Origin of the sequence: Microcoleus sp. CZ3-B2, from assembly GCF_036705055.1 — a bacterium.
Lineage (GTDB): Bacteria > Cyanobacteriota > Cyanobacteriia > Cyanobacteriales > Microcoleaceae > Microcoleus.
In genome coordinates this window covers 1-57671 of the sequence record NZ_JAUBTN010000028.1, presented here as the reverse complement: position 1 = coordinate 57671, position 57671 = coordinate 1, and the positions used below count along the sequence as shown (strand labels likewise).

General features: G+C 45.4%; 52 protein-coding genes and 2 pseudogenes (1 of these 54 running past the window's edge). 24 read left to right on the top strand and 30 right to left on the bottom strand.

The window, feature by feature from the left end; genetic code table 11:
* The 3 genes from QUA97_RS14855 to QUA97_RS14845 form a co-directional block, all read left to right on the top strand.
* Positions 1-130, top strand: partial view of an RNA polymerase sigma factor, RpoD/SigA family gene (locus QUA97_RS14855; protein WP_333195071.1) — the 3' portion only. The gene continues 875 nt to the left of window position 1, outside the view; 130 of the gene's 1005 nt are visible here — the last part of the coding sequence; its start codon lies beyond the left edge, outside the window; the stop codon is at positions 128-130.
* Positions 131-867: 737 nt separating this feature from the next.
* A complete protein-coding gene (locus QUA97_RS14850) occupies positions 868-1350 on the top strand; it encodes a hypothetical protein (protein WP_333195069.1) in 483 nt (160 codons plus the stop codon).
* Positions 1351-1910: 560 nt separating this feature from the next.
* Complete coding sequence (locus QUA97_RS14845) at positions 1911-4448, top strand: sensor histidine kinase (protein WP_333195067.1); 2538 nt, start codon at positions 1911-1913, stop codon at positions 4446-4448.
* 378 nt (positions 4449-4826) lie between these two features.
* Here the strand turns inward: QUA97_RS14845 and cobO are convergent, their stop codons facing one another.
* The 9 genes from cobO to QUA97_RS14800 all read right to left on the bottom strand — a co-directional run bounded on the left by cobO (position 4827) and on the right by QUA97_RS14800 (position 11949).
* The gene (gene cobO / locus QUA97_RS14840) at positions 4827-5450 is read right to left on the bottom strand and encodes a cob(I)yrinic acid a,c-diamide adenosyltransferase (protein WP_333195066.1); all 624 of its coding nucleotides are present in this window, start codon (positions 5448-5450) and stop codon (positions 4827-4829) included.
* A 115-nt stretch (positions 5451-5565) separates the two neighbouring features.
* On the bottom strand, positions 5566-6144 hold the full coding sequence (locus tag QUA97_RS14835) for a Uma2 family endonuclease (RefSeq protein ID WP_333195064.1): 579 nt from the start codon (positions 6142-6144) through the stop codon (positions 5566-5568).
* 88 nt (positions 6145-6232) lie between these two features.
* A complete protein-coding gene (locus QUA97_RS14830) occupies positions 6233-7852 on the bottom strand; it encodes an alpha-amylase family protein (RefSeq protein ID WP_333195063.1) in 1620 nt (539 codons plus the stop codon).
* Between the two features lie 309 nt (positions 7853-8161).
* Entirely contained in the window at positions 8162-8734 is a 573-nt protein-coding gene (locus QUA97_RS14825) for a DUF3611 family protein (RefSeq protein ID WP_333195061.1), read from the bottom strand.
* 607 nt (positions 8735-9341) lie between these two features.
* Positions 9342-10007: a hypothetical protein gene (locus tag QUA97_RS14820; protein ID WP_333195059.1), complete on the bottom strand. Its 666-nt coding sequence runs from the start codon at positions 10005-10007 to the stop codon at positions 9342-9344.
* A 440-nt stretch (positions 10008-10447) separates the two neighbouring features.
* On the bottom strand, positions 10448-10615 hold the full coding sequence (locus QUA97_RS14815; protein WP_228050344.1) for a hypothetical protein: 168 nt from the start codon (positions 10613-10615) through the stop codon (positions 10448-10450).
* Positions 10594-10716 (bottom strand): hypothetical protein, encoded by a 123-nt coding sequence (locus tag QUA97_RS14810; RefSeq protein ID WP_333195058.1) that lies wholly within the window; start codon positions 10714-10716, stop codon positions 10594-10596. Before QUA97_RS14810 ends, QUA97_RS14815 begins: the two co-directional genes overlap by 22 nt.
* 32 nt (positions 10717-10748) lie before the next feature.
* Positions 10749-11006, bottom strand: coding sequence for a hypothetical protein (locus QUA97_RS14805; RefSeq protein WP_228050343.1), 258 nt, complete (start codon positions 11004-11006; stop codon positions 10749-10751).
* A gap of 91 nt (positions 11007-11097) precedes the next feature.
* The gene (locus QUA97_RS14800) at positions 11098-11949 is read right to left on the bottom strand and encodes a DUF1206 domain-containing protein (RefSeq protein WP_333195057.1); all 852 of its coding nucleotides are present in this window, start codon (positions 11947-11949) and stop codon (positions 11098-11100) included.
* A 658-nt stretch (positions 11950-12607) separates the two neighbouring features.
* Between QUA97_RS14800 and QUA97_RS14795 the strand changes: the two are divergent.
* Together QUA97_RS14795 and QUA97_RS14790 are read left to right on the top strand one after the other, a co-directional pair.
* Positions 12608-13252, top strand: a pseudogene (locus tag QUA97_RS14795) (AI-2E family transporter); the annotation flags it as partial.
* Positions 13253-13361: 109 nt separating this feature from the next.
* On the top strand, positions 13362-13652 hold the full coding sequence (locus QUA97_RS14790; protein WP_333195056.1) for an AI-2E family transporter: 291 nt from the start codon (positions 13362-13364) through the stop codon (positions 13650-13652).
* A gap of 478 nt (positions 13653-14130) precedes the next feature.
* On the opposite strand, the gene QUA97_RS14785 is transcribed toward QUA97_RS14790, so the two are convergent.
* The 3 genes from QUA97_RS14785 to QUA97_RS14775 are packed head-to-tail and all read right to left on the bottom strand — an operon-like array spanning position 14131 to position 16663.
* Positions 14131-14949 carry an ion transporter gene (locus QUA97_RS14785; RefSeq protein WP_194071032.1) on the bottom strand — a complete coding sequence of 273 codons (819 nt, stop codon included), beginning with the start codon at positions 14947-14949 and terminating at the stop codon, positions 14131-14133.
* A gap of 8 nt (positions 14950-14957) precedes the next feature.
* Complete coding sequence (locus QUA97_RS14780; RefSeq protein WP_194071033.1) at positions 14958-16082, bottom strand: hypothetical protein; 1125 nt, start codon at positions 16080-16082, stop codon at positions 14958-14960.
* A 14-nt stretch (positions 16083-16096) separates the two neighbouring features.
* Positions 16097-16663: an SH3 domain-containing protein gene (locus QUA97_RS14775; protein WP_194071034.1), complete on the bottom strand. Its 567-nt coding sequence runs from the start codon at positions 16661-16663 to the stop codon at positions 16097-16099.
* A gap of 350 nt (positions 16664-17013) precedes the next feature.
* On the opposite strand from QUA97_RS14775, the gene QUA97_RS14770 reads away from it, so the two are divergent.
* From QUA97_RS14770 to QUA97_RS14755, 4 genes are all read left to right on the top strand, one after another.
* Entirely contained in the window at positions 17014-18288 is a 1275-nt protein-coding gene (locus QUA97_RS14770) for a molybdopterin molybdotransferase MoeA (RefSeq protein ID WP_333195054.1), read from the top strand.
* Positions 18289-18709: 421 nt separating this feature from the next.
* Positions 18710-19342, top strand: coding sequence for a response regulator (locus QUA97_RS14765; RefSeq protein ID WP_194012767.1), 633 nt, complete (start codon positions 18710-18712; stop codon positions 19340-19342).
* A 142-nt stretch (positions 19343-19484) separates the two neighbouring features.
* Positions 19485-20111, top strand: coding sequence for a ribosome maturation factor RimM (gene rimM, locus QUA97_RS14760; protein ID WP_194071036.1), 627 nt, complete (start codon positions 19485-19487; stop codon positions 20109-20111).
* A 49-nt stretch (positions 20112-20160) separates the two neighbouring features.
* Positions 20161-20352, top strand: coding sequence for a hypothetical protein (locus QUA97_RS14755; protein ID WP_194071037.1), 192 nt, complete (start codon positions 20161-20163; stop codon positions 20350-20352).
* Positions 20353-20409: 57 nt separating this feature from the next.
* Here the strand turns inward: QUA97_RS14755 and QUA97_RS14750 are convergent, their stop codons facing one another.
* Complete coding sequence (locus QUA97_RS14750; RefSeq protein ID WP_194071038.1) at positions 20410-20871, bottom strand: phosphate-starvation-inducible PsiE family protein; 462 nt, start codon at positions 20869-20871, stop codon at positions 20410-20412.
* 561 nt (positions 20872-21432) lie between these two features.
* On the opposite strand from QUA97_RS14750, the gene QUA97_RS14745 reads away from it, so the two are divergent.
* A complete protein-coding gene (locus QUA97_RS14745; protein WP_333195050.1) occupies positions 21433-22212 on the top strand; it encodes an ion transporter in 780 nt (259 codons plus the stop codon).
* A 167-nt stretch (positions 22213-22379) separates the two neighbouring features.
* Here the strand turns inward: QUA97_RS14745 and QUA97_RS14740 are convergent.
* The 6 genes and pseudogenes from QUA97_RS14740 to QUA97_RS14715 form a co-directional block, all read right to left on the bottom strand.
* Positions 22380-22568 (bottom strand): annotated as a pseudogene (locus QUA97_RS14740) (hypothetical protein).
* Between the two features lie 15 nt (positions 22569-22583).
* Positions 22584-23960, bottom strand: a complete 1377-nt coding sequence (locus QUA97_RS14735; RefSeq protein ID WP_194071040.1) for an ATP-binding protein — start codon at positions 23958-23960, stop codon at positions 22584-22586.
* Positions 23961-24068: 108 nt separating this feature from the next.
* Entirely contained in the window at positions 24069-25424 is a 1356-nt protein-coding gene (locus QUA97_RS14730; RefSeq protein WP_194071041.1) for a sensor histidine kinase, read from the bottom strand.
* A gap of 248 nt (positions 25425-25672) precedes the next feature.
* Positions 25673-25891 (bottom strand): hypothetical protein, encoded by a 219-nt coding sequence (locus QUA97_RS14725; protein ID WP_194071042.1) that lies wholly within the window; start codon positions 25889-25891, stop codon positions 25673-25675.
* A gap of 281 nt (positions 25892-26172) precedes the next feature.
* Complete coding sequence (locus QUA97_RS14720) at positions 26173-26307, bottom strand: hypothetical protein (RefSeq protein ID WP_255515899.1); 135 nt, start codon at positions 26305-26307, stop codon at positions 26173-26175.
* A 97-nt stretch (positions 26308-26404) separates the two neighbouring features.
* Complete coding sequence (locus QUA97_RS14715) at positions 26405-26779, bottom strand: DUF1257 domain-containing protein (RefSeq protein WP_194013147.1); 375 nt, start codon at positions 26777-26779, stop codon at positions 26405-26407.
* A 763-nt stretch (positions 26780-27542) separates the two neighbouring features.
* Between QUA97_RS14715 and QUA97_RS14710 the strand changes: the two genes are divergently transcribed.
* A complete protein-coding gene (locus QUA97_RS14710) occupies positions 27543-29894 on the top strand; it encodes a PAS domain S-box protein (RefSeq protein WP_194069140.1) in 2352 nt (783 codons plus the stop codon).
* A 22-nt stretch (positions 29895-29916) separates the two neighbouring features.
* Entirely contained in the window at positions 29917-31578 is a 1662-nt protein-coding gene (locus QUA97_RS14705; protein ID WP_194069182.1) for a putative bifunctional diguanylate cyclase/phosphodiesterase, read from the top strand.
* Positions 31579-32006: 428 nt separating this feature from the next.
* On the opposite strand, the gene msrP is transcribed toward QUA97_RS14705, so the two are convergent.
* Positions 32007-32990 carry a protein-methionine-sulfoxide reductase catalytic subunit MsrP gene (gene msrP, locus QUA97_RS14700; protein WP_333195046.1) on the bottom strand — a complete coding sequence of 328 codons (984 nt, stop codon included), beginning with the start codon at positions 32988-32990 and terminating at the stop codon, positions 32007-32009.
* Positions 32991-33538: 548 nt separating this feature from the next.
* Here msrP and QUA97_RS14695 point away from each other — a divergent pair.
* The 4 genes from QUA97_RS14695 (at position 33539) to QUA97_RS14680 (ending at position 37830) form a co-directional block, all read left to right on the top strand.
* Positions 33539-35584 carry a serine/threonine-protein kinase gene (locus tag QUA97_RS14695; RefSeq protein ID WP_333195045.1) on the top strand — a complete coding sequence of 682 codons (2046 nt, stop codon included), beginning with the start codon at positions 33539-33541 and terminating at the stop codon, positions 35582-35584.
* Between the two features lie 135 nt (positions 35585-35719).
* A complete protein-coding gene (locus tag QUA97_RS14690) occupies positions 35720-36253 on the top strand; it encodes a tetratricopeptide repeat protein (RefSeq protein ID WP_194069189.1) in 534 nt (177 codons plus the stop codon).
* 92 nt (positions 36254-36345) lie between these two features.
* A complete protein-coding gene (locus QUA97_RS14685) occupies positions 36346-37254 on the top strand; it encodes a hypothetical protein (RefSeq protein ID WP_194069191.1) in 909 nt (302 codons plus the stop codon).
* Between the two features lie 282 nt (positions 37255-37536).
* Positions 37537-37830: a DUF3288 family protein gene (locus QUA97_RS14680; RefSeq protein WP_194069193.1), complete on the top strand. Its 294-nt coding sequence runs from the start codon at positions 37537-37539 to the stop codon at positions 37828-37830.
* A gap of 96 nt (positions 37831-37926) precedes the next feature.
* On the opposite strand, the gene secA is transcribed toward QUA97_RS14680, so the two are convergent.
* Together secA and QUA97_RS14670 are read right to left on the bottom strand one after the other, a co-directional pair.
* Positions 37927-40743, bottom strand: coding sequence for a preprotein translocase subunit SecA (gene secA, locus QUA97_RS14675; RefSeq protein ID WP_194069195.1), 2817 nt, complete (start codon positions 40741-40743; stop codon positions 37927-37929).
* 246 nt (positions 40744-40989) lie between these two features.
* Positions 40990-41940, bottom strand: a complete 951-nt coding sequence (locus QUA97_RS14670) for a ribonuclease Z (RefSeq protein ID WP_194069197.1) — start codon at positions 41938-41940, stop codon at positions 40990-40992.
* 269 nt (positions 41941-42209) lie between these two features.
* On the opposite strand from QUA97_RS14670, the gene QUA97_RS14665 reads away from it, so the two are divergent.
* Both QUA97_RS14665 and QUA97_RS14660 read left to right on the top strand, forming a co-directional pair.
* A complete protein-coding gene (locus QUA97_RS14665) occupies positions 42210-43382 on the top strand; it encodes a SpoIID/LytB domain-containing protein (RefSeq protein ID WP_194069199.1) in 1173 nt (390 codons plus the stop codon).
* A gap of 318 nt (positions 43383-43700) precedes the next feature.
* Positions 43701-43967, top strand: a complete 267-nt coding sequence (locus tag QUA97_RS14660) for a hypothetical protein (RefSeq protein ID WP_333195043.1) — start codon at positions 43701-43703, stop codon at positions 43965-43967.
* Positions 43968-44047: 80 nt separating this feature from the next.
* On the opposite strand, the gene QUA97_RS14655 is transcribed toward QUA97_RS14660, so the two are convergent.
* Complete coding sequence (locus QUA97_RS14655) at positions 44048-45355, bottom strand: hypothetical protein (protein WP_333195042.1); 1308 nt, start codon at positions 45353-45355, stop codon at positions 44048-44050.
* A gap of 391 nt (positions 45356-45746) precedes the next feature.
* Between QUA97_RS14655 and QUA97_RS14650 the strand changes: the two genes are divergently transcribed.
* The 3 genes from QUA97_RS14650 to QUA97_RS14640 all read left to right on the top strand — a co-directional run bounded on the left by QUA97_RS14650 (position 45747) and on the right by QUA97_RS14640 (position 47734).
* Positions 45747-46268: a photosystem I assembly protein Ycf3 gene (locus tag QUA97_RS14650; protein WP_194010252.1), complete on the top strand. Its 522-nt coding sequence runs from the start codon at positions 45747-45749 to the stop codon at positions 46266-46268.
* 262 nt (positions 46269-46530) lie between these two features.
* The gene (gene gatC, locus QUA97_RS14645) at positions 46531-46812 is read left to right on the top strand and encodes an Asp-tRNA(Asn)/Glu-tRNA(Gln) amidotransferase subunit GatC (protein WP_194069216.1); all 282 of its coding nucleotides are present in this window, start codon (positions 46531-46533) and stop codon (positions 46810-46812) included.
* 205 nt (positions 46813-47017) lie between these two features.
* Entirely contained in the window at positions 47018-47734 is a 717-nt protein-coding gene (locus QUA97_RS14640) for a potassium channel family protein (protein ID WP_333195038.1), read from the top strand.
* On the opposite strand, the gene QUA97_RS14635 is transcribed toward QUA97_RS14640, so the two are convergent.
* From QUA97_RS14635 to QUA97_RS14620, 4 genes are all read right to left on the bottom strand, one after another.
* A complete protein-coding gene (locus tag QUA97_RS14635; RefSeq protein ID WP_333195037.1) occupies positions 47691-49322 on the bottom strand; it encodes a cation:proton antiporter in 1632 nt (543 codons plus the stop codon). The two genes, QUA97_RS14640 and QUA97_RS14635, sit on opposite strands and share 44 nt — an antisense overlap.
* Positions 49323-49908: 586 nt before the next feature.
* Positions 49909-50262: a hypothetical protein gene (locus QUA97_RS14630; RefSeq protein WP_333195036.1), complete on the bottom strand. Its 354-nt coding sequence runs from the start codon at positions 50260-50262 to the stop codon at positions 49909-49911.
* A 381-nt stretch (positions 50263-50643) separates the two neighbouring features.
* A complete protein-coding gene (locus QUA97_RS28310) occupies positions 50644-50856 on the bottom strand; it encodes a cation transporting ATPase C-terminal domain-containing protein (protein ID WP_442922527.1) in 213 nt (70 codons plus the stop codon).
* Positions 50857-50876: 20 nt separating this feature from the next.
* Positions 50877-52661, bottom strand: a complete 1785-nt coding sequence (locus QUA97_RS14620; protein WP_333195035.1) for a cation-translocating P-type ATPase — start codon at positions 52659-52661, stop codon at positions 50877-50879.
* A 340-nt stretch (positions 52662-53001) separates the two neighbouring features.
* Here QUA97_RS14620 and QUA97_RS14615 point away from each other — a divergent pair, with 340 nt between their 5' ends.
* Entirely contained in the window at positions 53002-53406 is a 405-nt protein-coding gene (locus QUA97_RS14615; protein ID WP_194069224.1) for a BON domain-containing protein, read from the top strand.
* A 132-nt stretch (positions 53407-53538) separates the two neighbouring features.
* Here the strand turns inward: QUA97_RS14615 and QUA97_RS14610 are convergent, their stop codons facing one another.
* Complete coding sequence (locus tag QUA97_RS14610) at positions 53539-53916, bottom strand: hypothetical protein (RefSeq protein WP_194069226.1); 378 nt, start codon at positions 53914-53916, stop codon at positions 53539-53541.
* Positions 53917-54006: 90 nt separating this feature from the next.
* Between QUA97_RS14610 and QUA97_RS14605 the strand changes: the two genes are divergently transcribed.
* Together QUA97_RS14605 and QUA97_RS14600 are read left to right on the top strand one after the other, a co-directional pair.
* Entirely contained in the window at positions 54007-54477 is a 471-nt protein-coding gene (locus tag QUA97_RS14605; RefSeq protein ID WP_228050174.1) for a sensor histidine kinase, read from the top strand.
* A gap of 78 nt (positions 54478-54555) precedes the next feature.
* On the top strand, positions 54556-55107 hold the full coding sequence (locus tag QUA97_RS14600) for a DUF3124 domain-containing protein (protein WP_194069228.1): 552 nt from the start codon (positions 54556-54558) through the stop codon (positions 55105-55107).
* 210 nt (positions 55108-55317) lie between these two features.
* Here QUA97_RS14600 and QUA97_RS14595 read toward each other — a convergent pair whose 3' ends face one another.
* Positions 55318-56598, bottom strand: coding sequence for a glycosyltransferase family 4 protein (locus QUA97_RS14595; RefSeq protein WP_194069230.1), 1281 nt, complete (start codon positions 56596-56598; stop codon positions 55318-55320).
* A 97-nt stretch (positions 56599-56695) separates the two neighbouring features.
* Positions 56696-57448, bottom strand: a complete 753-nt coding sequence (locus QUA97_RS14590; RefSeq protein WP_333195033.1) for a class I SAM-dependent methyltransferase — start codon at positions 57446-57448, stop codon at positions 56696-56698.
* Positions 57449-57671: the final 223 nt, after the last annotated feature.

Below are 57671 nucleotides of genomic sequence, written 5' to 3'. Positions count from 1 at the left end.
CGAAATGTCCCTGGCGAAAGTGGGAGAACGGCTAAATCTCAGCCGGGAACGAGTGCGGCAGCTAGAACATCAAGCCCTCGCCCACCTGCGGCGGCGCCAATCTCAAGTCAGAGAATATTTGGCTAGTTAGTGACTTAAAGAGTTGAGAATTTTACCAAAATCTCAACTCTTTTTTCGTATTGGTGCTGCTGGTAATGATGTTTTTATTTGAAAGGTCGATCGCCCGCTCGGGCGATCGCAAACAAAATTTATTAAAACTAATTTTAAATGAGAGTTCAGGAACCGGGCGGGCGATCGCAAGTTCAAGTTAATAGCCCGCGTTAAGCCAAATACCCGGTTTCTCTACAAGCTTTTTGAAACTGTTACAAGAGTTGATTCGAGGCAGCTATGTGACATACCCGACACTCATTTTGTAAACAAATAGAGTGCAAGCTTCCTCTTTCAACGGGAGAGCCTTATTAGAGCCATCTCTAAGCTGGTCTTATCCTCCCTCCGTAGGTTTTACTTACCCGAAGGTGGTACTTACTAGCAAGATAATTACTTATCTTCGAGGCAGACTCCCTGTGTCCCAAGGAGTAGAATTGTTGATTTTTTCACCCATCCATCAGCTCTTTTACGGCCCAGCGGGATATTGGGGCTATCAGTCAGAAACTGATAGGTGGTGTCTAGCCTTTATACAACGGAAAGTTCGCCCACAACGGCTACTCTTATCATCCCCGCTTAGTTCGATCCTATCATGGATTCGCTATCGCTCAATTTGTTGGCTGCTCGTTTTCATCCCGTCACTCATCCTGTAAACGGATAGAGTGTGGGACTTCCCACTCGTATTAGTTAAAATTTTGGGGTAGAAGAGTGGTGTTAAATTATTTGATATTAACAAGCGGTGTACAAGGTCTGGCGATCGCCCTGGCCCTCTCGCCCGGTAACTTCAGCATCGGATTCGCCCTGCGCGAATTCCGACACTCGGACATCAAATCCGGCGTTTCCATCTCGCAATCCCCCGCCAATCCCCAGCCAGATACAGCATTCACAGGTTTAGCAGACGGTGTTTACCTCTACGGCCAGTCCAACAAGCCAGATGAAATTAAAAAAGAATATTTTGTCTTTGAAATGAGACAGAGTAAAGTAATTGGGGCTTTTTACCTGCCTCAGTCTGATTTTTACTGTTTTTACGGCAATCTAGACCGAACTCGGTTAAATTTAACAGTAGTGGACAGTTACGACGGCACTAGCTCTCCCTACTCCGTCAACCTGCAACGGTATCAGCAACTTTCCGCCCCTAGCGACAACGACCGGCGAATTTTGGGTATTTGCAAGGAAGCTCACAAACAGCAAGTGTGGGGAAAGTAATATTATTTTTCTAAAGATTTGGATCGCGGTATCGATTTGTTGTATTGTTTGGGGAACTGCTATTAAAACTAGAGCGAGGCACCAATCTGCCTGCAGCAAAAACAATCTCGAAATCTAGTTTCTTCCTCAATGCTTCGCTATCGAACCTGTTATTTTTGCCAGAAATCAGGCTTATTTAACGAATCCAAGCGTAATTTTTTGGCTCCATTGACTACAGCGAAGCGAAATAAGGCGCATTTTTTGAATGCCAGAACCTAAACCCAACCTTTTTTCTGAGAATATTTTCCCGTTTGGCTAAGATATTGTTTCGCGAAAAACCAGGCTCGATCGCCATGCCCGAAGTCAGCGGATGTTAGCTGTATACTGCTTAAGAAGGCATTGCTAGGGTGCGTCAGACAAAAAACAGGAAATACCGGAGAAAATGTAGGCCTCTGACGCACAGTCAAACTACAACACTCTCGGACGGTAGACTGCGCCACGCCATCCGTCAGGGTTCAGGAAACAGCAAGAAAATTGCTCCCGAACCCTGCATTTTTGACAGATACCACACACTCGGCAAGATGAAACTGCGTCGAAAAACACTATCAATAGTTGGCATTACCATCGCTGGGCTGACTAGCATTCTATATGCCGCCTCCTCAAGCATCCTTTTGAGCAGCCTTGTCAAAGCAGAAGAACAAGAAGCCACACAAGTTGTCAAGGGAGCGCTCAACGTGTTCGGCCAAACCGCCGATGATTTTAACTTGCGCTTTGCCGACTGGTCAGCCTGGGACGACAACTACGCTTTCATCCAAAACGGTAACAAAGAATTTATCGCTTCCAATTTGATTCCCGAAGGACTGGCTAATGTGAGAGTTAACATAGCCCTATTTGTCAATACTTCGGGCAAAATAGTTTACGGTACGGGTTTCGACAGCCAAAAGGTGAAACTAACCCCTGTTCCAGAAGCATTAAAAAAGCGCATTTCTCTCAGCGACCCGTTGTTGCAGCACCCCAACATCAACAGCAGCCTCGCTGGTATTCTGCTGCTACCGTCAGGGCCGATACTGATTGCTTCCCGACCAATTGTCACTACAAAAAACACTGGCCCGATTCGAGGCACGCTAATATTCGGGCGCAATTTGGATGCTGCGGCAATTGCCAGGATTTCTAAAATTACTCGCTTGCCTCTGACTGTACGCAGCGTTAATGAAGTTCAGTTACCTGCTGACTTTGTGGAAGCGCGCGAGAAACTGTCGGGGAAAAAACCGATTTTGGTGCGCCGTGTCAGCGAAGATTTGATGGCAGGTTACACTCTGATCCGGGATATTTACGATCGACCCGCACTGCTGCTGCGAGTTGATATACCCAGAGAAATCTACCGCCAAGGTCAAATTAGTTTGTTGTACCTGCTGGTGTCTGTAACGTTAGCGGGCATTGGGTTTGTCGGCTGCACTCTGCTGTTGCTAGAGTATCTGGTGCTGTCTCCCTTGAGCGGTTTGGCTTCATCAGTGAACCGTGTCAGCAGCAGCCAAGACCTCTCGATGCGGCTGCAGGTGACGGGCGAAGACGAGTTGTCCGACCTTGCCCATACTATCAATGGAATGCTCGGGGCGATCGCCAGTGCCGAAAACGAACAACTAGAAGAAAAAGCCCGCTACCGAGCCGTAGTCGAGCAAGCTACAGATTGTATTTTCCTGTGGGACGCTCAAACCAAACGGCTTTTAGAAGCCAATACAGCATTTAGAAACTTGCTCGATTACAGCCTGGAAGCAATATCGCAACTGACTATTTACGATATCACCGCCTACTCCCAAGACCTAATTGACAACAATATCGAGTCCCTGCTGGCCGACAAAAAATTCAAAATGGGCGAAGTTCTCTACCAGCGCCGAGACGGTTCCTGCGTGGACGTAGAAGTCAGCGCCAGCGTGATTTCCTACGGAGGGCGCGAGATTATTTGCACTGTTGTCCGCGACATTACCGAGCGCAAACAAGCCGAAGCCGAACTGCGAGCCTCCGAAGAACGCTACAAACTTTTGTTTAAATACAACCCCCATCCCATGTGGGTTTACGACTTAGAAACCCTCGAATTTATAGCCGTCAATCAAGCAGCTATCCACCACTACGGCTACACTCGCGAAGAATTTCTCGACATGACCGTTGCCGACATTTATCCTCCCCAAGAACTGCCAAGATTGCTACAAAATATATCCCAAGTAGATGCAGATATTGACTTTGCCAGCCTGTGGCAGCACCAGAAAAAAGACGGCAGAATTATTGACGTAGAAATTACTTCTTATGCCTTGATATTTGATAGCAAAAATGCTGAATTAGTCATGGCTCACGACGTGACAGACCGCTTGCAAGCCGAGGCAGAACTGTACCAAGCAAAGGAAGCAGCAGAAGCAGCTAATTTGGCGAAAAGTCAGTTTTTAGCTAACATGAGCCACGAACTGCGAACTCCTCTAAATGCAATTATCGGTTACAGCGAAATTTTGCAAGAAGATGCTTTAGATTTGGGCGAAGAAAATTTTATTTCTGATTTAACAAGAATTCATAATGCCGGCAATCATTTACTGGGATTGATTAATGATATTCTGGATTTATCGAAAATAGAAGCAGGTCACGCGGAACTTGAATTGACAACTTTTGACCTGTCCGACGCAGTTCAAGATGTCGCCAAAACTGTTCAACCGCTATTTTTACGAAACACCAATCGTTTGAATATTGAGTGTCCTAAAGATATTGGCGAATTGCATTCCGATAAAATTAAATTTACTCAAATTTTGTTTAACTTGCTCAGCAACGCCGCTAAGTTTACCGAAAAAGGGACAATTACACTCAGCGTGGAAAAAATCAAAAACGAGCAGAATAGTTGGGATGCTGAACAGTTTATATTTAAGTGTACGGATACGGGAATTGGGATAACTCCCGAACAGCTACAAAAGTTATTTCAACCTTTTACACAAGCTGATGCTTCGACTACTCGCAAGTACGGAGGTACGGGTTTGGGTTTGGCAATAGCACAGAAATACTCTGAGATATTGGGGGGAGAAATTACGGTGAATAGCGAGTTTGGCAAGGGTTCAACTTTTACTCTCATGTTGCCGGCATAGGATATATTTGATATTTGATATCAATTCCGGTTGACTGTTGACTGTTGACTAGGGGGCGAAAAACTGAATGGTTGAGTGTTCTTTTGTTGCGGACACTAAGGAATAAAAATTTAATAACTTAAGCGATTGCTCGTTATATCGTTTCCGCTTGCATCGTCAGGTGATTTAACCGGCGCTAGAACACAGAGTACACAGAGTCCGAGAATATATATCTGAATTATTCCGATGAAGAGAGGATTTGATATTACCAGGAAGAGCCTGGTAATGCTTCTGGGGCGAGGAAGAGCCTCCTTTGAGGAAGGCAACTTACAGGAGAGAGGACTGTAGGAGTTGTTTAAGTTATTAAGTTTTCGATTCTAAGACGCACTACGAACCATATTAATATTCAATACCTGCTTGAGCTTTAATCCCTTGTTCTCGGAATGGATGCTTAATTAAAGTCATTTCAGTAACCAAATCTGCCCGTTCAATTAATTCTGGTGGCGCGCCTCTACCTGTTAAAATAACATGAGTTTCTTCTGGTTTTTGTTCTAAACCGGAGAGAACTTGCTCTACTTGCAAATAACCCAGTTTTAATGCTATATTAACTTCATCTAGCAGCACTAATTTAAATTCGGGATTGCAGATAAAAGTTAAGGCTTTTTCCCAGGCTTTTTGAGCTGTTGCGATATCTCGATCGCGGTCTTGCGTGTCCCAGGTAAAACCTTCACCCATTGCATGAAATTCTAGCTGTTTTTCCCACATTTCAAAAACGGCTTTTTCTGCAGGTTCCCAAGCTCCTTTGATAAATTGTACTATGGCGACGCGGTATCCGTGACCGAGCGATCGCACAACCATGCCCAAAGCAGCCGTAGTTTTGCCTTTACCGTTGCCGGTATTGACAATTATCAAACCTTTGTCTTTAGCAGCGTTGGCAATTCGCTGCGCCTGCACTTCTTGGCGGCGCTGCATTTTCTGTTTGTGCTGTTCGGCTGTTAGGGAATTTGTTTCTTTAGTTTCCATTAGAGTTGTTTTTAACCGCAGATTGGGGACTCAGAAACCGGGTTTTTTAATACATACTTCGTTGCAACCCGCAAATTCGAGAAAAAACCCGGTTTCTAGGCTTCGGATTTAACTATTATGTCCACAGCGATCGCAAGTTTAGCACGAAACCGGGCAAAATATCTTCTCCTGATAGCTCTGCGGGACTTTCCAAAACTTCTGTTGCTTGTCCTTGGCGGTAGATTTCTACTCGGCGGGTTTTACGGTTGATTAACCAGCCTAATTTTACTTGATTTTTCATGTATTCTTGCATTTTGTCTTGAGTATCCTTGAGACTGTCAGTCGGCGACATTAACTCTAAGACAAAATCTGGGGCGATAGGAGGAAATTTTTGTTTTTGTTCGGGAGTCAGTGCATCCCATCTTTCTTTTTTGATCCAAGAGACATCGGGAGAACGATTTGCACCGCTGGGGAGTTTGAAGCAAGTTGAAGAATCGAAACAAACTCCCAGTTTAGTTTGTCGGTTCCAAATCACAAAATCTGCATTAATTTCTGAATTGCTGTTTCCGGTTTCTCCTCCTGTGGGTGACATGACGATTATTTCTCCTTTGGCGTTGCGTTCAAATTTGACATCGGGGTTTTCGCGACACAGTTGATAAAATTGGTCGTCGGTGATTTGGGCGATCGCATCAAAATTAATGGTAACTGCTAGCATGGTATTATCTGTTGGTAAATCGGGTGGCATCAGCCGGGAAAATCCGCCAACTAATCCGAATATTGAACAATTAGGATTTGTCTAAGATTTAATTGACTCGGAACCAGCGATAGCCGTAAGCTTGTAAGGGAATAGAGGGCGATCCGTCATCGAGAGATTCGTACAGGCGATCGCCAAATAAATCAATAAGATTGGTGTATTCGTTAGATTTGAGAGTAACCCTGCAAGGTTTGTCGGCTAGATTGTGGACGAGAAGCAATGTCCTGCCTTCCCAGTGACAGCAGTGGGCAATAACCCAAGAACAGTCGGTTTCCAAAATTTGCCATTTTCCCCTACCGAACTCAGGACATTGCTTGCGGATGCGGATTGCACGTTCGACCCAGTTAATTAATGAGTTAGGATCGCGCTGCGCTGCGGCGACATTGACTTGTTTATAACTATATTCTCCGCTGGCGATCGCAGGTTTGGCAAGAGCATCAGTTGCAGCAGTCGAGAAGCCACCATTTGGAGCATCTGACCATTGCATCGCCGTGCGGACGCTGTTTCGACCTTCCAACGAAAGGTCATCTCCCATGCCAATTTCTTCTCCATAGCGCAGCATTGGTGTACCGGGCAAAGTGAACAGCAAGCTATAGATTAGTTCAATCCGGCAACGGTCATTTCCCATCATCGGCGGTAAGCGGCGGCGAATCCCGCGCCCGAAAATTTGCATTCTTTTATCGGGGGCGAATGCTGCAAAAATTTCCTCTCGTTCCGATGAAGAAATGCAGTCTAGCGTCAGTTCATCGTGGTGGCGCACAAAATTCAGCCACTGACAAACATCAGGAATCTCCGGTAAGATTTTTAGTCCCTCGCGCAGGGCTGTGGATTCTTGACGCGCTAGGGCTAAAAACAGATATTGGTTCAACAAAAAGTTGAACAGGACGTGCATTCTGTCGCCCCGATCAAAGTAGACGTGAATGCGATCGGGCGCGACATTTGCTTCGGCCAGCAAAACTGCATCAGCCTGACGCGATGACACAAATTCTCTCATTTCTTCCAAGAAACATCGCAGGTCATCGGGGCTTGTACCTTCGGTGGCAGTTTCTTTAATTAAAAAGGGAACAGCATCAATCCGAAATCCAGACACGCCCAGTTCTAGCCAGAAACCCATAATTTTGCAGATTTCTTCTCGTACCGCCGAATTGGTAATATTCAAATCTGGCTGTTCTTTATAGAAGTGATGCAAATAGTAAGCGTTTGCTTGTTCGTCGTACTCCCAAATACTGTCCTCGGCATCGGGAAACACCAGCTTACTTGGATCGGTTTTGGGTGGATTTTTTGACCACACATAGTAATTGCGATACTTGGAATTTTCATCGCTACGCGCTGCAACAAACCAAGGATGTTGGTCGGACGTATGATTTACTACCAAATCGACTAGCACCCTAATTCCTCGTTCCCCTGCTTGGTGCATGAACTCGACAAAATCTCCCAGAGTTCCCAGTCGCGGGTCAATGTTGCAGTAATCCATCACATCGTAACCGTTGTCGCGGTTAGGGGAAGGATAAAACGGCAACAACCACAAACAAGTAATTCCCAGTCCTGATAAATAATCTAGTTTGTTGGTAAGTCCCTGAAAGTCACCCACACCATCCCCGTTCGAGTCTAGGAAGGTTTCAACATCAAGGGAGTAGACTATTGCGTCTTTATACCAGAGGTCTTTCATAGTTAGTTGAATTGAGATCTTGTATCTGTGGCAAAAACCGGATTTCTAACCAAAAATTAGCATTAAAATCTATATTTTTGGTTCAAAAACCCGGTTATAAGTTTATTGATAATGGTGCAAGATGTTCTATCGTGTCCGATCGACTGTAGGAAAATGCGATCGCGCGTGCGGATTTGAACCCTTGGCATTTTACGGACTAAAGTCCGCACTGCGAAGTTTTTTTGTGGTCATCGATAAGATGCCATATCGGGCAAATATGCCATCTTTTGTAAGTCTTGACGGCATAGGAGTTGGTTTTTTTGCGGCCAACTACTCATCTACCCAATTGAGCAACCCAAGAGAGGTAACAGCTCCAAAAAAGTGAGCGCCAATCATATTGACGTTTGACATGGTTACAAAAATATCTAGGGAACGAATCACATTTTCTGGCGTATTAGTTGCGAGCGCTTGTGGTTGAGCGAGGCTTTTTGCTAAAACTAGACCCACTGTTTCTTCCGAAGCGATAAACGCGATCAGTAGCCCCACTAAACTAGAATTTAATCCAATTCGTAAGGCTTGAGTAATATCTTCTTTGCTGGGATAGAACTCCATATCGCCTCCTTGTAAACGTCTGCCTAAAAGCCGATATCGAAAATCCCAAAATATCCTAAAAGCAAGCAATACAATACCAACTATCGCTAAAACTATGCCGAACCCAATACCTGGATTATTGGGTTGCTCGCTCAGGTTGCGGCTCAACATGGCAAGTATTAAAGTAATACCGGAAACTGCACCAAACAATAACTGTACCCAAAAGCTAAATCGACTGAACCAGCGAAAATTCTCGACGAATTTGCTTTGGAGGAGTGGTGGCGATACGGATACGGATTCTGATTGATTCATTATATACACCTTATTGCTGAATTGATAATTATCACAAACGAAACAAGGAAGAGGTTGTTTCGGCCGATAGTCTGGGTGCCGTGCGATCGCTCCTAGACGCATCAATGCCTTTAAACCTTAGTTTTTTACTTACAGCAGATTGCAGGTTTATAGGTACTATCAATATCCCCGTAGGGACACGGCACTGCCGTGTCCCTACAAGAGCTATGTATCTCACATACCTGAAAAGTGCTGTAATCTTCGGGTAACAACCAATGATTTTAGTGCATCAAACTCGGTTTTTCATCATCCCGAAGTGATATCATGTGCGATCGATTACCATAGCAAGAATAGTTCGTAATGCGGACGACCGTCCTCCGTTTAAGCTCAAACTAAAGTCCGCACTACGAATCGCGTGCGATCGCACACGATATGAACGAGCTATTAGACTTCTGCTTTAAAAACCTGTAAAGAACAGGCTATTTGAGCCTGTTCCCCAAGAGTTATTTGAGAGCTCTATTCCTCAATCAGGAATGGCTGAGGGATACACGCCTGTAGCAACTAGCACGGGTTTGTTGGTATACTCGGCTTCTAGCTTCTGCTTTAAGGTCAAATCCCATTGCAAATCCTATTCGCGATCGAGTTCAGCGATAACGAACTGACGCAGTACACCGGTTACGGCAACTTTCTCCCCTTCTTTCACGCTTGTTTTTGGAACGGTGTGTATCACTAACAAATCTTCTCCGCCAATTAATTTGTTTTCATCCAATGTGAACGACTTGGGACTTTTGATGCTGTCAACTTTACCACTTACCGCTAGGGTTTTGCCATAGTATTTTTGGGGATTTGAGGTGAGTTCTCCTGGTGTGGGGGCTAGGGCCATCGATTGTGCAACGATCGCGGGTTTATTTTCGTAATCGGCGTACTGATTTGGCTGTAAGCTTAATTTGTACTCGCGCTCAATATCTGCAAGCACAAAGTTGCGAACAGTTCCCGTTACTTGAATATCTTGACCCGATTCAGCCGGCAGTGCAAAAGGCTTACCTGTGGCATTGACAACCAAAATCGGTTTGCTGCCAAAAAACTTTTGATCGCTAATTGTAAAAGTCGATGGGCTTAATTTATTGATCGGTTTACTTCTGACTGTCACAGTTTTACCGAGGAGTTCTGCTGTTCTATCGACCACATTCTCAGTTGTCGTCGCAACCGTTCTGGGCGTTGCAGGTGCAGGTGCCGTAGCTTCCCGCTGTGGGGTAGAACAAGCCGGAATTTGCACTGCATTTGGGATAGTCAAAGTAGCTCTAGAATACGGAGTTCCTCGCAGGACAAAAGAAAGTTCAGTTCCCGACTCTAATCGCTGTACTGGATACGCCGTAAAACTGTCGATATCCGAGGATACTCTGCTTTAAGCAACTTGGAGAGAGGGTTTTGGACTAGCTTTTACCATTTCTGGCAAACAAATAGTAGCACTCAACAGAGTCAGTGCAATTGTGGTTGACAATGATTTTATTTTCATAAAATTCTCCTAAATCGAAACAACAAACCTCTTTATACTAATAAAATTTAATGAAAAAAAATTAGCAAAAGATTGATTTTTTATGTTCTACATTTCAAAACCTTGCTTGTATACCCATTTAACCTAAAATCTCCCCGCCTTGCCATCGGTCTGAGGCCCTAAGAAAATATCCATCTGATGAAAGGCGATCGACCAAAAATTGATCGTGTTGCTTTGCGTTAAGCGCGATATGTCGATCGGACTATTGACGACAAATGCACCGGGCGCGTCCATTCTTGCAATGCCCACAAGCTAGTTAGGGCAGCTATTCCAGAACCCAAACTATCCATAATCAAATCGATAATCGTATCATCTAGACTGCAAATCACTTCGCTAAAAAGAACCATAGCAGCCGTCGATTCGGTAATTTCCTACAAAGCACCGCAATTCCCAAACTGGTGATTGTTAGCAAGTACAGCAGTTGGCGATCGCCAAAAATAGTCAGCATTCAACTGTAGGCTAAAAAACTCAATGCTAAAGTCACAGCAAAAATTGTGAAAGCATGAACAATTTCATCATAATGCCCGGCTGATAAAATAGTCCCCAAACCCAGCCTCCAGCATTGAGTAAAGTAGCAAACACAAACAGGAGATCAAACAGCGCTAGTAAGAGATTTTTCATCACTACAAACACCACGGATGCTACTAAAAATAATGCTAGCGCCAAGGCATTTTGCCAAGTTCCCTGACTGACAGCAGCTATTATTGCTATGGTGAATAAGGCCTGCCAAAGCTGCAACTCGATAGCCGCGCCAATTTGTAATTATCATGACTATCTTTCCGTCTTAACAGAAAAATTTTTATTAATTTTGTTGGAAGCGAGCAGTTTATCAGTGCAGAATTTGTCGGTAACGAGCTTGAACTAATGAGTAGATGCCATAGGAAATCAAACCCAAAGCCACTAAACCGAGAATCCACGGGCCAAACGGATGTTGTTCCAGGGAGGCCAGCACCTCACGAAATCCTTTAGCTTGACTGGCATCTGATTGCTTCGCAGCTTGAATTAAGAAAAAGCCGATGATAGTGAAGACAATGCCACGAGCCGCAATCCCCAGTCTACCCAGTCGCACGGCCCAAGTTTGCTCGTTGTTACTCATTTCATGAAGTTTGAATTGCTGGCGGAATTTTCCCTTAAATGCTTTATAAAGGTAAGAGAAACCCACACCGATCGTCATTGCTCCCCCCAGCCCTACCAGCCATTGACCAAAAGGTTGAGATAAAAACAAAGCTGTCCAATCTTGAGTTGAATTGCCGCTGCTACCACCACCCGAACCGATAATTAATTTGACAGCCGTCACGGCCAAACCTGCATAAGCTAACGCACTAAAAGCGTAGCCAATGCGCGTCGCAATTCGCTTGGCATCCATTTTTTCGCCAGCGTGTTCTGGATCGAGAACCGTTTGAGCAATCCGCAAAAGGACGTACCCAATAATACCAATTGTCACCAAAAATAGCAGGAATTTTCCGAAGGGTTGGGAGACAATTGTTGCTAATGCACCCTTAGTATCGGTTGTTTTACCACTAGATCCAAAAGCAGCTTGTGCGGCAAGAAAACCGATGATAAAGTAAACTAAGCCTTTGGCGGCATATCCGAGTCTTGCCAGTCGCTCGAACCAGGGTTGAGAACTTGCGCGTCGGACAGGTTCTGTGATGCTATCGGTGGGTGAGTTGCGCCGTGTCATATTTTTCTACAATTTGGAATTAGTTGGGTATTCCAGCCGCCTATTCATAAATTTATTGCGATCGCGCAGCGTGCCGGAGGCAGATTGCTCGCCTATTTTTGGTTAGTAAGAGGACAAGCAAAAAAGGGAAATTCTGAGTAAAAAAGGTTTTTTTAAGGCAGATATAGTATTTGTATCTATTCCACTATAATTTTCTCCTGTTCAGAGAGTTTTGGCATCCCTCCAGGTAGGTAAATCAGTCAGGGCGATCGCCATCAAATAGCCTCTGTGGAGGATTAGCCCAGGATGGGATTGGCTCGGTACCGGCGATCGCCCCGTACTTTTTAGTTAGTCGAATTAGGCGCGCGATCTATCTGAGGTACGAGAAGTTTTAAATTGAATGTACGGGGAATATATCTTAAGTAAGATTTGAGGAAATCTGCTGGAATTCTGCACAATCTTTCCCATACATAGGTATGCTGTAAAAAATAGATTTCTCCAAAAAATATTTTAAAAGACAGAGGGGACGGCTATCCCACAAGAGTTATCAGAGAAGTTTCATGAAAATTGCGCTGTCCAACTTGAGAACCTGGTTAAGCCCGATCGCGATCGCAGTTGTCTTTGGTTTAATCTCAGATATTGCACCGTTCCTGTAGAACCTGTAGGAGGGATTTATGTTGTGGGTTTAGGAGAGTGGATCGGTTTTTTGGCTTTGATAGTCTCGCTCTATATTTTGTGGAAAATTAGAGCGGTCATTTTATTGTTTTTTACTGCCGTAATTTTAGCGATCGCTCTCAACCGTTTAGTGCGAAGATTGCAGCAGTCTGGTGCTAGGCGCGAACTGGCGATCGCTTTAACAGTTGGCATTGTACTGGCGATCTCATCTGTTTTTATTTTCCTGATATTCACGCGCCTCAGCTCTCAATTTGAACAGCTAACTCAACTTATCCCGCTAGGGATAGAAAAACTGCGATTGTGGATCGACTGGTTGCAAGCAAAAGTGCCGGAACTGGCCTTAAATAATATTCCCAATCTTGATAATTTAAGCCAACAACTCCAAACCCTTTCTCAGTGGATAATTTCCCATATCTATCTATTTTTATCCAACTCCCTCAATTTAGTAATTAATTTCTTGTTAATTACCGTTTTGACAATTATGCTTGTGGTAAATCCCGTGCCGTACCGCCAAGTAATAATCAGGCTGTTTCCCGCTTTTTACCGCCACCGAGTCGATGAAATTCTGACTGAATGTGAAAAAAATTTAATGGGCTGGTTGACAGGAATTGCATTCAGCATGAGTTTTATTGGGATTGCGAGCACTGTGGGTCTGTTTCTCTTGCAAGTGCAACTGCCTTTGGTTAACGGATTTTTAGTTAGCATTTTTATTAGCTTTAATTCCTTATGTTGGCGCGATTTTGAGTGTCGTTCCACCCATGTTGCTAGCCTTGTTATATTCTCTAGGAAAAGCAGGTGCCGTATTGTTACTTTATTTTGCAATTCAACAAATAGAAGGCAACTTTATTACACCTATGATCGTGGAAAAGCAAGTGTCCCTGCTCCCGGCATATACCTTAGCTTTGTTGGGAGCATTTGGTTCTTTATTGGGGTTTTTAGGATTATTGCTAGCGCTTCCAATCCTAATTGTTGCTCAAACTTGGGTTAAAGAAGTTGTAATCAAAGATATATTAGATCGCTGGGAAACCGCTCCCTCCCGGAAACCCTGAAATGATATTATGTTATACTAATACCAATTTCATAAAGTAGCGCTAGATATTACCCTCCCAACCCCCCTTATTAAGGGGAGGGCTAAGACTTCATATCAAATCCGGTAGCATCAGAATGATTCAGATATATATTCTCGGACTCTGTGTACTCTGTGTTCTAATAAGGTTAAATGATTCCGATGCAAGCTGAAACGATATCATCCATAGCACATCTTTACAAAAATGGTATAAATTCGGGTTTGGGATATTCTTTACGAACCAGTCGGCGCAGGCCGACATCGTTTTTGTAGACGCGGTTTCAACCGCCCAATCATCTTGAAAGTCCTGATTTTAATTATCCGGTTTCCTACACCCTTTTGATATGTATAGCAATCCTAAATCATTTGTGAATTTCTTACTTCCTCCCCTTAATAAGGGGAGGGTTGGGGTGGGGTAAAAAACTTTACGACTCCTGCAAGGAAGGACTGCTATATCTGATTCAAGAATTTGAGTTCTGATGCAGTAATTGCTGAATATCCGTCCGCAAGGCAGCAATTTCAGCGCTCAGGGCTGCAATTGATTTTGCTCCTGCTAATTCGGCTTCCTCATCCTCTGCATCGCGACCGATAAAAAATGTGGCGATTGTCGCAGTTACATAACCAAAAACTGCAAAAGCATAAAGTGCCAAAACAAGGCAAAGTATGCGGCCTTCAGGCGTTTTTGGCCAATATTCCGAACCCAATGTCATCATCAACATTGCCGTCCACCACAAAGCAGTGGCGTAATTATTTAAACCGGAGGAACTGTCGCCGACATCTTTTTCAAACGCATACATCCCCGCTGCGCCTACCAAGGTAATAATTATTGTTAGTCCTACAACATAACCAAATCCCCTGCGTTGAACACTTGCAGCTAAGGCCCGCATCCCTCGATTGGTACGAGTCATGACTCGCAACAACTGCAAACTTCGGACAGCCCGTGCTGTCTTAAATGCTCGGAAAATTCGGATAAATCGAAAGGTACGCAAAGCCGGTAACAGCAGAGAAAAAACTGCGCTCCAATTGCTTTTGATATAGGAAATTTTGCGCGGTGCAATGGCGAGTTTAAGTATAAAATCTGCAATAAAAATCGCCCAAATTGTGTTGCTGGCGACTTCTAAAAACCGGTTTAATTCCCAAATTAATTCAACTATAAATAGAGCTAGCCACACAAATGACAGCACCAGCATGGGAGTTTCCAGCCAATCTTCTAGCTGCTGTAAAATCTCGTTGCGCTCTTGTTCTAGGGCTGGTTTTTCTGCAAGGTTTGGGTCGCTCATAGGTTAAGTCAGCGATCCAGAGCGTCGATTTTTTGCGATCGGCTTTGGCGATCGGCGATCGCACCGAGGACTCTCTGTTCTGGTTCCGAGACTTCCCCGCTACTTTCAGCAATGCGGCGGCATTGAGCTAATAGCGGTACGGCAAAGTCGGGGTTGAGTTGCTCTAACAAGGCATCTAATGGTTCGGGGGATTTTATATTAGTAGCAATCGTATTCAGAGAATGGGCATTTAATTGCAACACCTTTAATCCTGGCAAAATATCTTCCCAGTTTTTGTTGGGATAACTTGCTAGAATCATGTGCACAATAATTTGATCCATAACTGCTTGTTGGGCGATCGCCACATCGAGATATTCTTCGCTTTGTTGCTGAATTGCTTGCAGCGTTTCGGTTGCAGGTTCATCAGCATCCTCCCTCAATTTGGCTTCATAAAACTCGCGCGCCGCATATCCCAGCGCGTACAGCATCGTAGCATTCGTACTCGCACCAATCATCGCACCGGCCAGCGGTACGTTGCGTAAAAAACCCAAACCTGCTTTCATGGCGTTGCTACCGCCCAGCGCCAACCCAAAAATTGCCAAAACCTCGCCTTTTCGCCCTGGATCTTGCAAATCCATCCCATAGGCGGCAGCAATTTCATAAACCATTTCAGTTTGAATCGCAGTAGTCGCGACTAAATCGATCGCCAACAGTGCAGCCGCGACACCGGGTAAAAGGCTGCTAGCAAGTCCGACACCACCTGCTTGGATCGCTTTTTGCACCATGATGCGATGGGCAATTTCGCTGGAATTTTCCTTGGGATACTGTTGTTGGAGTTGCTTGACTTCCGCTTCGGCTTTGGCCAAATCGACGCGCGAGGTAACTCCAACTAACCAATCAACCCTGAACACACCTGCAACTTGTCTGACAAAAGGAAGATTCCCAACAAAAGTCACAACTTGTCCGGTTCCCTGCGTTGCGTGTCCAATTAATCGATAAGTTTGTTTAGCAGCAGCTTCCCCCAAATTAACTGCCGTATCAACAGCCGCTTTGCCTGCATTCAGTGCAGATTCTGCTGTCTCCGCAACCACATTTAACAAACTAGACTTTTGCTGCAAATCAGTTTTTTCTTCTGGGTTTGATTGGTCATTCATCACTGTTTTTTAAATTAACGACAATATGCCAGGTTTTCAGATTGGACGTAGCCTTTCAGAGGTACTGTAATGGGCACCCAACCATCGCTTCCTAAACCTTCAATCGTCACTCTTCGTCCCTTCGCAACGAAACCAGCCGTTTCTCCATCAGTCGAAGGTGTTTGATGTACGTTAATTCCTCTGACGGCTGCAACTAAGCGGCAGTCAGTAGGAGGCGGAGCATTTGCAGTTTCGCACTCTCCGAGAAAACCACCGTATACGTAGCCTTTTAGCGGTGCTGTAATTGGCACCCAACCATTCTCGCCCAGACTTTGAATTGTCACAGTTCTGCCGGAGCCGATGATGCCGACTGCTTGGCTGTTACTGTTCGCTTCTTGCCGCACGTTAAGACCGTTACTAGCAATTACCTGGCGACAGCTATTGGGTATTTGTGCTAGTAAATATTCACCTGTATTTTGAAGTTTAACGTTTTGAGTTTGATTGGTTTCGCTAGCAAACGCCGGAGCAACTAAAACCGTTGCACTCAACAATAACGAACTTGTTAAACTTGTATATTTTTTCCAGCTTCCATTCTGTTTCATCACTTGATCTGGTTTTAACTCTTTATGTCAACAGCCTATCTCAAATTTTGATTTCGCTCATCTGCTTAAAGCATGAATAAAGAATCACTCGCAAGACATAAAAAAGTTATATTTGCTGCCGTGCTGGTCAGATTTTCAAGGTCGATCGCCGGTAATCAAGCATAAACGCGCGGTTTGCGATCGCCCACAGCATCAATCATTGCCGCTGCCAAACTCAGCAAAGAGCCAGTCCTCTACGCAGCTAATAGCTTATGTGCACACTGCACACTTGACCGATATGGGTGTTTGTCAAAGTATTTTTTGCGTGCAGGACTGTTAAAATAATCGCAGAGCGATCGCAGGAAACAGTCATGCTGTCAGTAAAAGAAGCAGAATCGATCATACTAAATTTGGCGCAATCTCCCGACAGTCAGCGGGATGTAGAAACAGTAGACTTGCTGGCAGCATCGGGGCGAATCTTGGCCGCGCCTGTGACAAGTTCCCTCGATTTTCCTTATTGGGACAATTCGGCAATGGATGGATATGCCGTGCGGTTTGCCGATGTGGAAAATTGCAGCGCCGAAAAACCAGCGGTGCTCGAAGTAGTTGAGGAGATTCCAGCGGGATATCTGCCTCAAATTACGGTGCAGCGGGGCTGGGCGGCGCGAATTTTTACCGGGGCTATGATGCCGGATGGTGCTGATACGGTGGTAATGCAGGAAGAAACGAGGCGTGAGGGCGATCGTATTTTTGTCTTAGTTGCTCCTGAAAAACCGCAAGCTTTTGTCAGGCACAAAGGCGCTTTTTATCAAGCAGAAACAACTTTGATGGATCGCGGTACTGCTATCAATGCGCCAGAAATAGCAGTGTTAGCAACTGCACAGTGCATTAAAGTTCCCGTTTACAAGCGCGTGCGCGTCGCTATTTTTTCTACTGGTGACGAATTGGTATCGCCGGACAAACCTTTGAGTCCTGGGAAACTGGTAGACTCGAATCAGTATGCTTTGTCTGTTTTGTTGGCGCAAATGGGATGTGAGCCGATCGGATTGGGGATAATTCCCGATCGCGAAGATGCGCTACAAAAGGCGATCGCCCAGGCTGTTTCGACAGCGGATGTAGTGCTTTCTACGGGCGGTGTCTCGGTAGGAGACTACGATTATGTAGAGAAAATTTTGGCAGATTTAGGAGGTAAAATTCACATTCAGGCTGTGGCGATTAAACCGGGAAAACCCTTAACCGTTGCTGCGTTTAAACGAGATGAAACAAAATCTGATGCGCCGATTTCGAGTTCGGATTGTCTCTATTTTGGTTTGCCCGGAAATCCGGTTTCAGCTTTAGTCTGCTGTTGGCGGTTTGTTGTGCCTGCTTTGAGAAAGATGTCTGGGCTGGGCGCGGATGCTTGGGGGCCGGAGTTTGTCAAGGCTAGGTGTAATGCTGAATTGCGATCGCACGGCAAGCGCGAAACTTATGTTTGGGGTAAACTACATTTAGTGGCGGGAGTCTGGGAATTTGAACCAGCTAGCGGCAGTCAAAATTCAGCGAATTTAATTAACCTCGCTAATACAACTGGTTTAGCAGTTTTGCCAGCAGCAGAAACCTGGATTCCCCCAGGCGAATTTGTTGAAGTTTTAAAAGTTAGTCATTAGTCATTGGTCATTAGTCATTAGTCATTAGTCATTAATCTTCCTTATTCCTTCTTCCTTCTTCCTTATTCCTTCTTTTTACCATGAGCGAAGCCGTTATAGCCTTCTTCCTGATGACTTGGACGTTCGCTCGGAGGAGACAGCACTAATGACTACTATAGCCTTTCTGTGCTCTCATATGAGGTACTATCCGGCATAGGGCATAGGCCTCCGTGGGCATAGGGCATACCTCACTTTTGTGATAACCGCTATAACTAATGACTAATGACCAATGACTAATGACTAATGACCAATGACTACTGACTAATGACTACTGACTAATGACTACTGACTACTGACTACTGACTACTGACTAATGACTACTGACTAATGACTACTGACTACTGACTACTGACTACTGACTACTGACTACTGACTTCATATTATGAGAATTTTAATTGTTGAAGACGATCCGATGATGCAACTGGGATTAGAGCAAGTATTAGCAGATTCGCCAGAAATAGAAATAGTAGGGCAAGCAGAAGACGGGTATTTAGGAGTAGCTGCTGCACTGAAACTCAAGCCTGATATTATCGTTATGGATATCGGTTTGCCCAGGCTAGACGGCATAGCAGCCACTCAAAAAATTAAATCACAAATGCCGGAAGTTCGAGTGGTAATGTTAACTTCTCACACAGCAGAAATTGAAATTATTGCAGCACTTTCTAGCGGTGCTGATGCTTATTGTATTAAAGGTGCTTCCGTAGACAGGCTGTTAGCGGCGATCGCAGCGGCAGCAGAGGGGGCTACATACCTTGACCCTCAAATTGCCCGCACTGTGATCGAGCATCTCAAACCGCCGGCACCAGCCTCTACAGCTACTTTTGGTCAGTTGTCGCAGCGGGAGTTGGAGGTATTAAAGTTAATGGTGGAAGGTAACAGCAATCCAGAGATAGCAGCGGCGCTTTACTTGAGTCCAAATACTATTAAAACTCACGTTCGCGGTATTATGAATAAGTTGGCTGTGGATGACCGCGTGCAAGCGGCAGTTGTAGCCCTGAGAACCGGGTTGGTTTAAAGAAGTCAGCAGTCATCCGTCATCCGTCATTAGTCAGCAGTCATTAGTTATTTTTTGTTTGCTACCAATGCTTTTGGCCTCATTCTTAATTTCCAACTCCCAATTCCCAATTCCCAATTAATTCCTAATTCCCAAAAAGTTTATGTCAGAGTGGATAGAAATCGGTACAATTGTAGCAGCTCAAGGTTTGGACGGGGAAGTGCGAGTCTATCCCGATTCAGATTTCCCGGAAAGATTTATCGAACCGGGGAAGCGGTGGCTTTTGCGCCCTAACAAAAGTGAACCGGAACCGATCGAGTTTTTGGGAGGTCGCTACATACCGGGCAAAGGCTTGTATGCTGTAGAGGTGGAGGGCGTGGAAGACCGCGATGGTGCCGAGGCGCTGCGGGGCTGTAAGTTGTTTGTAGAAAAGACCGATCGACCTTACCTCGAACCTGATGAGTTTTACGTGCAAGATTTGATCGGCATGGAAGTTTTTAACCAATTAACCGGGGAAATTTTAGGCAAAGTAAGTGATATTCTTGCCGCAGGTAACGACCTGTTAGAAGTAGAAACAAATCTAACGCCGCCAGAACTAGAAAAGCCCAAAAAAGCTGAAACTCCCAAAACAAACCCTGACCCCAGAAATACCCGCAAACCACGGAAAATCCGCGAGAAACAGCCTAAATCAACAAAAATCTTGATTCCTTTCGTGCAAGAGATTGTGCCAGTTGTTGACTTAGAAAAAGGCCGAATTGAAATTGTGCCTCCCGCTGGTTTGTTAGACTAATATCAAAATATTTTGGTGCGTCGTTAACGAAATTTTCACCACTATTTGATTGGCGAGAAGCGACGCACCAAACCGCATGGGCTGGCTGATTGACCCCGACAAAGAATTGATCTTTGTCTACCGAAGCGATCGCACCATTGCTGTATTTGATCGACCCCAAGACAAACTTCCCGCCGTTCCAGACTTCGCCACTGCCCTTGAGTTCACCGTCGGTAAAATCGACCGTTGGCTGGAGAACTAAAATTCAATACGCGATTGTTAAAACTGTTCGAGAGGTCGAATACTCTCTATCTAGATATTAAGTATCGTGTCTATTATTGCTATATCGCACGATTAAATAACTAATTGAAAGGGCCAAAATTGCCGTCGATAGACCTATCAAATCTGCTGCTGTTTTTTTCTCTAAATCAAGAATAATTATTTTTCGAGATACGGCTATTAAAGAAGTTACAATAACTAGCTCTACTTGAATTACGTGTTTCTTGAGATAGGCTGTAATATTTTCTAATATTTCCAGAGCAATTAAAACATTTAAAAATAACCCAAACATGACAAACAACGTGTCTTTTAGCAAAGTGTGGTCGTCGTTAAACAACTCTTTTCCTAAATAAATCAGCAAATCGCAAACACTAACGATAATTACCACAATCATCGCCAGTGAGAGAATTTTCGATATTATTACTTCTACATTTTCTGTAAAATGCAGAAAATTTTGATCGCTGTCAAACCTAGAAATTCGCCTAAATATTTTTTTCAGCATACCAGTTATATCATGTGCGTCGAATTGCCAGCGATCGAACTCTGTGCCGCGGTGGGGCGGGTTGATGTAGCCCGATCGCCTGCCGTCCCCCTACCGAGGGGACAAAAAATTGCTCTTGCGCCAACCCCTACTTTCCCTACAACCAGGGAGATGCAAGGATCTCTCCTGGCAAGAAACAGCGTTAACCCAGGTGTATTGGTATATAGATTGTGTGTTTGAATTATATATTGTTTTTGAACCAGCCCCTAGGGGAATTAGATTAAATCAGGTTTTAATACCCCGTAGATTCTTCAGTCGCCCTCCGGCGGACATCCTTTGACGCTTAGGCGATTTCCGTCGCCTTTCGATTCTTTAAGGGAGTAGGTTGGGGCGGCGGGTTGGGGCGTCGGGTTTACAGGATTTCTCGTTTGTATTGCTGCATACATTCGTGAACTAGCCCCTACGGGAATTATCCTAAAGCCGGCTTTAATACCCCGTTTCCTCTTCAGTCGCCCTCCGGCGCGCACATCCTTTGACGCTGACGATTTCAATCGCCGAGTCCTGCTACAATACAGATTATTTATGTTAAATCGCAAACAAATTGCATTTTATTTAGAAGACATTGAAACGCCCGCAGGGAGAACCGTCAGTTTAATTATTACCGGACTCATTCTCCTATCTACTGCCAGCTTTATCGCAGAAACTTACCCGATTTCCGAATCAGTTAGAACTCGATTAGCAACTCTCGACACCGCTCTTTTAGTCGTTTTTACTGTTGAATATTTAGTGCGGCTGTGGTGCGCTGATCATAAATTTAAGTTTATTTTTAGTTTTTTTTCGATAGTCGATTTGCTGGCAATATTACCATTTTTACTGGGATTTGTCAATGTCAGTTTTATTCGGATTTTTCGCTGGTTTAGAATTCTCCGACTCATCCGCTTTCTGGAATTAAAAAATTCGGTTTTTCGCATCAGCACCGAAGATGGGGTTATTTTTTCCCGGATTGTGTTTACTTTACTGGCGATAATTTTTGTTTATTCTGGTTTGATTTATCAAGTCGAACATTCGGAAAATCCCGCAGCTTTTGGGACTTTTTTGGATGCTGTTTATTTTTCGGTTGTCACGATGACTACGGTGGGATTTGGCGATGTTACTCCGATTTCAGAATCCGGCCGTTTTCTAACTATTTTGATGATTTTGACGGGAATTGCTCTGATTCCTTGGCAGTTGGGGGATTTGATTAAACAGTTAGTTAAAAGTGCTAATCAAGTAGAGATTGTTTGTAAGGGTTGCGGTTGGTTAGTACATGATGCTAATGCTAAATTCTGTAAAATGTGTGGCACTCAGTTGGATAATGGTTGACTGTTGGCTGTTGTTATTAGTTATTTGTTAGTAGTTATTTGTTAGTAGTTATTTGTTATTTGTTAGTGGTTATTTGTTATTTGTTAGTGGTTATTTGTTAGTGGTTATTTGTTAGGGGCAACCAATAACTAATAACTAATAACTAACAACCAACAACCAATCACCAATTACCAATTACCAATAACTAACAACCAACAAGCAATCACCAATCACCAATCACCAACAACCAATAACCAACAACTAGCAACTAATAACCAACAACCAACAACCAACAACCAACAACCAACAACCAACAACCAACAACCAACAACCAATAACCAATAACCAACAACCAATAACCAATAACCAACAACCAATAACCAATAACTTCTTTAAGCTAAAGGTAACAAGATTTCAAATTCGGTACCTGTTCCTAATTGCGATCGCATTCTGAATGCGCCGCCGTGTTTGCCCGTCACGATTTGATAGCTAACTGCTAAGCTGGTTTCTTTGAGGGCGCGTTTTTCGGCAGAGAATGATTCTATGATTCTTTTGTACTTGTGAGGTGACATTCCCGGCCCGTTATCTGCTATGCGAATCGAAACCCAGCGATCGTGAAGTTTGTTCAAGTCGCTCGCAGGTTCGGGACAGCACACTTGGGTTGTAATTTCAATTTGAGGCTGGCGATCGCCCTCTCTGATTCCTCCACCCTTGAACTCCTTCGCCAATTCTTGACCGACTGCTTCGTTAATTAATGTATGAATAGCATTGGTCAAGATATTCATAAATACTTGGTTTAGCTGTCCTGCATAGCACGGCACGGGCGGCAGGTAGCCGTAGTTTTTCACTACTTTTATTTCCCTGGTCAAACGACTTTTGAGCAGCAAGAGTATGCTGTCTATATTGGCGTGCAAGTCGGTCGGTTTGGGATAAATATCGTCGATGTGGCAGAAATTTTGCAAACTGGTTGCTAACTTACTCAAACGTTCGGCTCCGGCTTTGATGCTGGCCACAGTTCGCAGGAAATCGTTTTGCAAAAAGTCATAGTCTATCTTTTCTTTGAGCTGTGCTATTTCCGGCGGTTGTTCGGTACAGTGCGCGTCGTAAACTAAGAGCAACTCCATCAAGTTTTTGCTGTAGTCGCTGACGTAGGTTAAATTCCCCCAAATAAAGCCCACCGGATCTAAAATTTCGTGGGCTACTCCGTTGACTAAACGGCCTAAACTAGCCATTTTTTCGCTTTGAATCATTTGAGTTTGGGCTCTTTCGTAGCGGACTTGAGTTTCTATGCCGCGAATTTGCCAGTAGGCGATGTTTAGTGCGTGAGGGTTTAAGAGTCGGTAAGATTGGGAGTCTATTTGGACGACGATTGGTTCTGACTGCAATTCGGGCGATCGGCGCAAAGCTTGTGGAGCTCCCGCCAAAATCGTTGTACTCTCTGCGAGCAATAATATTTCGACGCGAGCGTAACTGTAGAGCACTTTCAGTGGCAGGTGCAAAAATAGCTCAGGGCCTTGGGGTTTGAGCAGATATTCCAGCAGTTGTCTGCGCGAGATCATGCCCGCAAACTCTCCTGCTTCGATCAAGACGACTCCCGGCACCAGGGGATGCTGTTCAAAGATTTCGGCAACGGCCACGGCCAAGCAGCTCGATTTTACCTGAAATTCATACAGGGGCAAATCCCAGAGGGTAGACTCTAGTGAAAGGTCTTGATGGCTGCCTTCGGAAAGTGAAGGGCTTTGTAGTTTGGAACTGAATGTATTTGCCACTGGAACTTTATAATTGCCGAAATGCTGGAACAGTAAAATGAGAACCCACTACTAAGGTAGCCTATCATTTCACCGCAGCAGCGAACCAGAAAACTGTTTTTGAGTTAATCATGTTTTGCGAACTATTGGCAGGAGAATTTCAAATTTGGTGTTCTGGCCTGGTTGCGATCGCAAAAAAAGTTGGCCGCCGTGCTTTTCTGTGACGATTTGATGGCAGATAGCCAGCCCCATACCGCTGCCTTTCCCTGCCGGTTTTGTGGTAAAAAAGGTATCAAATATTTGCTGATGATGTTCTGGGGCAATGCCCGGCCCGTTATCAGCAATCTCAATTGCTACCTGCTGGCCCTGTTCAGTTTCTCTGACATTAGTGGTAATTTCGATTTGGGGCTGCCAGTTATCCGCGCACTCGGTCTGTATTTCTCTATTTGCTGCGTACTCTGTCAGGGCATCTATAGCATTAACTAACAAATTCAAAAACACCTGACTCAACTGACCGGAGTAGCCGCTAACTAGGGGCAGTTCGCCGTAAATTTTTACCACTCTTATGCTATTCTTCAAGCGGTTTTTGAGAATTAACAGCGTCATATCCACGCATTCGTGAATGTCTGTATCCATTGGCTTTGTCTCGTCCATATGAGAGAAGTGGTGCAGCCCGTTCACTATTTTTAGCAATTGCGAGGCTCCCAACTCCATCCCTTCTAAGGTGATCGGCAAATCTTCTTGTAAAAAATCAAATTCAATTTCTTCTTTGAGGGCATTAATTCGGGGAGACGGTTCCGAATATTCCTCTTCATAAGCTGACATTAGTTGCAGCAAATTTTCAAAATAGGACAGCAGAAAAGTCAAATTTCCCCAAATACTGTTCAGCGGATTTCTAATTTCGTGGGCTACTTCTGCGACAATTCTCCCCAGACTCGCCATTTTTTCGGTTTGAATGAGTTTCGCTTGGGTTTGTTTTTTTAGCAGCTTATTTGTTAGTTGGTGAATTCGGGATTGAGCCACCATTAATTGGTGTGAGTCTAACAATTTGTAAGTCTGGGGTGCTACTTCCACTACTACGGGTTCGTAGACTAATTCTGCTAACCTGTAAAGAGATTCCGATGCGGCTTCTACTATTAATTTACTGCCGGGAAGCACCAGCAGCTCTTGCTTGGAAAACCTGTACAATACCTCGATCGGTCGCTTAAAAAACATTTCTAACCCGTAGCGCCTGTTAATTTTTTCATAAAAATAACGCCTGGATATCATGCCGACAAAAGTACCCCGCTCGGTCAAAATGACTCCGGGAAGCATGGAACTTCCTTCAAAAGCCTGGGCTACTTCTTTTGCCTGTTGGGTTAAGTCAATTTGACAGTTGTAGAGAGGCAAATCTAGGAGAGTTGATTCTAAGGATATATCCCAACTACAAATTTCATTGATATGCAAAACGGATAACTCCGAGTTAGTCTCATGCACAGCAAACATAGATGAAACCCCTGTTAAATTTTGTATTGATGGATAAGTTAAGTTGCTATTAATGGCTAACGGGTAATTGCTAGTTTGTCAAATTTTAACAGCACCCAACGGGAAAACCCGATCGCAATAGCATGGTCTGCTAAGGATTTTGTTTCTAAATCAATGTTAAACGATCGAAGCTTTTGTGGAACTTACGGAACTCTGCTGTAAACTTTTTACCATGATATACCCTGCGATCGCGTGTTTTCCGAAAAATCTTAAAAATCTATCAATAGATTAGTGCAATCTGTTATGCTATTTTCCTCTGTCGGTAAAGAGTTGGAGTGCGATCGCCCGTCATCGATAAATATACTGACATCCTTCGAGAGTTCGACGGCCCGGATTCGCACAGTCTCAGGAACTTGAGACACCAGCCCGCAAAACTGGCCCGGAGGCAAAAATCGGCAGATTGTACTGTATTTAAGCAAAAATGCCAATGCAGGCAAGTTTCCAACTCCAACTCCAACAACCCCTAAATCTTAGTTTGCGAAAGCCCGCGCCAGTCAGTCGATTTGAGATTTTAGATACTTCGACTTCGCCCTACAAGTTTGAGATTTACTCCACAGATGAATCAGCGAGCAGGAACAATAGCCTAAAATTTTAGTTGTGTGGGTGCCGGTTTACCTGAATTTTTTGTTGCTATCAAAGATGTCAGTCAAGGGAGCCCCTACCGAATCCCAAAAAACCTAGAAGCGGGCGCTAGCGAAGAATCACGAAATCACAGCCAGAAGATGAAAGCAAAAGGGAGCATCTGGTGTGTGGCAAAAAGCATTTTTTTATTGAGCGTGCGATCGTCCCCGCTCGCATATTGTACTCGCTCTTCGGGGACGATCGCACTATAAACGCAAAACACCAGATGCTCCCAAGCAAAACCCGCTTGACCCCTCGAATATTTATTGATTTGTCCCCACTTACTTGGTATATAAAAACGAGTTATTCAAGCGCAAGTCTTAAACCCATCGACCCACAACAACCCTCACCGTTCCATCCGCCAAAGTTTCCTCTTTTTCAACATGAAAACCCTCGGACTGCACCGCCGCCATCAACTGGCGGCGCGCGTATTTTTGACTAATTGAATTGACAAATTCTTGCTTGTTAATTCTAGCGCCCCAAAAATCCGCAACCAATTCGTAATTCTCTCCATTGCGACGAAAACCCAAATCGTAACCGTTGGATTGCCGAATCACATACTCCGCATTAGTTTTGTCGCCCTGATAACCCCGCACCTGCACGTTGGACTCTACGTTATAACCCAACTCTTCCAACACTTGATGCAGCAGTTCGCCATTGGTGATTTGAACCTCGATCGTTGTGAAGTGTGACATATCACTTTCAGATTTTTGTGTGAAACGCTGATTTGATTATAATAGCATTAACAACCACCGTCAATAACTTAGGACTTGCGCTATTTAACTCGATTTTTACGATAAATATAGAGCTTTGCAGAGTCACACCTGCACATCAACCTGCTTGAGTGGTGCTTTTGTCTACCGCGCCTTGTCATTCCCGAATTTCGATTTTTTAATAGATACTATAACGATAAGAAAAGCAAATTTAAAAACGAAATCTTAACCATAATTTAATAACTATTTACCTGTTTTTTAATTCTACGATCTAAAACTTGTACGGGTAACTTGAAATGTCTAAAATCTAAAACCTCAGAACAAGTTTGAGGTTTTAGATTTAAATCGCTGTTCCCTTGCGATCGCCCCGATCGCACTTTTGTTAGCCGTGACTATATTTCAAAAATCCCGATTCCCGATTCTTGAGTGCGTGAATATACGCAAACAATATAAAATTTTTATAATTGTATGTCTTGTACAAGGCTAACATTGCGAAACTTGTTTTGAAAATACTACACCTGCTTACCGTGAAAATACGTATTTACAGGCATTATTCAGCTTGTTATCAACCTTTAAAAAGTTGCCAGAAAGACAGACAGGGGAGCAATTGCTGAATGTTTTAAACAAGATTTAAACTATCGCATCTGGCTCGGATGAGTATCCCAAAAAACTGTAATATTTCACTTAAAAAGTTTATGCTTAAAAGATAGCCCGGGATTAAATATACAGTACATCCCTGAGAACCATGTCATACTGCAACCAATCCATCTGTCGATCGCGCAATCCTGCTGAAATGTGCGACACTGCTGCGAGTTGGCAGCTTATAGCCGATCGACTAACGGTAGAATTGAGCAACACGCGCGCGAAGCTTCATACCGAAATCGATCGGCTAAAACAAGAAAACGAAACCCTCCACGCCGCCCTCAGTTGTTCCCCAATTTTCCTGTGGGCAACTGACAAAGACGGCAGGTTAACCCTTGCTTCCGGCAAAAAATTAGAAAATTTGGGGTTCAAACAACCTGTAACTGTCGGACTGTCGATTTTTGAAGTTTACGGCAGTCAGCCAGATATTTTAGAAAATATTGCCGGGGTAATAGCAGGAAAAGATCGCACTTGGAATGCCCCAGTCGGGCATTTTATTCACGAAATTCGATCGACAGCGCTGCGAGATGCAAGGGGGGAAATTGTCGGGGCTGTCGGTATTTCTACCGATATTACCGATCGCCAAAAGTCGATCGCCACTCTCGAAACAGCAAATCAAGAATTAGAAAACAGACTTCAGCAGCAAACAACAGCCTTCAATGCAGCACTTGCCGAAAGCGAAAAAAAGTACCGCAACCTTGTAGAGACCTCCCAAGAACTTATTTGGTCGATCGATATTCAAGGCATCTTAACTTTTGTCAATACCGCCGCCAAACGCATCTACGGTTACGACCCCCCAGAAATGATCGGCCGCCGCTTTACTGAGTTTTTAATTCCCCAACAAAAAAACAAACAAATAGAAATATTTGCACAACTTTTAGCTAGAACCAGCCTTCAGCAACAAACCCCCAATTCTCCTTACGAAATAGAACAAGTTCGCAAAGACGGTAGCCCCGTCCACCTGCGCGTCAACAGCATCATCAACCAAGGTGAAAACGGCGCTATTTTAGGTATGTGCGGAACCGCAACAGATATTAGCGATCGCAAGCGATCGGAAGCAGCACTCCAAGAAGCCACAGACCAACTTCGCGCCGTCTTAGATGCAGTGCCCGGACTCATTTCTTGGATCGGTTCAGATTTGCGGTATATAGGAGTCAACCAGCATTTAGCCACCTCCTTCCAACTGTCTCCAGAAAGCTTTGTCGGTCAAGAAATCAACTTTCTCGACAAAGGATCGGCTTTTGGAGAACTGATCCGAAACTTTTTTGACAGTTCATCTCAACAAATCTGGCAAGAAATAGACATAGAAATTAATGGCAACACCCGCAATTATCTGATAGTAGCTCAGAAATATCATCAAGGAACCGCAGCAGTTTCGGTAGGAATAGACATTACCGACCGCAAGCGCGCCGAAGCTCAAAAAACCGAACTAATCGCTTCTTTACAAGAATCTGAGCACAAATTACGCAGCCTTTACGAAGCCACCAGCGACGCAGTAATGCTACTAGACGAACAAGCATTTTTTGACTGTAACGTCGCCACCCTCAGAATATTTGGTTGTAGCAATCAAGAACAGTTCTACGGGAAAAAACCAAGCGAATTTTCCCCGCAATTTCAGCCCAACGGACAAGACTCCCGCAGGTTAGCCGCCCAGAAAATATCAACAGCAATGCAAACAGGTAGCTGTCGCTTTGACTGGGTACACAAACGGCTAGACGGTTCAGAATTTCCAGCCGAAGTGCTGTTAAATGCAATGGAAATTAACGGCCGCAAAGTAATTCAAGCAGTAGTGCGAGACATTACAGACCGGAAGCGCGACGAAGATCGGATCAAAGCATCCCTCGCAGAAAAAGAAGTCCTCTTCAAAGAAATTCACCACCGCGTCAAAAATAACCTGCAAGTAATTTCCAGTTTGCTCAAACTTCAGTCCCGCTACATCAAAGACAGCAGGGTTACTGAAATGTTAAAAGAAAGTCAAAACAGAGTCATGTCAATGGCCCTGGTTCACGAACAATTGTATCAATCCAAAGATTTTTCAAACATTGACTTTGCTGAATATATCCAAAATCTTGCCCACAATTTATTTCAAGCTTATGAAACTCATGCAGAAAGCGTCAAATTGCAAACAAATATTGCGCCGTGTTATATGAATATTGACGAGGCCGTTCCTTGCGGATTAATTATCAACGAACTTGTGACCAATGCACTAAAATATGCTTTTGAAGGAGAAATCGCAGGTACAATCAACATAGACTTTAGTTTAGAAAATGACAGGGTTTGCGTGCTAACTGTAAGCGACAGTGGTGTTGGTTTTCCTCAAGACTTAGATTATCGAAATGCCCGCACATTGGGTTTGCGACTTGTCGGATCTTTAGTTAAGCAAATTAGGGGGAAAATAGAGCTACTAGAAACAACAGGCACGACTTTTAAAATAACATTTTCTCAACAACAATAGCCATCTTCGGAGAGAAAAAAATATGCCTAATAAAAAAATTCTGATAGTTGAAGACGAAAGCATTATTGCCGAAGACATTTCCGACAGCTTAATATCTCTGGGTTATAGAATCACTGATATTGTCTATTCAGGAGAAGAAGCAATTCAATCGGCAACAGAATCTCGACCAGATTTAGTTTTAATGGATGTTAACCTGCAAGGAGAAATCGACGGTATTACAGCAGCAGAAGTAATTCGATCGCGCTTGGCAATTCCGGTAATTTATCTAACAGCCTATGCTGACGAAAATACTTTGCGACGGGTCAATTCAACCAAACCATTCGGCTATATTGTTAAACCATTTGAAGAAAAAAACTTGCACACAACTATTCAAATAGCTCTGCACCGACATCAGCACGACTGCTTGACAAACTTGCCAAATCGTTCGCTGTTGCGAGAGCAGCTAAGTCAGATATTAGACAAACACAAAAACTTGCCAGCAATGATTCCGGTTATGACTCTTAGTTTAGATAAAATCAACAGGATTAACAGTACATTTGGACACGATATTGGCGACTTTGTACTTTGTAAAATTGCCGAACGGCTGAGTAACTGCACGGATAAAATTAATATAGTGGCTCGTTTGGAAGCTGCTGAATTTGCAATTGTTATCGAACCAGTTGCCAAAAAACAGGATGCTGTCAAAATTGCTCAAAATATTTTAGATATTGTAGCCCAACCTATAATGGCCAGAGGCTCCGAACTGTACGTCACGGCGAGTATCGGCATTTGTTTATCTCCAAACGACGGCAGCAATGGAGACGAACTACTGAAAAATGCTTATACAGCCATGTATAATTCTCAGGAGAAAGGAGGAAATAACTATCAATTTTATACCGCTAAAAATGCAATTATTTCCATTAATAAACTTAGTCAAGAAAATTGTCTTCGCCATGCTTTGAAACGCTCGGAATTTGAAGTTTATTATGAACCAAAAATACAAATTGAAACCGGAAAAATTGTTGGTGCTGAAGCATTAGTGCGCTGGAATCATCCAAAAAGAGGTCGAGTTTCCCCTGGGGAATTCATTCCAATGGCTGAAGAAATGGGCTTAATTGCACCGCTGGGCGAATGGGTTTTAGAGACTGCTTGCAGGCAAACTAAAGCGTGGCAAATTGAGGGTTTACCTCCGCTGCGGGTAGCAGTCAATGTGTCAGCCCGCCAGTTTGAAGGCAAAAATTTGACGGAGAGAGTCAGCCAGATATTGAGAGAAACTAATCTCGATCCTAAATGTCTGGAATTAGAATTGACGGAAGGTCTGATTTTGCAAGATGAAACGGCTGCGGCGGGAGCTTTTCAGGTATGGAGAGATATGGGGATTAGGATAGCGATTGATGATTTTGGGATTGGGTATTCTTCTTTGAGTTATCCGAAACGCTTTGTATTTGATGCGCTCAAAATTGACAAGAGTTTTATTCGGGATATTGCGGACGATCGCCAAAATGCAGCGATTACAGTAGCGATTATTCAAATGGCGCACTCTCTGAATATGACTGTGATTGCTGAGGGGGTAGAAAATGAGCGGGAACTTGCGTTTTTGTGCGCCCGCGATTGCGACGAAATTCAAGGCTATTTTTTCAGTCAGGCTTTACCAGCGGCTGAGTTTGAGGCCTTGCTCAAAAGCGATAAGCGTTGGGAACTATAGCAGTTTTCAGGTAAGCAATTTCAGGCAAAATAGTACCCAAAAGCGGTTCGCGCGTGCGGAATGCGAGTCCGCAAAAGAGCAGACTCGCATTCCACACGGGCGATCGAATTTTAGGAATGAAATTTTAACTGAATGTGAGTGGGAAGTCCCGCACCCTACCTGTACTCAGGTGGGTGACGGGATGAAAACGAACCAGAAACAAGTTGAGCGATAGCGAATCAGTGATACAATTGCACTATCTTGACCACTATCCTCCTAGGCGAAAACCAAGCTAAACGGAGCGTGTAGCCAGAAAAAGTATGGGTCTTAGGAACTAGGACTCCTGCCTGTGGAGGGAAGATCAGACTACTTGCTTCAACGGATAGCAACAGCACATCCCAATGAATCAGGAAGCCAGTGCTGTATGCTACGCATCAGCGTCTGGTAGTTCACCTGTAAAGACTCGCCACATATTCGCCGTAACCGTTATAGGGCAAAGTCGGGCGAGTTTCCCACGACCAACTGTTACCGGGGCCGACGACTCTTTCGCTGGCTTGAGACCATCTGGGGTGAGGTTGGTCGGGGTTAACATTGGCTTCAAAAGCGTATTCGTTGGGGCCGACTGTATTCCAAAAAGTAGCGGGTTGTTTTTCGACAAATTCAATTTTGACGATCGACTTTGCGCCCTTAAAACCGTACTTCCAAGGAATCACTTCTCGCAGCGGCGCACCGTTTTGTTTTGGTAGCTGCCGCCCGTACAAGCCCGTAGCAAAAAATGCTAAATCGTTGGCCATTTCCTCAATCCGCAGACCTTCGGTGTAAGGCCAAGGATAAAATTGTGACATTAAACCGGGGCCTGGAGTAATTTTTTTGTCATAAAACGAGGTGAAGCGAACGAATTTAGCATTTGATTGTGGTTCGACATCAGCCATGAGTAATTTCATGGGAAATCCGACCCAAGGAACTACCATTGCCCATGCTTCTACACAGCGAAATCGATAAACTCGTTCTTCGATGGGAAATTTTTTGTAGATGTCGTCAATGTCGTAAGTGCGGGGATTTTTGACTAAACCTGCTACTTCTACTTTCCAGTTTTCTGTTGGCAAAGCTTGAGCGGCTTGCCAAATAGATTTTGTGCCGCCGTATTCGTAAAAGTTGTTATATTTTGTAGCTAAGGCTTCGTCGGTAATTGCTCGATCGACTTTTGCGAAGTTAGAATTCCGGGTCAATCCCGAATATGCTTGGGTTGAGCTTTTGTCCATAGCGGTTTTTGAACTATCGCTGCTTTGACAGCTTGTCAGCGGCAGCAACGAAGCAGTCACGCCAGCGCCGATTAAATTTGTCATGAAGCGGCGGCGGTTGAGAAAGGCTGTTTCTGAGGTAATTTGGGGATCGAGAATTTCCCAAGATTTAGGAATGCGAATGAAGGGCATAAGTAATAGTTAAAAGTTAGTAGTTCGTCGGGCGAAATTTGCCCAAATTTCAATTTTTTAGTTTATTTGAAATTTGAGATTTACTCAGGGCGATCGGAGGATAGGGGAGTTTTGGCAATGCCTCGCGATGGCTTGACTTGGCGCTGCGAGCAAAATTATTGTATCCGCAATGACAGTATAGCCTAATTCGTTGAGAGCGAGTTCTGCCGAATAATGTCACGGCACGCGGGCGATCGACCTATTATACCAATTTCATAAAGTAGTGCTAGATATTAGCCCCCCAACGGTAGCTTAGTAAGGGGGGGCTAGGACTTGATCCATAACACAGCTTTAGAAAAATGGTATTAAACCTCCATCGCAGGAAAGTCAGTAATAATTAACGCGCGATCGACCGCAGGAATTGTCACTAAAATCTTGGAAACAATTATCATGAAGCAAAGCAATGATTCAAATTATTTAATTTGTCCAAAGGAAGCGGCACGCACCGCCCCGCTTTCCTCTCCCACTCCTGGCTTTAAGTCGGACGGGGGTCTCCAGCGGAAAGAGAAATGAGTTACTGCATCAATCCCAATTGCCAGAATCCAGAAAATCTCGATCGCGCCACAGCCTGCAAAAGCTGCGAGTCAAACTTGCTGCTAAAAGGTCGCTACCGAGTATTTCACCCCCTCGGTCAAAGTCTCGGTTGCCGCACCTTCTTAGCAGTCGATGAAGACCAACCAACCCAACCCCGCTGCGTCATTCAACAGTTTTGTGGCTCAGTGCCCTCAGTCGCCGACAATGGCGGACAGCTAAACCAGACATTTCGCAGCGACGCCAGCGTCCTCGACGAGTTGGGTAAACATCCCCAAATACCGAAACTGCTGGCATTTTTTGAAGTAGAAGGCTGCCAGTATTTAGTGCAAGAATACATCCCCGGTCGCAATTTGGCCGATCGACTGTCGCAAAAAGGCGTACTGAAAGAAATTCACATTTGGTATTTGCTGAGCGAATTGTTGCCAGTCCTGCAACTGGTTCACGACCATCAACTAATTCACCGAGACATCAAACCCTCCAATATTATTCACCGCAAAACCAGCCAAAATGGCTTAATAACGGCGGGTAAAGAGGATGTAGGTACTCTACCCTGGGAGGAGGAATCGGGACTGGTTTTAGTCGATTTCGGCGCGGCAATTCCTGCCAACAGCGGGCCGCTGAAAACAGAAACAGTGACTGGTTCGGCCGAATTCGCCGCTCCCGAACAAATCAAAGGTCAAGCTATTTTGAGCAGCGACATCTACAGTTTGGGCGTGACTTGCATTCATTTGTTAACGGGAATGTCGCCCTTTGATTTGTTTGATATCAAAGGGGACACTTGGGCCTGGAGGCACTATTTGAAAATACCTGTTTCGAGCAGACTCGGCCGCATCCTGGATAAAATGGTAGAACGAGAAGCATCAAAACGCTATCGATCGACCGAAGCAATTCTCAGAGACATAAAATACGGCCCGACACCGATAGACGCGATTGTCAACAAACCCAGGGTGACTTTGGCTTTGTGGGGAGGAGCCGCCGTTGCCCTAATTTCAGTGCTGCTGGGTTCTGGCTTGTCATCGACAGTACCGGAGGCTTTCACTTCTTCCGAACCGGTTTCCAGCATTCCCGAAATTCGGTTCGAGCCGCCCCCGATGCAGAATTTCAGCAGCGAGCCATTGCAGTCAGGCCCTGCAGTTCGCACTCTCGCAGAGCAAGACAAAAACCCGGTGTGGGCTGTAGCAGTCAGTCCCAACGGCCGCGTCATAGTCAGCGGCAACAATGACGGGACAATTCGCCTGCTGCACAAGCGTCACGGCAAAATACTCAAAGTTATCTCAGCACATTTGGGGCCCGTGTGGTCGGTGGCTGTCAGTCCCGACGGCCGGACGATCGCCAGCGGTGGTGCAGACGGTACGATTAAATTGTGGAATTTCTATTCTGGCAAGTTAATTCGGACGTTGGACGGAGACAAAGATGGCGTGTTCTCAGTTGTTTTCAGTCCCGATGGCCGAGTCCTCGCCAGTGTCGGTAAAGACAATACATTGAAACTGTGGCAAGTCGAAGGCGGTGCCGAGTTGCAAACCCTCAAGGGGATTACCGACGAAGTGTATTCAGTGGCTTTCAGTCCCAACAAAGATACTTTGTTTGCGGGCAAGGGCGACGGTACGATCGAGATGTGGAATTGGAAGACTGGGGAATTCCAAGCGACTCTCACGGGTCATGTCGATGCTGTTTCGGCTTTGGTTGTCAGCCCGGATGGTAATATTTTGGGCAGCGGCGGTTGGGACAACACGGTGAGGATTTGGGATGTCACCACGAATCACGGGCCGCAGCCCTCGGGCGAGGTGACTTTTACCGGTCATGCCGATCGCATCCAGTCTTTAGCTTTCAGTCCCGACAGCGAGACGCTAGCGAGCGGCGATTTGAGCGGTACTATCAAGCTGTGGGCGATGGATAGCGGGGAACAGGGTACGCTCAAAGGTCATTCGACTTGGGTGGAACTGGCTTTTAATCCTCAAGACAAAACCTTGATCAGCGGCAGTTATGACGACACGATTAAGGTGTGGCGACTGTCTCCTTGATTTTTCTATTCTTTCTTGGAACAATCTTTAACCATAATCTTTGATTTGGTTGGGGATTGTTCAAAACTCGGCGATTGAAATTGCTTAAGAGTCAAACTTTCGTCCATTCCCAGCAGGTTGAATATCCTAAAATTTATGACCGCAAATTCCGAGTTAACACAGCAGTATTTGTCAGCGGGCGAGAACCTGCAGAAATTGGGAAAATTTGAGGAGGCGATCGCCCAATACCAACAAATATTAGCACTCAAACCGGATGCGGCGGTTGCGTGCAGCAAGATAGCAGAAGTTTATTATACGCAACAGAAATATGTAGAGGCGATCGCCTCCTGCTACCAAACACTGCGCCAGCAACCAAATTTCGCCCCAGCCTACAAAACCCTAGGCAATATCCTGCAAGCTCAAGGTAAAATAGAAGCGGCGGCGCGCGCCTACTCCAAGGCGATCGAATTTGACCCAAAATTAGTTGCAGCCTATGTTAACCTAGGCAGTATGTGTTACAAACAAGGCTTGCCGGATGATGCGATAACTTATTATCAAAAGGCGATCGCTATTCAACCAGATTTAGCCGCCGCTTATTGGAATTTAGGCAAACTTTTGGAAGAGCAAGGGCGAATTAATGAAGGTTTATTTTATCAAAAAAAAGCTCTAAATTTACAGCCTGATTTATAAGCTAGAAGCAATTCAGTAAAAAATCACACTTACTGAAGAGCAATGTTATAGTCAAAATAATTCAATTATTAATAAATGCAAGCTGGAGCGAAATGACAATCAACCAGAATCCGCTCGAATTCCTAACCGCTAAAGTACAAGAAACTGTTGCCGATACCCAAAACTTAGGCAACCAAATTGTGGCTAAAGTTGAGGAAAGTGCAACTGTATTAACGGCGTGGGTACAGTCAGCGCCAAGTTCAATGGTTAGCGCCGGGGCGATCGCCAGTCAAGAAGCTTTTAAAATAGCACACAACATCCGTTTTGAGAACCTGCCAACAAACCTGCAATGGAAATTTGCGAGGGCTGGGATGCGTGACGGCATCCGAAACGTTCAAGAAGCAGCAACAATATTTGAATCCATACCCGCCCAAATTCGCGCCCAAGGCCCCGAAGCAATTCGCAACTTCTGTCAAGATAAAGATTGGAGTCACATCCAAGCGCACGTCAATGGAGGCGGTAGCGAAGCTGCTAACGGGATTTTTGAACATTTTTGGGTAAATCGGGCTCGCGGCGGTAAAGACATGACTGCGGCCGAATTAGCCGTCGCTAAGCAAGTTTTAGCGGATGCAGCATTTAAAGCAGCAGTTGCTGAAGTTGTTGGGGCTGCAATGAAAGGGGCGATCGCCGCAGCAGTAATTGAGTTAATATTTTCGATCTTAGAAAATTCGCTATTGTGCGTTGAAGGCAAAATTACCCAGTCAGAGTTAGTCTCAGAAGTCGCTACCGCCACAGCTAAAGCTGGCCTTGCTGGCGGTGCAATTACCGCGATTCTCTTAACACTCTGCATGATATTTCCCCCGATTGCCGCGCTTTTAGGTGCCGCTGCGATGCCCTTGGCGGTTGCAGGTGTTGGTTTTATGGGAATTCGTGGCTGGGAAATCTTTTGTCATGGCGATCGTATATTTGGTATTACTGAACAAGCACAAAAATTTCTGGGGATGAATGAAGCGACAACTTAAACAGTTGACAGTTGACAGTTGACAGTTGACAGTTGACAGTTGTGATACCCGAATCATATCGTTTCTGGTTGCATCGTCAGGTGATTTAACCGGCGCTAGAACACAGAGTACACAGAGTCCGAGAATATATATCTGAATCATTCCGATGAAGAGAGGATTTGATATCAAACCGTTGATGAAGCCCGGATTTAAGACTCTATTCATGATAGTTATTTATGTCCGCGCTTTTGGGTGGCGGTTGCTTCTAGCAATATTTTCAGATGATTGGGAAATATAAATAGTATGGATTCAGTAGAAAAAACTCAAGATCAGCAGCATCCGCAATACAAGCGCGATCGAGCCAGTGTCGATAGTTTATTAACAGGAGAAGCAACCGACTACAATTTATCGGAATTAGCAAGATTAATCATTCGCTACCGAGGCTTTCCCGGCGCTAGAGATATTCAATCAGACTTAAAAAAAGTCCTGCAACAATGGAATCATACCGAAGAAACTCTTTACGAACAAACCCGTAAAATTCACGCCACAGGTGAAGTTTACAGGAAACAAAAAAGCGACCAAGAAGATTGGCTTTAATCTCAAATCTGCAATATCAATTCCGGTTGAATCGAAATTAATATTACCCGAAATCAGGACACGGCACTGCCGTGTCCTGATTTCCGGTAACTATTTTTAAACCATCTCAGCCGAAACAGGCATTGCAGGCTGCGGCTGGAACTGGAACAGCGAATAAACCACATTGCGGCGGATATCCGTCATCATGTCCAAAAACAGCTCGTAACCTTCAGTTTTGTACTCGATTAGCGGGTCTTTTTGTCCGTAACCGCGCAACCCGACAGACTCGCGCAAAGCATCCATTTGCTGCAAGTGTTCTCGCCACAAAGTATCAATTTGCTGCAAGATAAAGAACCGCTCAGCATCGCGCATCAATTCCGCTCGGATGGCATTAACTTCCGCTTCTTTCATGTCGTAAGCGTTGCGAACTTGTTCGTGGAGGAAAGTTTTAATTTCCTCAACCGACAAATCCTCTAATTGATCGGGAGTCATGTCAGCTAGGAGATAAACAAATTCCTTCACTTTGCTGACAAGTTTTTCTAGTTCCCATTCTTCTGAAGGCAACTCGGGATTGATGTATGCTCCCACGATATCGTCCATCGTTTGTTCGGCATATTTAATTACCTGTTCCTTCGAGTCCAAACCTTCCAAGACTCGGCGGCGTTCTGCATAGATTGCTCGACGTTGATTGTTCATCACTTCGTCGTATTCAAATACCTGTTTGCGGATGTCGTAGTAGTAGGTTTCGACTTTTTTCTGAGCGCCTTCGAGGGAACGAGTCAGCATTCCAGATTCGATCGGCATATCTTCCTCAACACCGAAAGCCTTCATCAAACTTGCTACCCGTTCGCCACCGAAAATCCTGAGCAAATTGTCTTCCAAACTCAAGAAAAACCGCGTAGAACCGGGGTCTCCTTGGCGTCCCGCCCGGCCCCGCAACTGATTGTCAATCCGGCGCGATTCGTGGCGTTCGGTACCGATGACGTGGAGGCCTCCCAACTGCACAACTTCATCGTGTTCGGTGCTGGTAAAAGCGTCGTATTCGCTGCGAGTTAAATTGTAAGCTTCCCGCAATTTTTGAATTACGATGTCTTTTGTCGGCGCTTTTTCCGAGGCTACAGCCACAATGTCATCGGCTTTCAATTCCGAGAGCGATCGCTCCCCGTACTCCTTCACCGCCAATTCCACCGCCGCCTTGAGCATTTGCTCAGCATCTTTCGATAGCTGCGTGGGGAAAATCTGCGCCGAAGCTTTCCAAGACTTGACCTTTTTGGCAGTTTGACCAAAACCTTGAGCTGCGGGGCGGCCGCCAATACCGGGAACTTGCACCAGCGAAAACCCTTCTTCATCCTCCGGCTGCACGATCCGGGGCATCAAGTATTCCCGCAACTTGAGCCGCCCCATGTACTCAGAATTACCGCCCAAAATGATGTCTGTACCGCGTCCTGCCATGTTAGTGGCGATCGTCACAGCGCCTTTGCGTCCGGCTTGAGCGATAATTTCCGACTCCCGTTCCACGTTTTCCGGTTTCGCGTTGAGCAAATTGTGAGGAATCTTGAGTTCTTGGAGCAGCCGCGACAGCAACTCGGATTTTTCTACGCTCGTGGTGCCCACCAGCACCGGGCGACCGATTTCGTGCATTTCGGCACATTCTTGGGCGATCGCCTTCCATTTCCCAGCCTCCGCCTTGTAAACCATATCCGAAAGGTCAGCGCGGCTCGTCACCCGGTTAGTAGGAATCAGCGTCACTTCCAGACTGTAAATCTTCTCAAATTCGGTTTCTTCAGTCTTCGCCGTCCCAGTCATTCCCGACAGCTTCGGATAAAGCAAAAAGAAATTCTGATAGGTAATCGTCGCCAGCGTCTGAGTTTCCGGCTGAATTTCCGCGTGTTCCTTCGCTTCTATCGCCTGGTGCAAACCGTCGCTCCAGCGCCTTCCGGGCATCACCCTGCCGGTAAACTCATCGACAATCACCACTTCGCGATCGGGATTGACAATGTAATTAATATCCTTAATAAACAATTCCTTCGCCTTAATCGCATTAAAAATGTAATGCGCCCAAGGGTCAGCCGGGTCGTACAAATCCGTAACGCCCAACAACCGCTCAGCTTCCCCAAACCCTTCATCGGTCAATAGCACATTCCGAGCCTTTTCGTCAACCTCGTAATGTTCCTCATTTTCCTTTCTCAGAGCAGCAGCTACCTCAGCCGCCCGCAGATACTTCTCGCTGGGGCGTTCCACCTGGCCGGAAATAATTAGAGGTGTGCGGGCTTCATCAATCAGCACCGAGTCAACCTCGTCAATTACGCAGAAATTAAAAGGACGCTGCACGACATCTTCCATGACAGTAGCCATGTTGTCCCGCAAATAATCAAAACCCACTTCGCTGTTCGTCGCGTAAGTAATATCGCAGTTATAATTTTGCTTGCGTTCCGCCTGATCCATGCCCTGCTGGATCAACCCCACCGTCAATCCCAAGAAGCGGTGCACCTGCCCCATCCATTCCGCGTCCCGCCTTGCGAGATAATCGTTGACAGTGATGATGTGTACGCCTTTACCGTTGAGGGCGTTGAGGTAAGCCGGCAGCGTCGCCACCAGAGTTTTGCCTTCACCGGTTTTCATTTCGGCAATTTGGCCTTTGTGGAGGATGATGCCGCCGAGGAGTTGGACATCAAAGTGGCGCATTCCCAAAACCCGCTGTCCCGCTTCCCGCACCACTGCAAAAGCTTCTGGCAAGATTTCGTCTAGGATTTCTTTCTCTTCGTTGAGAGATTTAGCTTTTGCCAGACGTTCTTGAAACTCGGCAGTTTTCCCTCTGAGGCCGTCGTCTGAGAGGGTGCGGAAGTCTTCTTCCAAGATATTGATATCAGCTACCCAAGGCTGAAATTTTCTCAGTTTGCGCGCGTTGGGATCGCCTAACAGATTTTTAAACATGGCAGGAGAGGCAGATTTTTAATAATTTAGCTATTAGCTTTCAGGGTTACGGGCTGTAGTGTTAGCCACAACATTTACCTTTCCAGATTGTAGCAGAAGACCGGGCGGTTGAAACCGCGCCTGTACAGACACTCGCGCCCATTGCCAAGGGTTGAATAAGATCGGGCTATTGAGATTATCTGATTGCATTCAGTCCGGTTGGCATGGACTTTGTTTGTACGGGCGCGATTTCAACCGCCGTCTCATCTATGAAGCATTCCCCGACTCCTGGACTCGCGGTATTTCGTAACTCAGGAAATCGTAAGCCATTTTCGTATTGGGAAAAATGGCCTGGGCTTCTTTGAGCAAATCATCTAGGACGATCGCATTTCCCGGAGCATAACGCGGGCTAAAATGCGTCATAATTAATTGTTTTGCCCCAGCGAGCAAAGCAACTTGAGCCGCCATTGTTGAGGTTGAATGCAGGCGATCGAAGGCCATTTGAGCATCTTGATGGGCAAAAGTCGCTTCGTGCACCAACAAATCGGCATCCTTCGCCAATTCCACCGCCCCATCACAAAAAACTGTGTCTGTACAATAAACAAACTTCCGCCCAATTTGATCGGGGCCGCAAAAATCGCTACCTTGAAACTGTCGCCCGTCCGATAATTTTACCGTTTTTCCTTGTTTTAATTGCCCGTAAATTGGCCCGGAAGGAATACCCACAGCCTTCGCTTTTTCTACATCAAAATGTCCGGGACGATTTTTCTCAGTTACTCGATAACCAAAAGCAGTAACTCGATGCTTTAAAGGAGCGCAACTAACAATATATTCGTCATCTTCATAGATAACTCCCGGCTGACTTTTGTGGATCTTTACCGGGTAAGAAAAATGAGTTTGAGAATAGCGCACGCCAGCTTGCAAATATTCTTCTAGTCCCGGAGGCCCGTAAATATCGATGCGCTTGACATTCCCCGCCAAACCGCAGCTAGCCAGCAAACCCATTAAGCCGAAAATGTGGTCGCCGTGCAGGTGAGTGATGAAAATACGGCTCAGTTGGCTGACTTTGAGCTCGCTTCGCAGAAACTGATGCTGAGTTCCTTCGCCGCAGTCAAATAGCCAGAGTTCCGCTCGCTGAGGCAAACGCAGGGCGATGCTGGAAACGTTGCGCGATCGCGTCGGCACGCCGGAGCTAGTTCCGAGAAATGTAATCTGCAAGAGTCAAATCACCTCAATTAAATCTTAAAAAATATGTTACATATATCCAGAGTGCGACAAATCCGACCTATAGGAAATAGTCGCAGGCAGGAACCGGGATAAATCGCTGTTGCTGCGAGCATCGAGTCGTTCCAATCTTTTTTGACAGGCGCACAAAGTGCCAAACCCAATTCTAACGTTTTCTTTCTGCCGTTCTCCTTCCTTTTCCCCAACCAAACCTTCCCCTTAAAAATTCTCAAACTCGTACAGCACAGGAGGAACTTTTTTAAATGCAGCCAGGAGTGTTATTTGCTTCGCTTCTTTCAAGATTAACAAAACGCTACTTTTGGATTTCTCTGTTGTTTTGGCTGGTAATGGTAGCCCCAGCACAGGCGGCGCTGATCTTGCGAGTGGCGGTACAAGACGGCGCAAGTCAGATCAAAGTCGGCAGTTCTACTAAGGCTGCAATCCGCGACGGTAGCGGGCGCAATTTGGGCGAACTGTCTGCCAACAGTTCTGGATCGGCTCAATTTCGATCGGGCAAAGTGGCGATCGGGCGCTGGGCCGCCAATCAAATTTGGATCGAGCCGACCGGGAACGGGTATGTTTGGATTGGCGATCGGTGGTATCGCGGACGCACCCTTGTAATTCCCGAAAAAGGAGGCCTGACAGCAGTCAACTACGTCGATATCGAACAGTATCTCTACAGCGTTCTCGGTGCCGAAATGAGCGGCAATTGGCCTCTGGAGGCCTTAAAAGCCCAAGCAGTCGCCGCCCGTTCCTACGCAATCCACGAGCGCCTCAAAAGCGAAACCGACCTTTACGATGTGGACGACACTCAGTCTTCGCAGGTTTACAAAGGACTGCAAACAGAATCTTCGGGTACTTATAGCGCAGTCGATGCCACCGCAGGTCAAGTTCTCACCTACAACGGTCAGATTATTTTAGCTGTTTTCCACTCAGCATCTGGCGGACATACCGAAAATGTTGAGGATGTTTGGACGGAACCCCTGCCTTACCTGCGCGGTGTTCCTGACTTCGACCAAGGTGCGCCGGTTTATCAGTGGAAAGAAAATTTCTCCCGCGCTCAAATCAGCAGCAAGATTTCCGGCGTCGGTAACGTAATCTCGATGAAGCCAGAACGCACTACCGCTTACGGCAGCGTTTTGAGGATGAAAGTTGTGGGAGATGGCGGTTCTAGAGTGATGACTGGGGCAGATTTGCGTCGGGTTCTGAGTTTGAGGAGCACGCGGTTTACGGTGATTCCTCAGTATGCAGGCGGGAGCGCCAAGAACAGCGGTCAAGCTCCTACGAGTTTTCAAGTTGCTGGCAAAGGTTTCGGTCACGGTGTTGGCATGAGCCAGTGGGGAGCTTACAATTTGGCCAGGCAGGGATACGGCTACCAGCAGATTTTGTTGCACTATTACCGGGGCGCTGCTTTGGCTAGAATTGCTGTTCAGTAACCGCTCGGAAGCAGGGAGAGTGGGAGGGGAGAATCTGTGTTTTGCAACGCCGCATTTTTTTTACTGGTTGTGGTTCCCAAGCTCTTTTCACTGGTTCCCAGGCAGAGCCTGGGAACCCATGTAAGCGATGCTCTGCCTCGTCGTCGGCTGCGAAGATGGAGGCAGAGCCTCCGGATCTGCATTACCAGGCAGAGCCTGGTAACGAGTAAATGACTAATGACTAATGACCAATGACTAATGACCAATGACTAATGACCAATGACTAATGACCAATGACCAATGACTAATGACTAATGACTAACTACATTAAGGATAACTATGCAAAAGTGGGAATATTTTTTTGTGGATGCAAATATGTATCCTTTTGGCAATAAGCTGATTAGTTTATATGTAAATGGTGAGGAATTGCGAGATTGGAAACAAGGATCGCTGCATCTATTTATCAATCAGTTGGGGGAGGAGGGTTGGGAACTTGTGGCTATGCGCCATGACTCGAAATACGACCAAAATTGTTTGATTTTTAAACGTCCTAAAATTGTCAAAAAAGCTAGGAGTACGAAGCAGTCTTTGGCACAGCCAACTTGACCTAGCTCAATCTAATATTCATCGGATTTTAGATGTTGACTCAAAATTATTAATTGATTTCAAATCGTCAAATAGAAAATCTAAACTCCATCGATTCGCCGCTGCCATTCGGCATCTATTTTTGCTGACTGTTCTAGTTCTTGTTGGGTTAAATCGGTTTCTGTTGTATAAGCTAAATCTTCTCCAGTCAGTAGATTTTCTGCTGCAAATTCCTGGGCGTAGCTTAATTTTTGCTGCAAGTTGGCATCTGGTTGGTTTAATAACATGGCTCGCTGCTGCCGCTCTTGATTCCGGGTTTCTATCCTGCTATTTTTCCACTGAGTCCAGAAGTACCGAATTAAGGGAATTGTCAAAAATCCGACGCCGTAAATCAGCAGTAGTGGATAAATACCGCTGACGAAACCGATAAATCCACTGGCGATTGCACTTTTAGTTAATAAATTCCCCAAAACTAACGCACCGACAAGATTCACGGCTCCCAACCCCGCCGCGAGCATGACTTGGCCGGAGCTGGCGTGGCTGAAACGCCACAGCATTTCTCGCAAATAAGCTCCTACTGGTTGAGGATTTTTTTGAACTGCTGTGGTTTGCAATTGCGGAAAATGGTAGACTATTTGTCCTTCGGGACTGACTTCGGGGCGGCCGTCAAAACGCGCGAGAGTCGGTAGCATATATTCTTCGTATTCTCTCGCGTATCCTTGTCCGAGATTGTCGAGATAGGGCGCTATTTGTTCGGCGACTACGGCACCTCGGTTGTTGCGAATCGCGGCGGCAATATCGCTCCACTTGCGCTCTTCTAAATTGTAATTTGGATTGCCATCTCCAAATAGAAAGGAGAAAACTGCTTCCAGAAAACTCATCTGGGGTTTTTGGCCGCTTAAGCGCGATTGCTGCTGGTAGTAAGGTTCGTTATGGTTCCAGTAAAATATCCAGGGTAACTCGTTCCAGAAGTAGGGAAAAAAGAAAAATCCGCCGCCTCTGTTACTGTCGCTTCCGCCTCCGCCTCCGCCTCCGCCGTTATTGTCGCTGTTCATGCTGGAGAGTAACATCGTGATGGCTGCAAAAATTAAGAGGATGGAAGCTACCAGCACTATGCCAAAAGATACTCGAATCAGGTAAAATAGAATTTTCCAGATTTTTTGCCACCATTCCTGCAACTGCAAGCGAAAGAATTTGTTTCGCAAAATATCTCGAAAGTTGTTGGGAAATAGGTAGGCAATGTCGCCGGATTCTGCTACTTGCAGGTGGCCACCTGCTTCGGAGGCGAGGGTTAACAGTTCTCGCTGGGCAAAATTAACGTCTAATCCAGCTTTTGCCGCCACGTCTCCAACCGTAACGCGGTAGCCAAGTTGCTCGACGGCTTGCATAATGGTGGGATTCGGAGCCATAGGTTTCTCTCTGTGAAAATTACCCGGTTGTTTATATTATATATTGTGGGAATTCAAACTGGTTTTGAGTCGCTGGTTTATGAATTTTTTTGATGATGCTCTTGACTTTGGGGCGAAATGTTGCTAGGTTTTTGCCCGATCGCCCGTAGAGTGCGGTCAATAGGTTAAAGAAATGTGGTTTTTTTTGTCAAGACTGGCAAGAGTTATCTAAAATGGATGGGATTTGCACTCTTTTGCACCTCGCAAGCGCGTGTTTTCAGGTTTGCAGTTGTGTCTCACCAGCGTTTCCAAGCGTCGGCGGCCGGACTGAACCGAAACAGTCGCAAAACTCTTAATAGGAAAACTTTACAGGCTAATATTTTTGATTGGCCGTTAACCAAAGAATCGAATTATGCCCAGAACTCAACGCAACGATAACTTTATTGACAAAAGTTTCACGGTAATGGCCGATATTATCTTGAAGATTATGCCGGCGAAAAAGCAGGCGAAGGAAGCTTTTGCTTACTATCGAGATGGTATGTCGGCTCAAGCTGATGGCGAATATGCTGAAGCGCTGGACAATTATCATGAAGCGCTGAAGCTGGAAGAAGATCCTTACGATCGCAGTTACGTGTTGTACAATATGGGCCTGATCCATACTAGCAACGGCGAACACGAGCAAGCTTTGGAGTATTACAGCGAAGCGCTGGAACTGAATCCGAGAATGCCGCAGGCGCTGAATAACATTGCTGTGATTTACCACTATCAAGGGGAAAAGGAAAAGGAATCTGGCAATGTGGAAGCGGCGGAAGGGTTGTTTGATAAAGCTGCAGATTATTGGAAAGAGGCTATTCGCTTAGCGCCGAACAATTACATTGAGGTGCAAAATTGGCTGAAGACGACAGGCCGATCGCAAATTGATGTGTATTTTTAACTATGATTGGGAATGGGGAATTGGGAATTGGGCATAGTTAGTAGTTAGTAGTTATTGGTTAGTAGTTATTGGTTAGTAGTTATTGGTTAGTAGTTATTGGTTATTGGTTAGTAGCTTCTCTAATAACAAGCAACAAACAACAAATAACAAACAACAAATAACAAATAACAAATAACAAATAACAAACAACAAACAACAAATAACCAATTCCCAATTCCCAATTCCCAATTCCCAATTCCCAATTCCCAATTCCCAATATATTATGATTGACAGAGAAGAAGTTCGGAAAGTAGCGAATTTAGCCCGATTGGAATTAACGCCGGCAGAAGAAGAACAGTTTACCGTTCAACTGAACGGTATTTTGGATTATTTTGAGCAGTTGAAAGAACTGGATACGAGTAAGGTAAAACCTACAACACGGGCGATCGATGTTAGCAATATTATGCGATCGGACGATTTGCAACCTTTTGCTAACGGAGAGAGTATTTTGGAGGGAGCTCCCGATCGCGATGGGGAGTTTTTTAAAGTTCCTAAGATTATGTAGGATTCCCGCTACGCACCTAACTGACGAAAATCTCTGGAGGGGTGGGCTACCAATACCTACCCCACCAGACCAAACTAACTGTGGAATATGCTGTAAGCAAGGGCGGGAAAAGCCACCCCACTAACCGATTAAACGGATAAAAACCCAACACAATCTCACTCGTAGCGATCGATATTTAAAGTTTTTTTTGGGTTGAAAAATAGTCATGTACGTATTAATTGGTGGAGCTGGAATGATGGGGCTGGGTTTAGCCCAGCATTTATTAAAACTCGGTCATACGGTGGCCATCATCGATGCAGACCCGCTGGCGTGTCGCTTTGCTCGTGAAAAAATCGGAGTGATGGCATTTGAAGGCAGTGCTGTGAGCATGACGGTTCTTCTGGAAGCCGGAATTAGAAAAGCAAACGCAGTCGTTACAGCACTCAGCGACGATGCACTGAATTTAGCGCTGATCGCCCTATCTAGAAGCTATGGTATTTCCCATATTGTGGTGCGAATGCGCGATCGCGAATTCCTGGAAGCCTATCGCCTTACCGGAGCCAGTCACATCATCAGCACTGTTGATTTGGCAGTTGCATCAATGGCGAATGCGATTGAATACCCTCAAATTGAGTCGATGATGCACTTTGAACAGGGGCAAATCGAGGTGCTAAAGCTGCCCGTTCCAGGTGATTGCAATGTGGCAGGGCGCACTGTTGCTCAAATTGCTCTAGACTCTGGTTTTCCCACAGGTTCGCTGATTATTGGTTATCAGTGCCATGCCTGCGCCAATCTGGAGATTCCGAACGGCAATACTGTTCTTGAAGCAGGTTCTACCATCCTCGTAGTTACTCGTCCAGAGCTAGTTCACTCCATGATTGATTACCTCGGCATTCGCGCTAGTCATCTTCCAGCGTTAGGAGTTTCTCATCCAAATCTTTGATGTAAGGCTCAACCAGATCCTCTGGGACAATTCGCTTGCGGAGCGCATCGCTAACGGCTCCTTTTTCTGCTAGAAGCAATCGCCGTCGAATCCTGTCTAGCCCGCTGCGATCGCCCTGTACTTGCCCTGCTTGATGTTGATTGTAAAGATCCCGTAGCACTCGCTCAGACTGTGCTACTCGTGCTTGATAGGAGGCCCGTAATTCCTCGTAAACGGCCTTCGGCAATACGCCTGATTTCAGCAAATTATCTAGCTCATCTTGAGCCGCTTTGCAGGCAATCAACTGAACCTGTAAGTGCCCAGCTTCCTGCAATACATCAGAAACACGACTGATTTTTAGCCGTTTTACCAGCCAGGGTAAACTCAATCCCTGTCCGACGAGGGAGAATAAAACTGCACCGAAAACCAGCGCAATGATGTTATCCCGTCCTGTCAGTGCCAGAGGAATACTAAGCGCCAGTGCCATTGAGAGTGAGCCTTTGATGTTTCCCAAAAACAGAACGTGCTGCCAGCGCAGGGGAATCGGACGATCGAACCATCGCAGCCCCCCTAACAACAGATATACCGAGAGAATCCGTGCCAGTTGATAGGCGAAAATGACGAACAGGATGGATGGCAAAATTCTCCACAGCGTGAGCGGGTTAATCTCAATGCCGATGAGCAGAAAAATAAATGTATTGACCCCAAAACTAGCGTACTCCCAGAAGCTGAGTAATGTAATTCGATCGGAGGCTGATGTACTGCGAGAAAGCCCTAAATTGCCAAAAATGAGTCCGGCGATAACCACGGCCACCGCACCCGACACCCCCAAAAATTGCCCAATTTGGAATGTTCCTAACGCCAGGGCAACGGTCAGTAAGAGACTGCTCAACGGGTCATTTAATCGAACAAATATCGGCAGAATCAAGTAACCTAAGATGACACCCACGAGTCCCCCACCCAAGGCAACCACTAGCAGTTCCTTAAGTCCTCCTACGACGGTAAGAGAACCTGTAGCATAAACGACTAGAATCAAATTGAATGAAACCAGGGCAGCCGCATCATTGAACAGGGTTTCTCCTTCCACGATGGTGGACAGCCGGGAAGGCACGCGGATATCTTTAAAGACTGCGATCATTGAGACTGTATCAGTATTTGCCAGAATGACTCCGATCAGCAATGCCGGAATCCAGTCTAGCCCTAGCCCAAATTTAACCAAAACAGCAATAATGCCTGATGAAACGATCGAGCCTGGACCCGCCAGCAGGGCGATCGGCTTAAAGGTGCTGCGGAGACGGCTGATATCTGTATTGATCGCTGCTTCAAAAATCAGAATTGGTAGGAAAAGATTTAATACTAAAGATGGGTCTAAACCAATTCGACGCGACAGTACCTCGGTAATGGGCAAGCCTGCTAAAACTAAGCCCGTGACATAGGGAATTCGCAACCGTTGGGTTGCGAGTGCCACAACAGTTGCTATCAGCAGCAGAACGATCGAGATGATGACCAATTCGGGAATGGCTCCTGCCGCTTGGCTATTTGTAGCAGGATTGCTGCCCAAGGAAGGTTGTTGCCCTACAATCGAGTCGATCGCCGATACTCCTGTCATAAACTCGTTTTCCTCAAAGCAATTGATAGATTAACTGTGGTTTTAGTCTACAGGAGACTGTTCACTCTACTGTAGACGTAACTGCAATGTACGTGGTGTATTTGGATGAATGGCGATGAAGCTGAAACAGGCTTTCTGGGTTGGTTGGGCGATCGGATCGTTTTTAGAGTGCAATTTTTTTGGTAGATCTGGATGATTTACAAACCCTTACAGGATGCTAATTCCTCTTAATTGTACTGGTTTTTAATATTTTTTTTAACAGTCTCTTCTGAAGTGTTGCCGACCCGATCGCGCTTGCCGCTCTCGGCGGGTAATGGAAGTTGTCGATCCGTATGTCAGGAGTAGGAGAGCGAACGCCCAAAGGGGAACATCTCATATTTGTAAAAACACTTCTTCTCCCTTATTCCTTCTCCCTTATTCCTTCTGCCTGCTGCCTTAAAACTTAGATTTCTAGCTTGGCTCCAAAAGTGAGATGCTCTCGCTGAAAGCCCACAGTCATCGACCGTCCAATTTTTGAGTGGGTTTTGGACGTTCTGATTCGCGGGACTAAATTCCTCGAAGGTCATCGTCCTTTCTTACCTTGAATTTACGTAGCATCACAGACACGCCACGTCAGAATCTCCCAACGTTTAAGGACAGGTTCAGCAATCACGATCTCATTTTCTCTTGCCTCCATGACGATCCAATAATCTCCCTGGTTAAATCTGTCATTGTAAATTCTTGCTTGTTCTTCTGGCACCAACCATCCTTGAAGTGCGCCATATAGAGCACCAGAAGTTGCAGCAATCCCACTTCCAAAGAAAGTTGCTAAAATGCTTTCCACCGCTAAGGCCTGACCAATACCGGGAATTAGCAGGCTGCTGAGTCCAACAATCAAGGCTAGTGAACCTAGTCGTAAGCTGTTGTGCAAATAAACATTGTATATTTTGATGACAATCAAAAATCGTCAAATTCTCTCCCCCTCTCCCCTGATCCCCATCGGACCCTCAATCGCCATACACAATCTATATGAGCAACAGCTTATGCTACCTACGATCGCGCCTACTTGTGCACCTGCTGCTCTTGTGATTAAAATTTGCTGCACTCCCAGAGAGTCCAAACCATCATTGTCAGAAGGTTTAGCAATCACTGAAATCTTGTGCATGGGGAAGCCCCTGCTTTTTAGCTCAACTAGCGCCTGCTCTGCGTTTCGATGATTAGTAAATAGGCCACTAGCACGTTTGAGGTTTTGGTAATTCATGAGAAATATTCAATATTCAACGCTACAAAATTGGTAAATAGTGTGTAAAATTGCTGGCAATAGCCGCATCACAAAAACCACTTAGTTCAGAGGTGCAAAACGCTTTAGCAAAGCTGACAAAGCAATCATTGGCAGTCCGAATCCGATACAAATTAAGCCTTGGATTGGGTTCACAGCTTCAGTGTTGAATAACTGATTCATAATGCCCCATTGGCTAAACAGGAATTGGAGAATGAAAATAGCCGCAATGCCGACCGCTACCGCGTAGCCAACTGATTCATCTTTACCGCGCAGTTTGGCAACGATCGCCGGAACTAAGCGACAAAAACGGGAGCCTCTTGGGTTTGATTTAGTCCCATTTGGTGCGCGATCGCTGCTGCTGTTTTGGCACGATCGCCGGTCATCATCTTCACCTGAATTCCCGCAGATCGACAGGCTTGAATCGCTTGAATGGCTTCGGGGCGAGGCGGGTCGATCGTGCCTTGCAGACCCAAAAAAGTTAATCCTTGCTCAATATCAGAATACTCAATAGAAGATTGAGAAGCGGGTACAACTTTCTTTGCAAGTGCCAGAACTCGCAGCCCTTTTTTTGTCATTCTGTCCGCTGCTTGCTCGATCGGCACGGGGTTGAGGGATCTCGCCTCTCCCTCTTCATCGAGCATCTGGCGGCACCGCTTGAGAATTGCCTCGATCGAACCCTTGACATAAATCAACCGTTCTGGGCGATCGTCATGTAAGGTTGCCATGTATTGAAACTGAGATTCAAACGGCAGTGTATCGAGCCGGGAAAGCGCTTCCTCCAGTTTCTCAGTAATTAACCCCGCTTTTTGGGCTACCGCAACCAGCGCCCCTTCCGTTCGACTGCCGATCGCAGTCCAGTTCCCGTCTTGCACGTCTAGGTAAGAATCGTTGCACAACAATCCTGCTTGCAAGCATTCATATAAAGCAGGTGCGATCGCCAGGTCAACGGAGTGTCCATTTACACAAATTTCCCCGTCTGGTACGTATCCTCCACCGCTAACCGGATAACGCCTTCCTCCTGCATCGATCTCTTGAACCGTCATTTGATTCTCAGTCAAGGTTCCGGTTTTGTCGGAACAAATCACAGTGGCGCTACCGAGCGTCTCAATTGCCGGAAGTTTGCGAATAATGGCGTGTTGCTTTGCCATCCGGGAAACCCCGATCGCCAGTGTCACCGTTAAAATCGCGGGTAAGCCTTCAGGAATTGCGCTGACGGCAAGCGCCACAGATGCCTTGAACACCTCAACCCAAGAAAATCTCTGGGCAATGCCTGCTGCAAAGGTGAAGGCAGCTAAGCCTAAAATGACATAGAGCAAGGTTGTGCTAAATTTGTCAATTTTGCGACTCAGTGGGGTTTCCAGTGTGGTACATTGCTGCATGAGTTGGGAAATGTGTCCGGTCTCGGTCATCTCGCCAATGTTGACGACGAGTCCGCGTCCCTGTCCAAACGTTACCAGGCTTCCGGTATAGGCCATGTTCGTGCGATCGGCCAGTGCAGCGTCTGCCTCTAGCGCCTGGGATTGCTTCTGGACCGGGACAGATTCTCCCGTTAACGCTGACTCATCCACCTGTAAGTCACGGACTTCGATCGGCCGCAGATTCGCAGACACTTTATCCCCAGAAGACAGCAAGACGAGATCGCCAGGAACCAGTTCGCTGGATGAAACCACTTGTTTTTGACCGTGGCGGAGAATGGTTGCCTCAGTTGCAACAGATTTTGCTAAAGCGGCGATCGCATTCTCTGCCTTTGACTCTTGAACGAAACCAATGGTGGCCTTCGTCAGAGCAACCCCCAAAATTACCCCTGAATCAATCCACTCTTTCAGAAATGCTGTTACTATGCCAGAGGGTAACAAAATGTAGATTAGCGGCTGATTCAGTTGCTGAAAAAATCGCAGCCAAGCACTTTGCTGCTTCTGAGCCGTTAGTTGATTGGGGGCGAGCTCCTCGGCCCGCTCTGCTGCCACATCGGAAGATAGGCCTATTTCCAGGTCACTCTCTAAAAGCCGAGCCACTTTCTCGACAGAGAGGTGATGCCAAGAGTGTTCTACTAATTTTTCTACATTGGTTGCAGTCATAACGTTTCTTGTCAAGCCAAGTGCTTGTCTGTTGTTTCGTCTTGTTTCTAGCGTCATTGATGAATGTGAGCAAAAAGTGATGGACTGATTTCTGTTGCTCACATTGGGATCGCATTTGCTCCCTATACTTAGGCAGAGAACCGATTGAGATAGCTTATGGACTTGCCAACTTTAGTTTACTGGATTTGATTTATTACGGTCTTTAATCGGGTTGTAAAAAGCATTACTTTTGATGGATGAACTATCGTACATTCACTTGTTAAGTTGAGATAATGAAAAACTTCATGCTGAGGTTTATCGGCAAAATTGCGTTTCACAATAAACAAAACAGACAAAGAGTATGCAATTATTAAAGCTATTTGCAAAAGGAATCAGCGTCAGCACTGTTGCAATTTTGGGTTTAGGTGCTTGCACCCCCCCCAATACTTCACAGACAACTGTTCCATCTACTTCTGCTCCCGCAACTACCACTGGAAATACGACTGTTCCAACCCCTGCTGCGCCTGCAACCACGACCGCACAGACGGCTCAAAATCAAGACATTGACGATATTGCCGATCGCGTAGAAGATGCCTTAGACTCGGATAGCACTCTCAAGCCCTTCGATTTGGACGCAGACGATCGGGATAATTCGATTGTCTTAACAGGGCGCGTTCAAACGGCAGAACAAAAAGCATTGGCAGAACAAATTGCTCGGCAAATTGCACCGAATATTTCCATCAATAACCAAATCGTCGTTCAGTAGTTCTCAATCCTCAAGCGGTAAGAGTATTTGGCGCTTCTTGCCACTTGAGGATTTGCTCGATCGCAGTGAGGAAACCTATGGATTTGCCAACCTTATTTGACTGGATGCGATCGCAATATTGAAACAACAAACTTATTCAACGATTTCGTAACGGACTAACTGGCGAACCTTTTGACGTGATAATTGGAGCTCGGGCGCGATCGCTACCTCTATCTGGGTTGCGTCAGTCATTGGGAATGCTAATTCCCATCGCTTCAAAATAGGTTCTGCTGTTTCCACCCCAACCTGGGTTCTTCCTTGTTTTCGGTTAATCACCGCGTCGAGCGGCAATATATTGACAGACACCGTTGCTTTAAGCTGGGTATCTGCCTGAAGTTTATTCTTTGCGAGCAGGGGTTGTTGTAATTCTTGAGCCATTAAGAAACTGGAACCAACCCAAAACGCGATCGCCACCAACGGCAATGGCAACAAAAACTCTGCGCCTGATGCTTTTAGCCAACGTCTAATCATTAACTATTCTTTCCCATCCGTTCTGAGGCTCCTACTATCTTTTTGCACTTTAATACAGCTTGCTTTCTCATAAAATCTAGCTTAAAGAAGATGCGCGAATCGCCTCAAACTCTAATGCTGAAAACTGCAAGCTGTGAAGGAAGCAAGCCGCTTGTACAATCTCAGAACCTCAAACTAACCTACGAGCCCTCTGAGCAACGGATCGAATTATGGGCTGACCCTGATTTGCTGTGGCAGGTAGTCGAAAACTTGCTCAACAACGCTTGTAAATACACGCCTGCTGGCGGAATGGTACAATTACGCTTAATTTCCCATCCAGGCTGGGCAATCATTCAGGTACTCGACACGGGCATCGGCATTCCAGAAGCGGACTTACCCTATATTTTCGATCGCTTCTATCGAGTGGACACTGAGCGATCGCTCGATAGTGGTGGATTTGGACTAGGGTTAGCGATCGTCCAACAGATTGTCGAGGCCCACGGTGGAAAAATTCATGTGACGAGTGAAGTGGGCAAAAGCTCAACGTTTCAGATTGAACTGCGGCTCAAATCTTATCGCTAAGCCGCCTCAAACGAGAGAGAAGGTTCACTCTGTTGTAGGCGTAACTGTAACAAATATGGTGTATTTGGATGAATGCCGATGAAGCTGAAACAGCATTTCTGGGTTGGTTGGGCGATCGCAGCGATCGTCATTACCTCTTGTTCAGAGCAAACTACCTCACAAAGGCAACAACCTGATACAAAACGTGAAACCTCATTGAGATCGGTCACGTTAGATCAAACAAAAGTTGTGATGGGACAAACCGTATATGTCCCTATTTACTCGCATATTTATCACTACAATAGCCCGGATAATGTGATGAATTTGTCAGCCACCCTCAGTATCCGCAATACGGATCTGACAAATTCGATTATTATTACTTCCGTGCGTTACTACGATACCGATGGGAAATTGATTAGGCAGGACATTAAGAGTCCAGTAGAACTAAAGCCACTTGCTTCCACAGACTTTTTCATTGCAGTAGATGATACAATTGGAGGCTCAGGTGCAAACTTTATTGTGGAGTGGGTTGCAGAAAAAACGGTTTATGAGCCTGTCATTGAAGCTGTCATGATTAGTACCTCCTTTTCTCAGGGCATTTCATTTGTCAGTCCCGCTAAAGTTCTCAAGCAACACAGGATGAAGAAATGATTTTAGGAGATTAGCTTACTGCTCTAGAAGGTAGTTTGCGACCAGTCTAGAAGCTATTGACGAACTGCTGTCAAAATATTGAATTTGGCAACTAAAACGTCCAGATGTTCCGATATTTATCGTCGAGTTGGTGCTCCTGTGCGACTACACTACACAGGAGAGGTTGTGACCAGGGCTTTAGTCACGACCAAATTTATTGCTACTTTATTGCTAAATTCTCACTCCAAAAGATGCGGCTAATTCCCGTTCTGGCTGCATACCAACTGTCGGCGGCATCGAACGATTTGCTATCTGTTCAATCAATTGTAATTGCTGCGGCAGCATTTTAGCTAAACTGTAGCGTTCTAGGGCGGTTTGACGGGCCATGACGCGAATTTCTGCCATGCGGGTAGGATGGTCTAAAACTTCGTCAATGCGATCGGCTACTTGTTTCGGCGAGAAGTAATCGACGATTAAACCGTTCTCTCCATCGCGGATAACTTCTCTCACTGGCCCGGTGTCGGAACCGATTACTAAACATCCTGTCGATAAAGATTCAATCATCGACCAAGATAGCACGAAAGGTCTGGTTAAATAAACGTGTACGTCGGATGCTTGAATTACTTTTAAATACAGTCCGTAGGGTAGCGGTCCGACAAAGTGCACTCGCGACATATCTAGCGGTACTTTTTTGAGCATATGGTCTTTGTAAGACTCGCCATTTGGTAAAGAACGACCGTAACAAACTCTGTCTGAACCAACAATTACAACGTGACAGTTGGGGCGGCGTTCTTGCACGTAGGCGATCGACTCAATGAACTCTGGAAAGCCCCGATAAGGTTCCATTCCCCGCGATACGTAGGTGACAATTTCATCAACGCCGGACAAATCTAAGTTAGGCAAAATTAGTTTAGCACCGGGATCGGGTTTGAAGTAATCGGTATCTACGCCGTCGTGGAGTACGGACAATTTTTGCTGCAATTCTGGGGGAAATTGCGATCGCTGCCAGTATGTAGGCGACAAACCCCAATCGCAAGAGTATAAATCGATCAAAATCGGCGCATTTTTGATTCTAATTCTCGCCATGTCGTCAACTGTTAAAGGTTCCGCCGGGTCGAAATCTGCATCGGAACCGATCGAGTGATAGAACCACTCGAAATAACACAACAGCGGCGTATTTGGAAAAGCTTCTTTGACAAACAGTGTCGGCCCCCAACCGGAATGTCCGCAAATAATATCGGGTACAAAACCCTCTGCTTTGAGTTGTTCTGCCATTCTAAACACGGCTTGTCCGTAGATGACGGCACTTTCTAAAGGGCGCACGTATTGGTGAGTCTGCGGGTTGGGTTCGCGGCTGGGGGTAAATGCTGCTTTGCGAACCCCGGGAATGTTCCATTCGGGACGCTCGTTTTTAGTGCCGAAAACAATTTGATTTTTGGGATCTGCGCCTAAAGCTGTGATTATGTGGCGGTACTGGGCGGGGAAGTTTGGGTGAAGAAATAATGCTTTCATTGAATGTTGACTGTTGACTTGGGCATGGGGCATTGGTGACTGTTGTTAGTTGTTATTGGTTATTTATTAACTGCTACCAATAACTAATAACTAATAACTAATGGCTAATAACTGATGACTGATGACTGATGACTGGCGCTTTGCATATCCAGACGCAATCTCGCGGTACTGAAGATGTGTTTTTCAGGATGATTTCATAGTTTAAATGGTTGAGAAATTTTTCCATAATTGTATCAGTCATTATTGAGAATGCCGTGCCATCTCTGCGTCCCAATAAGTTTTTTTCCCACTCGCTGGCGAATTTTTCCCAGCCCAATTCGGTGAGAATATTGCCGTGGTGAAAGACGCAAAGACGATCGCCCCGCAGCAGTTTGGGAATGCGTGTTAGGTAGTTGAATATGTCTACGGGTTCTACGTGTACCATTGTATCGTAGCAAAAGCAGACATCGGCTGCACTGGGGGTGATGCCGTCTAATGTTAAACCGTCGAGTTTGACGTAGGAAACGCGATCGTCTCCCAAGCGCGATCGGGCGGCTTGCAGCATTTGACTGGAAATGTCGGCACAAATTAGGCGATCGCAATATTTCAGCAGCAGCGAACCTGTTTTTCCGCCACCGATACCAATTTCTAAAACCCGATGTTCTTTTTTGATATACGGCGCTATAAATTGCTGTTCGATCAGCGCTTCGTATTCGGTTAAGGAGTTGGCGGCACCTGCGGCTTTACCTATCCATTCGTCGCCAATATGGGCAAGTTCGGCATTAGTTTTTTGCCACTGTTGGGCGTAACTGTCCCATGCCATTTCATAATCTACTCTTGGGCGATCGGCTGTCATTTTTTCAGAGTTCATTTTTATTCATTTTAGAGTATTGATGGTTTAATTTTAAATATGTTCCTCTTTCTGGTTTTCTGCTGGGACGGTATCTAGTATGGTGCGTCGCTATGAGATTTTAAATTTGATTCGCAGATTGTTCGAGGGCCGCGCACATACGGTATCTAATGACTAATGACTAATGACTAATGACTAATGACTAATGACTAATGACTAATGACTAATGACTAATGACTAATGA

Coding starts and splice junctions, on each gene's coding strand:
- QUA97_RS14680 (WP_194069193.1), top strand. CDS start 37,537: ATGGATTCAGTAGAAAAAACTCAAGATCAGCAGCATCCGCAATACAAG.
- QUA97_RS14815 (WP_228050344.1), bottom strand. CDS start 10,615: ATGGTTCTTTTTAGCGAAGTGATTTGCAGTCTAGATGATACGATTATC.
- QUA97_RS14765 (WP_194012767.1), top strand. CDS start 18,710: ATGAGAATTTTAATTGTTGAAGACGATCCGATGATGCAACTGGGATTA.
- QUA97_RS14785 (WP_194071032.1), bottom strand. CDS start 14,949: ATGAGCGACCCAAACCTTGCAGAAAAACCAGCCCTAGAACAAGAGCGC.
- QUA97_RS14635 (WP_333195037.1), bottom strand. CDS start 49,322: ATGACAGGAGTATCGGCGATCGACTCGATTGTAGGGCAACAACCTTCC.
- QUA97_RS14595 (WP_194069230.1), bottom strand. CDS start 56,598: ATGAAAGCATTATTTCTTCACCCAAACTTCCCCGCCCAGTACCGCCAC.
- QUA97_RS14825 (WP_333195061.1), bottom strand. CDS start 8,734: ATGAATCAATCAGAATCCGTATCCGTATCGCCACCACTCCTCCAAAGC.
- QUA97_RS14655 (WP_333195042.1), bottom strand. CDS start 45,355: ATGGCTCCGAATCCCACCATTATGCAAGCCGTCGAGCAACTTGGCTAC.
- QUA97_RS14730 (WP_194071041.1), bottom strand. CDS start 25,424: ATGTTTGCTGTGCATGAGACTAACTCGGAGTTATCCGTTTTGCATATC.
- QUA97_RS14590 (WP_333195033.1), bottom strand. CDS start 57,448: ATGAACTCTGAAAAAATGACAGCCGATCGCCCAAGAGTAGATTATGAA.
- QUA97_RS14845 (WP_333195067.1), top strand. CDS start 1,911: ATGAAACTGCGTCGAAAAACACTATCAATAGTTGGCATTACCATCGCT.
- QUA97_RS14600 (WP_194069228.1), top strand. CDS start 54,556: ATGAAGCTGAAACAGCATTTCTGGGTTGGTTGGGCGATCGCAGCGATC.
- QUA97_RS14650 (WP_194010252.1), top strand. CDS start 45,747: ATGCCCAGAACTCAACGCAACGATAACTTTATTGACAAAAGTTTCACG.
- QUA97_RS14705 (WP_194069182.1), top strand. CDS start 29,917: ATGCCTAATAAAAAAATTCTGATAGTTGAAGACGAAAGCATTATTGCC.
- rimM (WP_194071036.1), top strand. CDS start 19,485: ATGTCAGAGTGGATAGAAATCGGTACAATTGTAGCAGCTCAAGGTTTG.
- QUA97_RS14620 (WP_333195035.1), bottom strand. CDS start 52,661: ATGACTGCAACCAATGTAGAAAAATTAGTAGAACACTCTTGGCATCAC.
- QUA97_RS14695 (WP_333195045.1), top strand. CDS start 33,539: ATGAGTTACTGCATCAATCCCAATTGCCAGAATCCAGAAAATCTCGAT.
- QUA97_RS14640 (WP_333195038.1), top strand. CDS start 47,018: ATGTACGTATTAATTGGTGGAGCTGGAATGATGGGGCTGGGTTTAGCC.
- msrP (WP_333195046.1), bottom strand. CDS start 32,990: ATGCCCTTCATTCGCATTCCTAAATCTTGGGAAATTCTCGATCCCCAA.
- QUA97_RS14660 (WP_333195043.1), top strand. CDS start 43,701: ATGCAAAAGTGGGAATATTTTTTTGTGGATGCAAATATGTATCCTTTT.
- QUA97_RS14665 (WP_194069199.1), top strand. CDS start 42,210: ATGCAGCCAGGAGTGTTATTTGCTTCGCTTCTTTCAAGATTAACAAAA.
- secA (WP_194069195.1), bottom strand. CDS start 40,743: ATGTTTAAAAATCTGTTAGGCGATCCCAACGCGCGCAAACTGAGAAAA.
- QUA97_RS14715 (WP_194013147.1), bottom strand. CDS start 26,779: ATGTCACACTTCACAACGATCGAGGTTCAAATCACCAATGGCGAACTG.
- QUA97_RS14835 (WP_333195064.1), bottom strand. CDS start 6,144: ATGCTAGCAGTTACCATTAATTTTGATGCGATCGCCCAAATCACCGAC.
- QUA97_RS14775 (WP_194071034.1), bottom strand. CDS start 16,663: ATGAAACAGAATGGAAGCTGGAAAAAATATACAAGTTTAACAAGTTCG.
- QUA97_RS14770 (WP_333195054.1), top strand. CDS start 17,014: ATGCTGTCAGTAAAAGAAGCAGAATCGATCATACTAAATTTGGCGCAA.
- QUA97_RS14745 (WP_333195050.1), top strand. CDS start 21,433: ATGTTAAATCGCAAACAAATTGCATTTTATTTAGAAGACATTGAAACG.
- cobO (WP_333195066.1), bottom strand. CDS start 5,450: ATGGAAACTAAAGAAACAAATTCCCTAACAGCCGAACAGCACAAACAG.
- QUA97_RS14800 (WP_333195057.1), bottom strand. CDS start 11,949: ATGACACGGCGCAACTCACCCACCGATAGCATCACAGAACCTGTCCGA.
- QUA97_RS14780 (WP_194071033.1), bottom strand. CDS start 16,082: ATGAATGACCAATCAAACCCAGAAGAAAAAACTGATTTGCAGCAAAAG.
- QUA97_RS14790 (WP_333195056.1), top strand. CDS start 13,362: ATGTTGCTAGCCTTGTTATATTCTCTAGGAAAAGCAGGTGCCGTATTG.
- QUA97_RS14710 (WP_194069140.1), top strand. CDS start 27,543: ATGTCATACTGCAACCAATCCATCTGTCGATCGCGCAATCCTGCTGAA.
- QUA97_RS14810 (WP_333195058.1), bottom strand. CDS start 10,716: ATGCTGACTATTTTTGGCGATCGCCAACTGCTGTACTTGCTAACAATC.
- QUA97_RS14615 (WP_194069224.1), top strand. CDS start 53,002: ATGCAATTATTAAAGCTATTTGCAAAAGGAATCAGCGTCAGCACTGTT.
- QUA97_RS14610 (WP_194069226.1), bottom strand. CDS start 53,916: ATGATTAGACGTTGGCTAAAAGCATCAGGCGCAGAGTTTTTGTTGCCA.
- QUA97_RS14605 (WP_228050174.1), top strand. CDS start 54,007: ATGCGCGAATCGCCTCAAACTCTAATGCTGAAAACTGCAAGCTGTGAA.
- QUA97_RS14750 (WP_194071038.1), bottom strand. CDS start 20,871: ATGCTGAAAAAAATATTTAGGCGAATTTCTAGGTTTGACAGCGATCAA.
- gatC (WP_194069216.1), top strand. CDS start 46,531: ATGATTGACAGAGAAGAAGTTCGGAAAGTAGCGAATTTAGCCCGATTG.
- QUA97_RS14685 (WP_194069191.1), top strand. CDS start 36,346: ATGACAATCAACCAGAATCCGCTCGAATTCCTAACCGCTAAAGTACAA.
- QUA97_RS14830 (WP_333195063.1), bottom strand. CDS start 7,852: ATGAAAGACCTCTGGTATAAAGACGCAATAGTCTACTCCCTTGATGTT.
- QUA97_RS14690 (WP_194069189.1), top strand. CDS start 35,720: ATGACCGCAAATTCCGAGTTAACACAGCAGTATTTGTCAGCGGGCGAG.